49 protein-coding genes are annotated in these 46,658 nt (G+C 69.2%); 20 read left to right on the forward strand and 29 right to left on the reverse strand.

Going from position 1 to position 46,658, the window contains the following annotated elements; all coding sequences use genetic code 11:
• The 3 genes from NS4_RS07005 to NS4_RS07015 all read right to left on the reverse strand — a co-directional run.
• A partial coding sequence (locus NS4_RS07005) for a DNA glycosylase AlkZ-like family protein (RefSeq protein ID WP_174552072.1) occupies positions 1–274 on the reverse strand: 274 nt, incomplete at its 3' end.
• Between the two features lie 4 nt (positions 275–278).
• Complete coding sequence (locus NS4_RS07010) at positions 279–467, reverse strand: hypothetical protein (protein WP_063058688.1); 189 nt, start codon at positions 465–467, stop codon at positions 279–281.
• Positions 468–546: 79 nt separating this feature from the next.
• Entirely contained in the window at positions 547–1,323 is a 777-nt protein-coding gene (locus NS4_RS07015; RefSeq protein ID WP_063058689.1) for a hypothetical protein, read from the reverse strand.
• 216 nt (positions 1,324–1,539) lie between these two features.
• On the opposite strand from NS4_RS07015, the gene NS4_RS07020 reads away from it, so the two are divergent.
• From NS4_RS07020 to NS4_RS07030, 3 genes are all read left to right on the forward strand, one after another.
• Complete coding sequence (locus NS4_RS07020; protein WP_063058690.1) at positions 1,540–3,180, forward strand: ABC-F family ATP-binding cassette domain-containing protein; 1,641 nt, start codon at positions 1,540–1,542, stop codon at positions 3,178–3,180.
• Between the two features lie 140 nt (positions 3,181–3,320).
• The gene (gene hrpB, locus NS4_RS07025; protein WP_063058691.1) at positions 3,321–5,771 is read left to right on the forward strand and encodes an ATP-dependent helicase HrpB; all 2,451 of its coding nucleotides are present in this window, start codon (positions 3,321–3,323) and stop codon (positions 5,769–5,771) included.
• 164 nt (positions 5,772–5,935) lie between these two features.
• Positions 5,936–6,892, forward strand: a complete 957-nt coding sequence (locus NS4_RS07030; RefSeq protein ID WP_063058692.1) for a hypothetical protein — start codon at positions 5,936–5,938, stop codon at positions 6,890–6,892.
• A gap of 44 nt (positions 6,893–6,936) precedes the next feature.
• On the opposite strand, the gene NS4_RS07035 is transcribed toward NS4_RS07030, so the two are convergent.
• The 4 genes from NS4_RS07035 to NS4_RS07050 are packed head-to-tail and all read right to left on the reverse strand — an operon-like array spanning position 6,937 to position 10,873.
• Positions 6,937–7,899 (reverse strand): ABC transporter substrate-binding protein, encoded by a 963-nt coding sequence (locus NS4_RS07035; protein ID WP_063058693.1) that lies wholly within the window; start codon positions 7,897–7,899, stop codon positions 6,937–6,939.
• Between the two features lie 19 nt (positions 7,900–7,918).
• A complete protein-coding gene (locus NS4_RS07040) occupies positions 7,919–8,689 on the reverse strand; it encodes an ABC transporter ATP-binding protein (protein WP_063058694.1) in 771 nt (256 codons plus the stop codon).
• A gap of 1 nt (position 8,690) precedes the next feature.
• A complete protein-coding gene (locus tag NS4_RS07045; protein WP_084486977.1) occupies positions 8,691–9,545 on the reverse strand; it encodes an ABC transporter permease in 855 nt (284 codons plus the stop codon).
• Positions 9,542–10,873, reverse strand: a complete 1,332-nt coding sequence (locus NS4_RS07050) for an aryl-sulfate sulfotransferase (protein ID WP_063058695.1) — start codon at positions 10,871–10,873, stop codon at positions 9,542–9,544. Before NS4_RS07050 ends, NS4_RS07045 begins: the two co-directional genes overlap by 4 nt.
• A 159-nt stretch (positions 10,874–11,032) precedes the next feature.
• On the opposite strand from NS4_RS07050, the gene NS4_RS07055 reads away from it, so the two are divergent.
• Positions 11,033–12,085 carry a LacI family DNA-binding transcriptional regulator gene (locus NS4_RS07055; protein ID WP_245665146.1) on the forward strand — a complete coding sequence of 351 codons (1,053 nt, stop codon included), beginning with the start codon at positions 11,033–11,035 and terminating at the stop codon, positions 12,083–12,085.
• A gap of 173 nt (positions 12,086–12,258) precedes the next feature.
• Here NS4_RS07055 and NS4_RS07060 read toward each other — a convergent pair whose 3' ends face one another.
• The gene (locus NS4_RS07060) at positions 12,259–13,464 is read right to left on the reverse strand and encodes a glycoside hydrolase family 76 protein (RefSeq protein WP_084486962.1); all 1,206 of its coding nucleotides are present in this window, start codon (positions 13,462–13,464) and stop codon (positions 12,259–12,261) included.
• 61 nt (positions 13,465–13,525) lie between these two features.
• Complete coding sequence (locus NS4_RS07065; RefSeq protein WP_063058697.1) at positions 13,526–14,491, reverse strand: TetR/AcrR family transcriptional regulator C-terminal domain-containing protein; 966 nt, start codon at positions 14,489–14,491, stop codon at positions 13,526–13,528.
• A gap of 251 nt (positions 14,492–14,742) precedes the next feature.
• Here NS4_RS07065 and NS4_RS07070 point away from each other — a divergent pair, with 251 nt between their 5' ends.
• Together NS4_RS07070 and NS4_RS07075 are read left to right on the forward strand one after the other, a co-directional pair.
• A complete protein-coding gene (locus NS4_RS07070) occupies positions 14,743–15,975 on the forward strand; it encodes an FAD-dependent monooxygenase (protein WP_063058698.1) in 1,233 nt (410 codons plus the stop codon).
• A gap of 26 nt (positions 15,976–16,001) precedes the next feature.
• A complete protein-coding gene (locus NS4_RS07075) occupies positions 16,002–16,451 on the forward strand; it encodes a VOC family protein (RefSeq protein ID WP_063058699.1) in 450 nt (149 codons plus the stop codon).
• Between the two features lie 191 nt (positions 16,452–16,642).
• Here NS4_RS07075 and NS4_RS07080 read toward each other — a convergent pair whose 3' ends face one another.
• Positions 16,643–17,275: a TetR/AcrR family transcriptional regulator gene (locus NS4_RS07080; RefSeq protein WP_218020314.1), complete on the reverse strand. Its 633-nt coding sequence runs from the start codon at positions 17,273–17,275 to the stop codon at positions 16,643–16,645.
• 187 nt (positions 17,276–17,462) lie between these two features.
• Between NS4_RS07080 and NS4_RS07085 the strand changes: the two genes are divergently transcribed.
• On the forward strand, positions 17,463–19,718 hold the full coding sequence (locus NS4_RS07085; RefSeq protein ID WP_063058701.1) for an MMPL family transporter: 2,256 nt from the start codon (positions 17,463–17,465) through the stop codon (positions 19,716–19,718).
• Between the two features lie 205 nt (positions 19,719–19,923).
• Positions 19,924–20,772: an LLM class F420-dependent oxidoreductase gene (locus NS4_RS07090; RefSeq protein WP_063058726.1), complete on the forward strand. Its 849-nt coding sequence runs from the start codon at positions 19,924–19,926 to the stop codon at positions 20,770–20,772.
• A gap of 235 nt (positions 20,773–21,007) precedes the next feature.
• Here NS4_RS07090 and NS4_RS07095 read toward each other — a convergent pair whose 3' ends face one another.
• Positions 21,008–21,880 carry a TIGR03619 family F420-dependent LLM class oxidoreductase gene (locus tag NS4_RS07095; protein WP_063058702.1) on the reverse strand — a complete coding sequence of 291 codons (873 nt, stop codon included), beginning with the start codon at positions 21,878–21,880 and terminating at the stop codon, positions 21,008–21,010.
• A gap of 56 nt (positions 21,881–21,936) precedes the next feature.
• Between NS4_RS07095 and NS4_RS32030 the strand changes: the two genes are divergently transcribed.
• Complete coding sequence (locus NS4_RS32030) at positions 21,937–22,611, forward strand: hypothetical protein (protein ID WP_063058703.1); 675 nt, start codon at positions 21,937–21,939, stop codon at positions 22,609–22,611.
• Here NS4_RS32030 and NS4_RS32035 read toward each other — a convergent pair.
• The 3 genes from NS4_RS32035 to NS4_RS07110 form a co-directional block, all read right to left on the reverse strand.
• Positions 22,593–22,754 carry a hypothetical protein gene (locus tag NS4_RS32035; protein WP_157105927.1) on the reverse strand — a complete coding sequence of 54 codons (162 nt, stop codon included), beginning with the start codon at positions 22,752–22,754 and terminating at the stop codon, positions 22,593–22,595. The genes NS4_RS32030 and NS4_RS32035 overlap by 19 nt on opposite strands.
• Before the next feature lie 61 nt (positions 22,755–22,815).
• Entirely contained in the window at positions 22,816–23,526 is a 711-nt protein-coding gene (locus NS4_RS07105; protein WP_063058704.1) for a type 1 glutamine amidotransferase domain-containing protein, read from the reverse strand.
• Positions 23,527–23,668: 142 nt separating this feature from the next.
• On the reverse strand, positions 23,669–24,244 hold the full coding sequence (locus tag NS4_RS07110; protein WP_063058705.1) for a TetR/AcrR family transcriptional regulator: 576 nt from the start codon (positions 24,242–24,244) through the stop codon (positions 23,669–23,671).
• Between the two features lie 324 nt (positions 24,245–24,568).
• Here NS4_RS07110 and NS4_RS07115 point away from each other — a divergent pair, with 324 nt between their 5' ends.
• Together NS4_RS07115 and NS4_RS07120 are read left to right on the forward strand one after the other, a co-directional pair.
• A complete protein-coding gene (locus NS4_RS07115) occupies positions 24,569–25,489 on the forward strand; it encodes an NAD-dependent epimerase/dehydratase family protein (RefSeq protein WP_063058706.1) in 921 nt (306 codons plus the stop codon).
• Between the two features lie 236 nt (positions 25,490–25,725).
• The gene (locus tag NS4_RS07120) at positions 25,726–26,790 is read left to right on the forward strand and encodes an IS110 family RNA-guided transposase (protein ID WP_439955764.1); all 1,065 of its coding nucleotides are present in this window, start codon (positions 25,726–25,728) and stop codon (positions 26,788–26,790) included.
• A 27-nt stretch (positions 26,791–26,817) separates the two neighbouring features.
• On the opposite strand, the gene NS4_RS33830 is transcribed toward NS4_RS07120, so the two are convergent.
• From NS4_RS33830 to NS4_RS07130, 3 genes are all read right to left on the reverse strand, one after another.
• Positions 26,818–27,063, reverse strand: a complete 246-nt coding sequence (locus NS4_RS33830) for an AraC family transcriptional regulator (protein ID WP_369690201.1) — start codon at positions 27,061–27,063, stop codon at positions 26,818–26,820.
• Positions 27,064–27,225: 162 nt separating this feature from the next.
• Complete coding sequence (locus NS4_RS07125) at positions 27,226–28,251, reverse strand: NAD(P)H-dependent amine dehydrogenase family protein (protein ID WP_063058727.1); 1,026 nt, start codon at positions 28,249–28,251, stop codon at positions 27,226–27,228.
• Positions 28,252–28,322: 71 nt separating this feature from the next.
• Positions 28,323–29,150, reverse strand: a complete 828-nt coding sequence (locus tag NS4_RS07130; protein WP_218020315.1) for an SDR family oxidoreductase — start codon at positions 29,148–29,150, stop codon at positions 28,323–28,325.
• A 95-nt stretch (positions 29,151–29,245) separates the two neighbouring features.
• On the opposite strand from NS4_RS07130, the gene NS4_RS07135 reads away from it, so the two are divergent.
• From NS4_RS07135 to NS4_RS07150, 4 genes are all read left to right on the forward strand, one after another.
• On the forward strand, positions 29,246–29,863 hold the full coding sequence (locus NS4_RS07135; RefSeq protein WP_063058708.1) for a TetR/AcrR family transcriptional regulator: 618 nt from the start codon (positions 29,246–29,248) through the stop codon (positions 29,861–29,863).
• 141 nt (positions 29,864–30,004) lie between these two features.
• Positions 30,005–31,570, forward strand: coding sequence for an alpha/beta fold hydrolase (locus tag NS4_RS07140; protein WP_245665147.1), 1,566 nt, complete (start codon positions 30,005–30,007; stop codon positions 31,568–31,570).
• A gap of 115 nt (positions 31,571–31,685) precedes the next feature.
• On the forward strand, positions 31,686–33,062 hold the full coding sequence (locus NS4_RS07145) for an NAD-dependent succinate-semialdehyde dehydrogenase (protein WP_063058710.1): 1,377 nt from the start codon (positions 31,686–31,688) through the stop codon (positions 33,060–33,062).
• Between the two features lie 301 nt (positions 33,063–33,363).
• Entirely contained in the window at positions 33,364–33,648 is a 285-nt protein-coding gene (locus tag NS4_RS07150; protein WP_063058711.1) for a hypothetical protein, read from the forward strand.
• Between the two features lie 133 nt (positions 33,649–33,781).
• Here NS4_RS07150 and NS4_RS32045 read toward each other — a convergent pair whose 3' ends face one another.
• The 3 genes from NS4_RS32045 to NS4_RS07165 all read right to left on the reverse strand — a co-directional run bounded on the left by NS4_RS32045 (position 33,782) and on the right by NS4_RS07165 (position 35,048).
• Positions 33,782–34,042: a hypothetical protein gene (locus NS4_RS32045; RefSeq protein ID WP_063058712.1), complete on the reverse strand. Its 261-nt coding sequence runs from the start codon at positions 34,040–34,042 to the stop codon at positions 33,782–33,784.
• Between the two features lie 122 nt (positions 34,043–34,164).
• Entirely contained in the window at positions 34,165–34,632 is a 468-nt protein-coding gene (locus tag NS4_RS07160; protein ID WP_063058713.1) for an NUDIX hydrolase, read from the reverse strand.
• Entirely contained in the window at positions 34,629–35,048 is a 420-nt protein-coding gene (locus NS4_RS07165; protein WP_245665149.1) for an ArsR/SmtB family transcription factor, read from the reverse strand. The genes NS4_RS07160 and NS4_RS07165 overlap by 4 nt, the downstream gene beginning before the upstream one ends.
• 84 nt (positions 35,049–35,132) lie before the next feature.
• Here NS4_RS07165 and NS4_RS07170 point away from each other — a divergent pair, with 84 nt between their 5' ends.
• The 3 genes from NS4_RS07170 (at position 35,133) to NS4_RS07180 (ending at position 38,005) form a co-directional block, all read left to right on the forward strand.
• Positions 35,133–36,014 (forward strand): NAD(P)-dependent oxidoreductase, encoded by an 882-nt coding sequence (locus NS4_RS07170; protein WP_084486972.1) that lies wholly within the window; start codon positions 35,133–35,135, stop codon positions 36,012–36,014.
• A gap of 408 nt (positions 36,015–36,422) precedes the next feature.
• Positions 36,423–37,196, forward strand: coding sequence for a MerR family transcriptional regulator (locus NS4_RS07175; RefSeq protein WP_063058715.1), 774 nt, complete (start codon positions 36,423–36,425; stop codon positions 37,194–37,196).
• A complete protein-coding gene (locus NS4_RS07180) occupies positions 37,193–38,005 on the forward strand; it encodes an adenylate/guanylate cyclase domain-containing protein (protein ID WP_063058716.1) in 813 nt (270 codons plus the stop codon). The genes NS4_RS07175 and NS4_RS07180 overlap by 4 nt, the downstream gene beginning before the upstream one ends.
• Before the next feature lie 5 nt (positions 38,006–38,010).
• Here the strand turns inward: NS4_RS07180 and NS4_RS07185 are convergent, their stop codons facing one another.
• The 3 genes from NS4_RS07185 to NS4_RS07190 form a co-directional block, all read right to left on the reverse strand.
• Positions 38,011–38,463 (reverse strand): CBS domain-containing protein, encoded by a 453-nt coding sequence (locus NS4_RS07185; protein WP_063058717.1) that lies wholly within the window; start codon positions 38,461–38,463, stop codon positions 38,011–38,013.
• A 69-nt stretch (positions 38,464–38,532) separates the two neighbouring features.
• On the reverse strand, positions 38,533–38,676 hold the full coding sequence (locus NS4_RS32050; RefSeq protein ID WP_157105928.1) for a hypothetical protein: 144 nt from the start codon (positions 38,674–38,676) through the stop codon (positions 38,533–38,535).
• 155 nt (positions 38,677–38,831) lie between these two features.
• Entirely contained in the window at positions 38,832–39,035 is a 204-nt protein-coding gene (locus NS4_RS07190; RefSeq protein ID WP_157105929.1) for a hypothetical protein, read from the reverse strand.
• 350 nt (positions 39,036–39,385) lie between these two features.
• Between NS4_RS07190 and NS4_RS07195 the strand changes: the two genes are divergently transcribed.
• Positions 39,386–40,906, forward strand: a complete 1,521-nt coding sequence (locus NS4_RS07195; protein ID WP_063058719.1) for a phosphatase PAP2 family protein — start codon at positions 39,386–39,388, stop codon at positions 40,904–40,906.
• On the opposite strand, the gene NS4_RS07200 is transcribed toward NS4_RS07195, so the two are convergent.
• Positions 40,854–41,384, reverse strand: a complete 531-nt coding sequence (locus NS4_RS07200) for an NUDIX domain-containing protein (RefSeq protein WP_245665151.1) — start codon at positions 41,382–41,384, stop codon at positions 40,854–40,856. The genes NS4_RS07195 and NS4_RS07200 overlap by 53 nt on opposite strands.
• A gap of 66 nt (positions 41,385–41,450) precedes the next feature.
• Positions 41,451–41,705, reverse strand: coding sequence for a hypothetical protein (locus NS4_RS07205; RefSeq protein WP_063058720.1), 255 nt, complete (start codon positions 41,703–41,705; stop codon positions 41,451–41,453).
• Between the two features lie 185 nt (positions 41,706–41,890).
• Here NS4_RS07205 and NS4_RS07210 point away from each other — a divergent pair, with 185 nt between their 5' ends.
• Entirely contained in the window at positions 41,891–42,763 is an 873-nt protein-coding gene (locus NS4_RS07210) for an SAM-dependent methyltransferase (protein ID WP_063058730.1), read from the forward strand.
• 18 nt (positions 42,764–42,781) lie between these two features.
• On the opposite strand, the gene NS4_RS07215 is transcribed toward NS4_RS07210, so the two are convergent.
• The 4 genes from NS4_RS07215 to NS4_RS07230 all read right to left on the reverse strand — a co-directional run.
• Positions 42,782–43,678 carry a glycosyltransferase family 2 protein gene (locus NS4_RS07215; RefSeq protein ID WP_063058721.1) on the reverse strand — a complete coding sequence of 299 codons (897 nt, stop codon included), beginning with the start codon at positions 43,676–43,678 and terminating at the stop codon, positions 42,782–42,784.
• Between the two features lie 4 nt (positions 43,679–43,682).
• Positions 43,683–44,570 (reverse strand): glycosyltransferase family 2 protein, encoded by an 888-nt coding sequence (locus NS4_RS07220; protein WP_063058722.1) that lies wholly within the window; start codon positions 44,568–44,570, stop codon positions 43,683–43,685.
• Positions 44,567–45,526: a polysaccharide pyruvyl transferase family protein gene (locus NS4_RS07225; RefSeq protein WP_245665153.1), complete on the reverse strand. Its 960-nt coding sequence runs from the start codon at positions 45,524–45,526 to the stop codon at positions 44,567–44,569. Before NS4_RS07225 ends, NS4_RS07220 begins: the two co-directional genes overlap by 4 nt.
• Before the next feature lie 5 nt (positions 45,527–45,531).
• Positions 45,532–46,658, reverse strand: a 1,127-nt coding sequence (locus NS4_RS07230; RefSeq protein WP_063058723.1) for an aldehyde dehydrogenase family protein, incomplete at its 5' end; no start/stop codon positions are given.

The following is a 46,658-nucleotide window of genomic DNA, read 5'->3' on the forward strand; positions in this document are numbered from 1 at the left end:
GCCACGCCAGCGCGTCGGCGGCGGTGACCAGATGGACCGTGCGGCGCATGAGGTGGGTACGCACCACCCGCCGTGTCGTGAGCAGTGCGTCGAGTATCGCCGGGTCGAAGGCATGCAGCCGTGACCACAGCCCGACGAAAGGTTCCTGCGGTTCCTGAGCCTGCAATCCACACAGATGTGCGACAGCATCGGACACCGGCAGATCGGCACGGTCGAGCAGCAACTGCCGGGCGAGAGTGGCCCGGTTGAGCGCGCGGACGGACAGCACGGTCATAGGGTCAGGCCACCGCCCGCTCGGCTGCCGGACGCCTTTGCCACGCCGGGAGTTCGACGGCGGGCGGCGCGTACGGCACATCGAGCGGGCGGAGATCCGTACCGGTTCTCCTCATGGTGTTTTTCTGTCGGGTGCCGATTTCCGGCATGGCGGACAGCGGCGGGCCGCACAGATGGGTGGTGGCGAGGGACACGGGTGCTCCTGGTTCGGGTCGGTGGCTCCGACAGCAACTTTCGCAGGGTCAGCGGCCAGAATGTGTCCTTTGTTTCGGGTCAGAAATCGAAACCGCCACCGTCGAAGCCGCCGCCGTCGAAACCACCCCAATCGCCCCCGTCGCCGCCCCAGTCGTCACCGCCGGGCCCGCCGTAATCCTGTTCTCCGGCGCCGAGCCCGTCTGCGTAGCCCTCACCGTAGCCCTGTTCGAACCCCGCGGCGCCGTAACCCACACCGGCCATCCCGGAGAACAGTGAGGTGAACAACAGCGCCGAGCCCACTCCCCAGGCACCGGCGACCATGGCCGGTTTCCACCAGGGCTCGGAATACCAGCCGGCCGGGACGGGGCGACCCGCGACGCGCCCACCCGGAAAGTAGTTCGGCGTGCCGGCCGACGGACGCGGCGACGCGGCGATCCGGCGATTGTCGAAGTCGATCACCCGCTCTTCGCTGACCTCACCCGCGGTGGCCTGCCCCGCCAACTCGGGTACGGCGGGGCCGGGGTCCATCTCCATGGCGATCCGGGCAGCCCGGATGTAGTAGAGCCCCTCGACCGCGGTCTGTTGCGCCAGCCGGGCCTGAACCGGGGTTCTGGCCTGGTCGACCTGTGCGCCCGCCGCGGTGTGGCGCTCCGCCGCGTCGGCGAGCGCTTGCTGCGCGGCCGGGTTGCTGCCGGACAGATGGTAGACCTGGCCGCCGAGACGCTCGTTCATCCGGCGGGCTTCGGCGAGCGCGTCGGCCAATTCGGTCGCCGCGCGCATATTGTTCTGCCGGGACCGCCACACCAGGATCGACGCCACCAGCACCGCCGCCACCGCGATCAGTAGCCACTCCATGGTCACGCACTCCTTTTGTCAGCGGAGCACCGTGCCGACCAGCGTACTCGCCGGACAGAGGCCCACGGCCCGGCCGGAGGGCCCGGCGGGTACCGACCCGATCTCGGGTTGCCGCCCCCGGCGCCACCGACGGTGTCCACGTCGTCGTCGGTGCGTTCGCGGCCGGCCCGCTACCGCGACGGTGGGCGCCCGGAGAGGAAAGGCAGAATATGCCCGGTGAGCGCAACTCTGCAGGCGAGCGGCCTGTCGGCCGGACACGCCGAACGCACCCTGTTCGCCGACCTCGATTTCACTCTCGCACCCGGGGATGTGGTCGGCCTGGTCGGCGTCAACGGCGCGGGCAAATCGACGCTGTTGCGCATGCTCGCCCAAGGTGCTCCGGCCGAGGGCACGATCACCCTGAGCCCGCCGGATGCCACCGTCGGTTACCTGGCCCAGGAACCCGAGCGCCTCGACGGTGAGACCGTGCTCGGTTTCCTCGCTCGCCGCACCGGCGTCGCGCATGCCCAGCGGCTCATGGACGCAGCCGCCGAACGCCTCGGCGAGGGTGGTGCCGACGACTACTCTCCCGCCCTCGAGCGCTGGCTCGCGCTCGGCGGGGCCGACCTGGATCAGCGCGCCGCGGAGGTCGCCGCCGACCTCGGGCTCACCGGCAATCTCGCGGGCGGCCTGGCCACCCCGATGACCGGTCTGTCCGGCGGGCAGGCCGCCCGCGCCGGTCTCGCCTCGGTACTGCTGTCGCGCTTCGATATCCTGCTGCTCGACGAACCCACCAACGATCTCGATCTCGACGGTCTCGAACGCCTCGAACGCTTCGTCAACGGGGTGCGGACCCCACTCATGATCATCAGTCACGACCGGGAGTTCCTGACCCGTACCGTGAACAGCGTGCTCGAACTCGATCTCGCCCAGCAGCAGATCGGCTACTACGACGGTGGCTACGACGCCTACCTGGCCGAGCGCGAGATCGCGCGCCGGCACGCCCGCGAGGCCTATGACGAATACGCGGCCACCCGAGCCGGACTGGAGGCCCGGGCGCAGATGCAACGCAACTGGCTGGAACACGGTGTGCGCAACGCACGCCGCAAGAGCAAGAACGACTCCGACAAGGCCGGCCGCAAGACCCGCGCCGAATCCACCGAGAAACAAGCCGCCAAGGCTCGCCAGACGCAGCGGCGTATCGAACGTCTCGACGTGGTGGAGGAACCGCGCAAGGAGTGGGAGCTGCGGATGACGATCGCGGCCGCGCCGCGTAGCGGTACCGTCGTGGCGGCAGCCGGTGATGCCACCGTGACGCGCGGTGAGTTCACCCTCGGGCCGGTGACCACCCGGATCGACTGGGCCGACCGCATCGTCGTATCCGGCGCGAACGGTTCCGGTAAGTCCACCCTGCTCGCACTGTTGCTCGGCAAGCTCGCTCCCGACACGGGCACGGCGGCGTTGGGTTCCGGGGTGCTCGTCGGCGAGGTCGACCAGGCACGCGGTCTGTTCCGCGGGGGCGCCACTCTTGCCGCCACCTTCGGCGCGGCCATACCCGACCGGCCGGATGCCGAGGTACGCACCCTGCTCGCCAAGTTCGGTCTGCGCGGGCCACACGTCAACCGCGCCTGCGACACCCTGTCACCCGGCGAGCGCACCCGGGCCGCGCTGGCGCTGCTCCAGGCCCGCGGCGTGAACCTGCTCGTCCTGGACGAGCCGACCAACCATCTCGACCTGCCCGCCATCGAACAGCTCGAGCAGGCCGTCGACTCTTTCACCGGCACGCTCCTGCTGGTGACCCACGACCGGCGGATGCTGGATTCGGTGCGGGCGACCCGGCGCTGGCACCTGGCCGGCGGCCGGCTGCGCGAGGACTAGGTGAAGGCGGCGCCGAGGCCGTCGGCGAACGGGTCGCCGATCAGATGTTTGCCGGCGGCGCAACCCCGGGAACAGCGGTTTCCCATGCGATCCGGTGGTGGATATCGCGGACCCGAGCCGATGCCGCAGACTGACCGGTAATGGAACTGCCCGTGCTCCCCGACCTACCGATTCGGGACGTTCTCGATCATGTTGTCGAGACGTTGACCGGACGCGGGACCGCCGTGCTGGTCGCGCCGCCGGGAACCGGGAAGACGACACTGGTGCCCTTGGCGCTTGCACAGCGCGCTGCCGGACGGGTGGTCGTGGCCGAGCCGCGACGGTTGGCGGCTCGGGCCGCGGCCGGGCGGATGGCCGCGCTGCTGGGCGAGCAGGTGGGTGGCACCGTCGGCTACTCGGTCCGCGGGGATCGGCGAGTGGGGCGGCACACCCGGATCGAGGTCGTCACGTCCGGATTGCTGGTACGCCGGTTACAGGACGATCCCGAGTTGACGGGGGTCGAAGTCGTCGTGCTCGACGAATGCCATGAACGGCATCTCGACGCGGACCTGCTGCTGGCGTTGCTACTGGACGCCCGGGCCGGATTGAGACCGGATCTGCGGGTGCTCGCGACCTCGGCAACTGTTGCCGCCGAACGTCTTTCGACACTTTTGGACGGAGACCACCCGGCGCCGGTCGTACAGGTCCAGGCCCGAACTCATCCGGTGGACACGACATATCTTCCGTCGTCACCACGGGAACGGATCGAAGCACATGTCGCACGCGCCACCCGCGCCGCGCTCGCCGCGACCGCGGGCGACGTACTGGTCTTCCTGCCCGGCGCGGCCGAAATACGCCGGACAACAGCTCTTCTCGACGGACTGGACGACATCGACGTCGTTCCGTTGCACGGCAGACTCTCGGCGAGGGCGCAGGACACGGCGCTACAACTCGGGCCCCGGCGGCGGGTGGTGTTGTCCACCGCGGTGGCGGAGTCGAGTTTGACAGTGCCCGGAGTGCGGGCGGTGGTCGATTCGGGACTGGCCCGGGTACCACGCATCGACCGGGCCCGGGGCCTGTCCGGCCTGGCCACCGTGCGGGTCTCGGCGGCGGTGGCAGAGCAACGAGCCGGGCGGGCCGGGCGTGAGGCGCCCGGGCGCGTATGGCGCTGCTGGCCCGAATACGAGCACGGCACACTGCCGGCCTATCCGGAGCCGGAGATCCGGACAGCGGATCTGACGCGTTTGGCGCTGGAGCTGGCCTGCTGGGGCACGAGCGACGGCCGGGGTCTGAGCTGGTGGGATGCTCCGCCGCCCGGTGGATTGGCAGCCGGCCGGGAGGTATTGCGCGCTTTGGGGGCGGTCGGCCCAGACGGTGCGGTGACCGACCGCGGGCGGCGCATGGCCCGGATCGGACTGCATCCCCGGCTGGCGCGGGCATTGCTCGACGGCGCCGCCGTGGTCGGTCCGCGGGCGGCCGCGGAGGTCGTCACCGTCCTCGACGACGACACTCACCTGTCCGGTGTCGATCTCACGGCCGGTCTGCGGGTGCTACGTCGTGAGCGGCCGGAGCGCTGGCGGCGAGAGGTGGAGCGGCTGGCCCGATCGGTCGAGGGGCCGGAGGGGGACGACGATCCGGCTCTCATCGTCGCGCTGGCCCATCCGGAGCGGCTGGCCCGACGACGCGCAGCGGGTTCGAGCAGCTATCTCATGGCAGGCGGTACCGCGGTGACGCTGCCGCCCGGCGCCGGAACAGGCGATACGGAGTGGTTGGCGATCGGCGTCGCCACACGCGATCCCGGTCGCGCCGAGGGGGTCGTACGGCTGGCCGCGGCCGCCGATGAACAGCTGGCCCGCCGAGCCGCATCGAACCTGCTGACCACCGTCGAGGAAATCGATTGGATCGACGGCGAGGTGGTCGCGCGGCGCATCGAACGACTGGGCGCGGTCATCCTGTCGGCCACCACGGTTCCCGACCCGGATCACCGATTGCTCGGCGCGGCGATACGGCGCGGGCTGAACTCGTCCGGACTCGGTATCCTGTCCTGGAATTCCGAGGCCCTCGCCCTACGTCAGCGCCTCGACTTCCTGCACCGCACACTCGGTGCCCCCTGGCCGCCGGTCGACGACGAGTCCCTGCTCGCCGACACGGATACGTGGCTCGGCCCCGAACTCGCCGCCGCACGCCGCCGCGCCGACCTCGAACGTATCGACGCCGGCCAGGCACTACGTCGCCTGCTGCCCTGGCCGGAAGCCGCCCGTTTGGACGAATTGGCTCCCGAGCGGATTGAGGTCCCTTCCGGCAGCCACCCCCGTCTCGACTACTCGGCCGACCCACCGATTCTCGCGGTCAAGGTGCAGGAGGTCTTCGGCTGGACGGACACACCCCGCCTGGCCGACGGTCGGGTCCCCATCGTGCTGCATCTGCTCTCCCCCGCCCAACGCCCGGTCGCGGTGACCGCGGATCTCACCTCGTTCTGGCGGACCGGCTGGCGCGGGGTTCGCGCCGATCTGCGCGGCCGCTACCCCAAACATGCGTGGCCGGAAGACCCGGCCACCGTGCCGGCCCATCGGGGCACCGCCCGCAATGTCCGGCCGCGTCCACCGCGCTGACTCCACGCGCGGCTGCTGTCACGGCCCGCGGACCATGCTGGTCGGGCGCGCCGGTGCCGGCGACCGGCCGAAGGGATCGAGGTGATTGCGCGGTGATTGCCGGGTCGCGCAGACTTGGGCCCGGACAACGGTCCGGCTCAGCGCGCACAGGGAGGTCAGGGGTTTTGATCCATCGCACGCTCGCGCTCGTCGCAGCCGTATTGCTCACCGGGCTGGGCTGCGATGACGAGACCGGTCTACAAACCGGAGGCGCAGGAGCTCCGGCGCCTCCGACCCCACCGCCGCAGTTCTGGTCGCAATCCCCCGCCACCCCGCAGCAGTATGCGGCCGTCGCCGAGGCGACCCGGCAGATCGACGTCTGCGCGCTGATCCCCCGCGACACCCTCGATGACCTGGGCCTCGGCGATATCCAAAGCGTTACCGTCGGCCTGTACTCGTGCCGGGCCGCCCTCGGTGCCACGGGCAGGGCCGCCACTCTCACGTGGCATTCGACCCTGCTGCCCACACTCACCCCCCACCGCGGCCGCAGCGAACAACTGGGTGACGTGAGCACCCTGGTCGTCCCCGGCCGTGACGACGATCCCCGTGCCTGCGGCGCCACCGGACGCTTCCCGGCAGGCGCCGCGTTCTACCTCAGCGTCTCGGCGCCCGACCGTGATTCGTGCGTGGTCGCCGATAGTTTGCTGCCCGGTATGATCGACCGCTGGCGGCAGTCACCACCCCAGGGCACCTCACCCGATACCGCGCCCACGGTGCTGCTCGGCGCCGACCCGTGCGCGGTGCGCGCGAAACTGACCGGCACCGCCGATACCGACGAGCGCCGGTTGACCCAATGCCTGTTCCGGTACCGGGACGAAACCGTCACGGTGGTGTACGACTACCGCGTCCCCGATCAGGTACGAACCCGCAGCAGCGAGGAGAAGATCGACGACCGCGCCGTCTTCCGCTCCACCTCGCTCTACGACAGCAGCATCCCGATCTATGCGACGGTTGTCGGACCCGAATTACCCTCCGGCAGTACCGCTTACGTGTCGCGCGTGCCGGTGGTCGAGGTCACCTCGGCCACCGATGACGTCGCCCGCGAGGTGATGTCACGGGCGCTGACACTCTTTCCGCAGTGAGAGTTCCGCCGGCCCGCCCCTCGTCCGCGCGGGCCGCTCCGCGGCTACTGCGCCTGCGGCAGGAATTGATCGTCCAGGAGCCCCGCGTAATCGGGGAGCTGTGTTCCGGCGGCGATCGACCCCTGGGTCCCGGCCCAGGTACCGAGTTCGGTGAGCTTCCCGGCGAGATCTGGATCCAGTCGCAGCGTGAAGTCGAATTGCGACAGGACGTCCCCCAGCAGGGTGGGATCGAGCTGGGTCGCGGTGGCTACGGCGGCGACGGCGGTATCGGAGATCTGCTCGAGTTCGGCGCCCGCGTCGTCGAGTGCGGCGAAGAAGGAGGTGATGGCGGGGCTCTTCGCCGCGATCGCCGCCTGGGTGGCGAGGTAGAGACTGTGCTGGCTGTAGCCGCCGCCGGCGAGTTCGACGGCGTCGGCGCCCAGGGCCTCGACGACCTGCGCCTGATACGGCTGGAAGATCGATACGGCATCGACATTGCGCTGGGTGGCGGCGGTGACCGTCGCCGACGGGGAGACCTGCACCAGATTCGCCGCCACCGCGTGCTGTGCCAGCGTATCGGCCGCGAAGTAGGCGGCGCTCGTACCGAGCGGGGTACCGATCGACTTGCCCGCCAGGTCCTCGACGCGCTGGATACTCGCACTCCGGCGCGCGACTATCCGTGACCCCTCCCAGCGCGCGCCGTCGCCGACCACGCGCAACGACGGGGAGCGCGTCAGTACGGCCGAGGTCGGCACATCGGCGGCGGTGGCGATATCGACCTGGCCGGCGGAGACGGCCTGCAGCGCCTCGATACCGGACGGGAAATTCACGACCTGAACCTTCACGCCGTGCTTGTCGAAGTAGCCGCCGTCCACGGCGACGGGGATCTGCGCCCAGGACGGATCGACGACGAAACCGACGGTGAGGGTATCGGCATCGCCACCGGAGTCGCCGCAGGCGACGACGGACAGCGACAGTGCGACAGCCGTGAGGGTGGCGGCCAGCAGGCGCCCGAGACGGATCTTCACGATGATGCGGCTTTCTCTTTCAGTGACGGACCGACCGGGCATCGTGGTCGATGCCCAGTTCGTGGTGGAGTGCTCTGCGGATTTCGCTGTATCCGCGTTGTTCGGCGAGCGTGTCGGCGGGACGCGGCCGGGTGAGCGGATTGGTGAGCTGTTCGACGATGCGGCCGTCGCGCAGCACGCTGACCGTGTCGGCCAGCCGGATCGCCTCATCGATGTCGTGGGTGACGAAGACGACGGTGCGGTGCAGGCGGGTCCACAGATCGATGACGAGATCCTGCATTTTCAGCCGGGTGAGTGCGTCCAGCGCGGCGAACGGCTCGTCCATCAGCATCACGGCCGGCTCGCCCGCGAGCATCCGGGCGATACTGACCCGCTGCCGCATTCCGCCGGAGAGTTCATTGGGCCGGCGCCGGCCCACCTCGGGCGCGAGTTCGACGAGATCGAGAAGTTCGGGAATGCGGGCGCGGCGGCGGCGGACATCCACCGCGCCGGCCCGCAGCGCGAATTCGATATTGTCGGCCACGCTCATCCACGGGAAGAGGACATCGCGCTGAAAAGCCATGCCCCGGCGCGGCCCCGGCGCGGCAACGATTTCGCCGTTGTCGGTGACCGTGCCCGCCGTGGGGGCGATCAGCCCGGCCAGACAGTGCAGCAGAGTGGATTTCCCGCTGCCCGAGGCGCCGACGAGGACGGAGAAGGAGCCGTCCGGGATCGTCAAAGCCACCCGGTCCAGCGTGGGCGCCGGTTGACCGGGAAAGTGCACGACCAGGTCGTGGGTCTCGATCGTCATATCAGTGCTCCTCGGCGGCCCAGCGCGTCACCGGCGCGGTGACCGCGGCGATCGCGAGATCACATACGGCTCCGATGATTCCCAGGATGATCAGGCAGGCGATGAGCCGGTCCGCTTGGGAGAACAGCTGCGCCTGATAGATGCGGTAACCGATACCCGCGGTGGTACCGGTCATCTCGGCCACGACGATGAGAACGAACGCCATGGCCGCACCCACCCGTAGCCCGGAGGCGATATCGGGTGCCGCTTCGGGAAGTACGATCCTGGTCAGGATCTGTCCCCGGCCGGCTCCCAGGCAGCGTGCGGCCCGCAGATAGTCCACGGGTGTACTCGCCAGTCCCGCATGGCTGTTGATCCAAACCGGTACGAAGACGCCGAGCGCGATGACCAGCGTCTTACTGCTCTCTCCCAGACCGAACCAGAGAATCGCCAACGGAACCAGACCGATGGTCGGAATCGGCGACAGCAACCGCAGCACCGGTTGCAGCAGGTTACGGCCCACCGCCGTGGTCGCGGTGAGCACCGCGGCCACGATCCCGGCCGCCGCGCCGAGGAAGAATCCGGCGAACGCCCGCCGCAGACTGGCGGCGATATCCGCGGCCAGCAACCCGTCGGTCCACAGTGTCCGGGCGGCGGCCAGGATCTCGGGGACGCCGGGAAAGAGTTCGCGCGGAAACTCGCCGCTGGCCACGACCAGACTCCACACGATCGCGGCCACCCCGAGCCCGACGACCGCCCAGCCCAGCGCTCCGAACCGGTTGAGCCACAGGGGAACTCTTGACACGCCCCCGGCACGGCCCGCCGGGGCGGCCGGCGCCGCGTTGCCGGCGGCCGCCGGGATCGACCGGGTGGTCATATCTGCGCGCTTCCCCGGCCGGGCGCGCCGACGGCGCGGGCCGATATGTGCGGTGTACCGGCCGGAACCCATTCGACGGGCACCCACTGCGCCCGGTAGACCAGCGGGGTGCGGGTGAGCCGGTCGACGCCGGGGACCCGTGGCGTTTTCACCTCGGGTTCGCCCGCGACACCGTAACCCTCGTACGGGCTGTGGTACTCCCACACCACCTCACCGTCCGGGGTCACCTGGAACAGCCGCCCCTGCATACCCTCGGTGACGAGCGTATTTCCGCCCGGCAACCGCTGTGCGTTGCTGACGAACGAGCTGAAGAACGTCCACGACGGCAGGCCGGAATCCTCGGCCGTGTACTGCCAGACGATCTGCTCGGTCCGCGGATCGACCTCGAGGACCCGAGAACCCGCGTAGATGCCGATCGCGGCCGGTGGGTACCCCGCACCGCCCTGGTTGTCGAAGATCAGGATATTGCCGGCACCGGGTAGACCCGCGGCGATCATGTGTGGATTGTGCTGGCCCGAGATCTGATCCAGCGGCCGCGGCACCTTGTGGGCGTTGATCCGCTGGTGCTGGGCACCGGGGGTTTCGCCGAAATAGGGGCCGAGCTTCCAGACCACGGCGCCGGAGGCCTTGTCGATCAGCGCGACGATATTGGCCTTGCGGAAGCTGACCAGGACGTTGTCCGGATGGAAGACCGTGCCCGGGTCGGCGTCGTGCCACCGATTGGGACCCAGCGATTTCGCGCTGTTCATCTCGAGGTAGCCCCATGGGTCCTCGGGGTCCCGGGCCGCCGTCTCGCGCAGAGCTTTCCAACCGCGCTCGGAGAACCCGAACTCGTGCAGGTGATCACCGGCCAGCCACTGCCAGACGATTTCGCCGCGTTCGTCCACCTCGAACAGACCCTGGTCGCCGACGGTCGAGTCACCGAGATCGGGCACCACCCGCGGCACGGTGACCAGCAGCAGCCGGTTTCCGTTCGGCAGCAACTCCCAGTCGTGGTTCTGCCGAGCCGCACCCCCGGGGGCCTGGGTTCCCCATTCCCAGAGGCGGTCTCCGGACCAGTCGAGCTGGCCGACGGTGCCGTTGGCGTAGATCCCGCCGCGGGCGTCACCGCTGTCGGAGAGCTGGACTCCCACATCGCCGAGCCGGCCGCCGGTGAGTGCGGGGTCGAGCAGGCGCGGCGGCACACCGGCGAAGGGCCAGTCGTGCACGACGGTGCCGTTGAGGTCGATGAGCCGGGTGACCGAATCGGCGCCGGTGAAGAGAACATAACCGTCACGGACGTTCTCGGGGTCGCAGTAGGTCACGCCCGCCGGTCGTGTGTATGCCATGTCGTCCAGTTCACCTATCGCTCATTACGCCCGAGGGTCGTGCTGGTAACCGTTCTAATCGTTTAGCGTAGGAGGGCGGCGCAGGCGGGCACAGTGTAAGAATCCGAGTGAACGAAACCCTCCGGCACGACCGTGCGCGACAATGAGACTGGACCGATCGTGAGCCCAAAACGCCCTACTCTCACCGATGTCGCCAAGCGCGCCGGTACCTCCACCGCGGTGGTCAGCTATGTCATGAACGACGGACCCCGCCCGGTCTCCGACCGGCTCCGGGCCCGAGTCCTCGCCGCCGCGGACGAACTCGACTACCGGCCCGATCGCTTTGCCCGGGCACTGCGCCGGCCGCGGCGATGGCGGCAGATCGGACTACTGGTCCCGGATATGACGATGCCGCTGTACGGCGCGTTCGCCGGGCGGATCGAGATCGAGGCGCGGGCGCGCGACCATCTCACGATGATGGGCAATACCGGTTTCGACCCGGAACGCGAACTCGAATTCGCCGCGGCCTTCACAGATGTCGGGATCGACGGCCTCGTCGTCGTCGGCGCGGTCGACGCCCCCGGAACCGGCGAGATCTGCGGGCGAGCGCGGGTTCCCGTGGTCTGGGTGCACAACAGCCGCGGCGATACCGAGGTACCGGTTGTCGGCGGCGACCACGTCGGCGCAGGCCGGCTCGCCGCCGGCCATCTCGTCGACGTACACCGATGCGAGAAGCTCGTGTTCGTGGGCGGTTTCACCGCCGGGGAGGTGCGCCACGGTGACCGCGAAACCGTCGCGCAGCGATTCCAGGGCTTCGCCGCCGCTTCCGGCGGTCGCGGCGATGTCGTCCGCACCGACCTGACGGCCGGCAGCGCGTACACCGCGGTCGGCACCTACCTGCGCGGATGCCCGGAGCCCCCGCAGGGCATGGTGGTCGGAACCAGCGCCCAATCCGCCGCCGCGATGCGCGCGGTCACCGACGCCGGACTGCGCATACCGGAGGATGTACGGGTCGTCGGATTCGACGGCGCGACCGCCGACCACTTCGGGCAGATCACGCTCACCTCGGTGCGCCAGCCGGTCGACCTCATCACCCGTCGTGCGCTCGCCCGCCTGCTCGACCCACCGAACGGTGATCGTGACATCGAGGGATCCGACCCGATGGAGGTCTCCCTCGATGTCGGCGAATCCTGTGGCTGCGAGCTCTCGCCGGGAGGCCTCGGCGCCCCCTGAGGGCTGTACACCCGGAGCGGCACCGATCCGGCGGGACGACCCACGCCACCCCCGGCACCTACTCGGCGACCGTTTCCGGAGCCGCTGGTCTCCGGGGCCGGACCGGATCTCAGTGGTAGGACCGGGTGCGGGTGGGCATGACGCGCGGCGCGACAGCCGGCCGCACCGGCAGGTCAATATCCCGCGGCGGTGAGCCGGTAATCGGCTTCGAACAGCATCCACCCGCTCAGCTGTACCGAGAGATCGCGGCTCAGATTCGCCGCCGAAGCAGGGGGGAAGTCCGTGAGCCGGCGAAACGCCCCCGGCGGCTCGGGCACCGTCACCGCGCGGGTCCAGTCCGCGCCGAACAGTGGCAACCCGTCCGCCTCCGCCCGATGACCCCAGGCCGCCCGTGCGGACGCGTGCACGATGGCCGCGGCGGTGGTGTCGCCCAGGGACAGTGCGGCCATCGCGAGATATCGGGCGAGAATCCCCATGAACAGGCCGGTATCGGCCTCGGCGGCCGCGACGATCACCCCGGCGTCCGTGAGCCCGGCCTCGGCCGCGGCGACCAGCGCCGCCACCCGGCGGCGATGCCGGGCCTCGCCGGTGCGGACGGCCAGCTCGGTCTCCAGGCCGATGGCCACGCCCTGGCAGTAGGTGTGCACGGTCCGGTCCACAGGTCCACCGGGGTCGTGGACACCGTCGAAGATCAGGCCGCTGCGGGTGTCGCGCAACCGGGTGTGCAGGAAGTCGGCGAGTCGGCCGGCGTGGGCCGGCGAGCCCAGACGCACCAGCGCGATACCGGCCGGACCGTTCGTGGGGGCGTTGTAGTAGTCGGCACCGAAGCGCCACGGCAACGCACCGACGACCGGATTCCAGCCCTCGATCAGGGCAGCCCGCAGTTCCCCGACCGCGTCGCCGAACCGGATACCGAGCAGCCGGTCGGCCCGTTCCAGCGCCAGCGCCAGCCACGCCATATCGTCGTAGTATCCGTTGGTCCAGCCGGTGATATTGCGGGCGCGGATACCGCGCGCGAGGGAAGCGACCCGGTCGACGCGTTCGGGGGTGCGGGCACGATACGCGGCATCCACTGCACAGTCGAGCAGGTGAGCTTGCCACCAGTAGTGCCACCGGACGAGCGAGCGTTCCGGTAACGAAGCCGGCCAGGTGAGCGCGCCCAGCCGCGTACGCGGCAGTCCCCACAGGGTGCGCACGTGCCGCGCCACGATCGCCCGCTCGGCCAGATCCGCCCGTTGCCCGGCCGTTCGGGGGCCGGCGGACACGGTTCGGGTGATCGGCCCCGCCTGTATCGGCTGGGCGAATACGGTGAGTGCGATCCCGGCGCCGGCCGCACACAATACGCTGCGCCGGCTGATCCCGGTGTTCCGGCGATCCATCCGCCCGGACTCCCCTTGCTGACCAACGACCCTCGGAGCTGGAAAACCGTGCAGTGGAAGTCTAACCCGCCACGACCCCGCCGGCCGGGTTGGCGAGCAGTACGGCCAATCCGTCCAGGTGCCGCGCGAGGCCGTACTCGAAAAGTCCGTCCAGATCAGCGGTCGTCTCCTCCGGAGCCGCCGCGAGCAGGGGAAACCGGCCGGTGCCCAGCAGCTCGTGGGCGCGGGTACGCGCTGCCGCCCGCCAGCCGTCGAGCGTGACACCCGTGTTCTGCTCGGCCTCGGCCTCCTCCGCCATCGACAGCGCCGCGGTGAGGACGAGCGAATGCAGCGTGAGGGCTTCGCGCATCCGGACCTGCGCGGACAGCCCTGACCCATCGAGGGCACGGAGGATCCATTCGGTCTGCGCCATCGTGTTGAGTGCGAGCAGGGGGCGGGTGAACGAGACCACCCGGGGCAGCCAGAGATGCCGTCTGCACAACTGCCATTGCAGGCGGGCGATCTGTTCGAGGTCGGCGCGCCAGCCGAGCGCACCGGGCTCCGGAAGGTCGAGTTCCCCGAATGCCGCGTCGGCCATCTGGGTCAGTAATTCGTCTTTGTTCGCAACACAGCGGTACAGCGACATCGGGCCGACGCCGAGCTCGGCCGCCAGCCGTCGCATCGAGACCGCCTCGAGCCCCTCGGCATCGGCGATCGCGATGGCCGTGCGCAGTAGACGCTCACGATGCGGCTCCCCCCGGGCGGGCACCGGCCGCCGCGGCGCCCGGGTGATCACCGGACCGGCCACGGACGCCCCGGATGCGCTGACCACGGTGCCCGAACCGACTCTCGCCTCGACCAGGCCCTCCGCGCGCAGCAACGCTGTCACCTTGGTCGCGGTCGCGACCGCGACCCCCCACCGCCGGGCGATCTGCCTTACGGAGGGCACTCGGTCTCCGGGCCGGAGTTCACCACTTTCGATCCGGGTCCGAAGCTGCGCGGCGATCGCCCGATACGGCGGCCCCGGATGCTGCGCCTGTGCCGACATGATCCTCCCTTTTTCATGTGCCCTATCCGGGCCTCCCGCCAAGTGTACTAGTCCACCTGCCGACCGCACTAGTCCACTATTTCCCACCAAAACTGGTGCCAATCAATGCGTTACACCTATTCTTGCGCTATACAGATACGCCGTATTTGTACGCCGTAGCAGCAGTCATTCGCACGGTCGCCGTCCCCTCCCCTGCTTCCGGAGCCACCCGGCCGGGGCGCAACGGTGACCTCCACGGGAGAGGAGAAGAAGTGAGGGAGAACCGGAGCATTCTCATATCCGGGGCAGGGATCGCCGGGCCGGCCCTGGCGTTCTGGCTACACAGATACGGTTTCCACCCGACGGTGGTCGAACGCGCGCCCGCGCCCCGCAGCGGCGGCCACCCGGTGGATATCCGCGGTACCGCCCGGGAGGTGGCCGAGCGGATGGGCATCGTCGACCGGGTCCGGGCGGCGAACACCGGAGCGCGGGGCATGGCCTTCGTCGACGCGACGGGCAAGCGGGTGGCGACAATGGACACCGAGGTTTTCGGCGATTCGGGCGGTCCCGTGGCCGAGCTGTCGATCCTGCGGACCGATCTCGCCCGTATTCTCTACGACATCACCCGCGCCGACGTCGAATACATCTTCGGCGAGACGATCGGCGCCGTCGCACAGGACCGTACGGGTGTCCACACCGACTTCGAGAACGGCGCGTCCCGGCGCTTCGATCTGCTGGTCGGCGCGGACGGAGTGCACTCGAATATTCGGCAGCTGGCGTTCGGCCCGACCGAACGCTACCTGCGCGACCTCGGGTCCTATATATCGCTGTGCAACGCCACCACCGAGCGCGACCACGACGGCTGGCGGCTGATGTACACGGTGCCCGCGGGCAACGGCCGGCCCGGCCGGACCGCCGCCCTCTACCCGAAGCCCGAGCCCGGCACCGCCCTGGCCGGGTTCTTCCTCCGTTCGGCGCCACTGCGCTACCACCGCGACGATATCGACGAGCAGAAGCGGATCGTGGCCCGGGCCTTCGCGGGGGACGCGTGGGAGGTCCCCCGCATGCTCGCCGCCCTCCGGGATGCCACCGACTTCTACTTCGACAGAGTGGTCCAGATCGAGGTGGACACCTGGTCCCGGCAGCGGACGGTACTGCTCGGGGACGCCGCCTACTGCGCGTCGCCGATGTCCGGGATCGGCACCAGCCTCGCCCTCGTCGGCGCCTACATCCTGGCGGGCGAGCTCGCCGCGGCCGACGGCAACCACACGATCGCCTACCCCACCTACGAGGCGAAGATGCGCCGGTTCGTGGACCGCGCCCAGGAATTCGCACGCAACGCCGGCGACGGCGGCCTCATGCCGGACTCGCGGCTTCAGCTCTGGCTGCGCAATCAGGCGATCCGCACCCTCCGGTATCTGCCGAGACGCTTCGTCGGCCGCGGCATGGAGAAGGTGGCCCACACGGTCGAACTCGACGACTACCGCACCCCCGCCCATCACTGAGACACCCGGTACGAAGGAGAGAGAACATGCAAGCGAGCACATTCCTGTGGTTCGACGGACACGCGGAGGAGGCCGCCGAGCTCTACACCCACGTGGTCGCCGATTCAGCGATCCTGGACCGGCGACGGGACGCGGACGGCCGCGTCGTCACCGTCACCTTCGAGCTCGGCGGACAACGCTGTATAGCCCACAACGGCGGACCACAGTTCACCTTCGGCGGTGGGCTCTCGCTGTACCTCGAATGCGGCAGCCAGGAGGAAGTCGATACCGCGTGGGCGGCGCTCACCGCGGGCGGTGAGGAGGGTCCGGGTGGTTCGCTGACCGATCGCTTCGGGGTCGCCTGGCAGGTCGTCCCGACCGCACTCGCGGAACTGCTGGCGGACGCCGAGCCGGCCGCGGCCGACCGTATCCTCACCGCGGTACACGCCATGACCCGGATCGATATCCAGGGTCTGATCGAGGCACGCGACCGATGAGTGCCCGGCCCGAGTCCTCGGATGCCCGCGTCACCGGTCGCCGTGATCACCGGCGCGGTAACCCCTGGCGCCGAAGGTGATCCAGCTCGGCATACCGGCACGACGACTGCCGAGCCGGTGAGCGTCGCGGCGCGCGCAGGCGTGACAGCGACCCAGCCCGTAACACCGACCGCGGTGGCCGAGCCGCGGGTTCACGGCTCGGGTTCGCCCGGGAGGAACTCGGCCGAAGGGGCCTCGGCGCGCAGGGCGGCCAGTGCGAGCCGAGCATAACGACGCCAGATATCGGGATCCCGGATATCGAGATCGATCAGGGCGCGCGCCGCACCGGAGACGAGGACCTGGATATCCATTCCGGTGGCGTCCGCGCGCAGGCTGCCCTGCGCGCGCCCGAGCGCCAGCATCTCCTCCAGATGCTGTTCCAATCGGTCGTCGCCGAACCCTTCGACCCCGCTGAGCACCTCGATCATCAGCCGGTCCTCGGCCAGCCGGGTGGTGACCTGTTCCAGCAGCGCCTCGAGCGCGCGGTAGGCGTCGGTGCGCGCCGCCTCGGCGGCGTCGGTGGCGAGCTGGTGGAACCAGTCGAGGTGCATCCGCGCCAGCGCGCGCACCAGGTCGGACTTGGTCGGGTAACTGCGGTAGACGGTGGCCTTGCCCACGCCGGCGCGCGCGGCCACCTGCGGGATGGTGGCCCCGATGCCGTATTCGGTGAACACTTCGATCGCCGCCGCCAGCACGCGCTCGTGATTTTGCCGGGCGTCGGCCCGGCGCCCGGCCCAGCTCTCGGCGTCGTCGGTGTGCGTCGCGTCCCGCTCGGAAGTCGGCATGGTTGTCATCGTGCCGCCTGCGCGGCCGCCGGATGCAACGGGTCGTACTGAGACCCACGTCTCATCACGGGGGCCGAGGTGAGTTGCTCCACATCTGCCTCCCTGAAGTGGACCCTCGGGTCCGGTTGCTCCTACCCTGGAGCATAACCGGACCACATGGTCCACATAATCATATGGAGGAGCACGCATGGCGTGGCAGTTGTTCCGGCTCGGCCGGTGGTCGTTCGTCCACCGCAGGGTGGTGGCGGCCGTCTGGGTGGCGCTGCTGGCCGTCCTGGCGGTCGGGGCGGCGACATTGTCGGGGAAGACGAGCGAGAAGTTCGAGCTGCCCGGTATCGAATCCACGCAGGCATTCGAACTGATCGAGGAACGCAGTCCGCAGGCGAAGCCCGACGGCGCGACCGCGCGCGTGGTGTTCGAAGCGCCCCCGGGCCGTACGCTGACCGAACCCGGTTACAGCTCGGCGATCACCACGGCGCTGCGTGGGCTGACCACCGAGAATGTGCAATCGGTGACCGATCCGGTCACCGGGGGCACCATCTCCGAGGACGGCCGGGTCGGCTACGCCGCGGTCGGCTACAGCAAGACATCCAACGAACTCCTCGATTCCGACCGGACCGCACTGGAGAACGCCGCGCACGCCGCGCAGGACGCGGGGCTGCGCGTCGCCGTCGGTGGTGACGCGCTCACCGAATTCGAAATGCCTCTGGCCGAGGTGATCGGCGTCGCGGTCGCGCTGGTGGTGCTGGCGATCACCTTCGGATCGCTGGTGGCCGCGGGCATGCCGCTGCTGACCGCGCTGGTCGGGGTGGGGATCGGGATGCTCGCCATCACCACGCTCACCGGATTCGTCGAGCTCAGCTCGGTGACCCCGGCCCTGGGCACCATGCTGGGACTGGCGGTCGGCATCGACTACGCGCTGTTCATCATGTCCCGGTACCAGAGCGAGGTCCGCGCGGGCCGCTCACCGGAGGAGGCCGCCGGTCGGGCGGTCGGTACCGCGGGCTCCGCGGTGGTCTTCGCCGGGCTGACCGTCGTCATCGCCCTGGCCGGCCTGGCCGTGTGCAATATCGGGTTCCTCACCCAGATGGGCCTGGGCGGCGCGTTCACCGTCGCGATCGCCGTGCTCATCTCGCTCACTCTGCTCCCGGCCATCCTGGGCTTCGCCGGTGACAAGGTCATGCGCGGACGCCCGCGCTACCTGGCGAAGGAAGCCGGCGGTGCGGAGTTCCGCACCCACGGCCGCCGCTGGGTGGAGGGGATCTCCCGGCGTAAATGGCCCGCGCTGGCCGGCGGTATCGCCCTCGCCGCCGTGGCCGCCCTCCCGATGGCGTCCATGCAGCTGGCGCTGCCCGACGACTCCAGCAAACCCGCCGGCAGCGACGCCCGGGTGGCCTACGACTTGATCGCCGATAACTTCGGCGCCGGCGCCAACGGCCCGCTCGTCGTGGTCGTCGACACCGCGAACGCCCCCGACCCGGTCGCGGCCGTGCAGACGGCCACCGACCACCTGCAGGCACTGGCCGCGCGGGCCGGCTCGGATATCGCCACCGTCGTCCCGGCGGTCACCAGCGCCGCCCCGCAGGCCCAGCAGGCCTTCACTCAGCAACTCGCGACGGTCCGGTTCGCCACCCTCACCGTGATTCCCGGCTCCGGTCCCTCGGATCAGGCCACCAAGGATCTCGTCGCCGAGATCCGGGCCGCCGTCGCCGATCTGCCCGCCGAGACCGGCGCCCGCGCACTGGTCACCGGCCAGACCGCGGTCGGGGTCGATATCGCCAACAAACTGACCCAGGTGTTTCCGATCTACCTCGCCGTGGTGGCGGGGCTGGCGATCTTCCTGCTGATCGCGGTGTTCCGCTCGATCTGGGTGCCGATCAAGGCGGCGCTGGGCTTCCTGCTCTCGGTCGGCGTCTCGCTCGGCGCCACTGTCGCGGTCTTCCAATGGGGCTGGCTGAACCAGCTGATCGGCCTCGACAGCACCGGCCCGGTGCTGTTCATCCTGCCGATCCTGCTGACCGGCATCCTGTTCGGTCTCGCCATGGACTACGAGGTCTTCCTGGTCAGCCGGATGCGCGAGGCCTACGTCCACGGAGCCCCGGCCCGCCGCGCCGTGCTCGAGGGGTTCACCCACAGCGCCCGCGTGGTGGTCGCCGCCGCGATCATCATGGTCGGCGTATTCGCCGGGTTCGCGCTCACCGACGATGTCATCCTCAAGACCATCGGTTTCGCGCTCGCGGTCGGCGTGCTCGCCGATGCCTTCCTGGTCCGCATGCTCATCGTCCCCGCGTTCATGTCGATCGTGGGCGAGCGGATCTGGTGGATGCCGAAGTGGCTGGCGCCGCTCGTGCCCGCCTTCGATATCGAGGGCGAGAAGCTCACCGAACGGCTCGACGGCGCCTCCGGTGAGCCCACCGACGAACGGGTCCTGACCGCGCACTGATCCGGCATCCATTGCCGCATCGGCCTGCTCACCACGGTGTTCCGGTGCTGCCGCGGTCGCCTTCGACGAGGCGACCGCGGTCCGGGCACCTGTCGAACCCAGTGGGCGGCGGCGCCCGCAGCCCCGCCCCCTGTCCCCGATTCACCGGGTGGAGCACCGCGATTCGGCTTGACCTGGAGTCCACTCCAACTTCTAGCCTGTGGTCATGCGATTCGCGTTCAAGACCTCACCGCAGGACACCACCTGGGCCGATATGCTGGCCGTTTGGCGGGCCGCCGACGATATCGAGATCTACGAATCCGGATGGACCTTCGACCACTTCTATCCGATCTTCTCCGATTCCACCGGGCCGTGCCTGGAGGGCTGGACCACGCTGACCGCACTGGCTCAGGCCACCGAACGCCTGCGGCTCGGCACCATGGTGACCGGTGTGCACTACCGGCATCCCGCGGTGCTGGCCAATATGGCCGCCTCGCTCGACATCATCTCCGGCGGTCGTCTCGAACTCGGGATCGGCGCCGGCTGGAACGAGGAGGAGTCCGGCGCCTACGGCATCCCGCTGGGCACCATCACCCAGCGCATGGACCGGTTCGAGGAGGCCTGCCAGGTACTGATCGGACTGCTGAGCCGGGAGACGACCGATTTCGATGGCAGGTTCTATCGGCTGACCGGCGCCCGCAACGAGCCCAAAGGCCCGCAGCGCCCGCATCCACCGATCTGTATCGGCGGCAATGGCGAGAAGCGCACGCTCCGGATCACCGCCCGCTACGCCCAGCACTGGAACTTCGTCAACGGCACCACCGAGGAATTCGCGCGCAAACGCGATGTCCTGGCGGCGCACTGCGCCGATATCGGCCGCGATCCGAAGGAGATCCTGCTCTCGGCGCAGCGACGGCTCGATCCCGGCCTCGGTTACGGAGAGCTGATCGAGTGGGCGGCCGCGCTGGGTGCCGAGGGCCTCGATCTCGCGATCGTCTACCTGCCGCCACCGCACGATCCGGCGGTGCTGGAGCCGCTGGCCGAGGCCATCCGGGATTCCGGGCTCGCGTCGTGAACCGGGCACGGACGGCTCGCCCCCGCATCTGCTGAACAGCTGTGCGCCGTGGGGCGAGTCCGCGGAGGGATCGAAGGGTGCGCCGGCCGAGGGCGCGAGCGGGTGTCCGGCGACAGCCGACGCCGCCGAACGGTCAAGCGGCGGAACGGCGGAGCGACGGCCCGCCGACGGCACGGCACCGGCCGGGTCGCAGTCGGCGATCGAATCGCCCGGCGCGACCCGGGCGCGTACGCGCTCAGGTGGTGCGGACGATGACCTGCTCGGCGAACCGGGACAGGTTGGCGATCTTGGTGTCCAGGCTCTCCGCGTCCTGCTCGCGGGTGTAGGGATTACGGAATCCGACGATCACATCGGTGACCCCCTTGTCCTCCAGACGTTTCACGCCGTCCACGGTGAAACCGTCCAGCGAGATGACGTGCACCTCGAAATCGTCGCGCGTGCCGTATTCCGCGCGCAACGCGTCGAGTTCGGTGAGCAGCCGGTCCAGTTCCGCCGGATCGCCGCCGGCGTGCATCCAGCCGTCACCGTGCCGGGCGGCCCGGCGCAGCGCGGGACGGCTGTGCCCGCCGATGAGCAGCGGAATCGGTTCGGTGGGTACCGGCGCGATCTTGATCGGCGGCAGATCGTAGAACTCGCCGTGGAATTCGAAATACCCGCCGGCGGTGAGACCGCGGACGATCTCGAGACATTCGTCCATCCGCTTGCCCCGCTTGTCGAACGGCACGTCGAAGATCTCGAAATCGTCGGGCCACGGGCTGATCCCGACACCCAGTCCGAGCCGGTTGCCGCTCAGCGCCGCCACCGACGCCGCCTGCTTGGCCACCAGCACCGGGGGGCGGATCGGCAGCTTGAGGACGAACGGTGTGAACCGCAGGGTGGTGGTGGCCGCGGCCAGCGCGGCGGCGAGTACGAAGGTCTCGACGAAGGGCTTGTCCTCCAGGAACTCCCGGCTGCCGTCCGGGGTGTAGGGATAGGTGGCATCGGAGTCGCGTGGATAGGCAATGCTGTCGGCCAGCACCATCGAGGTGTACCCGGCCGCCTCGGCGGCCTGCGCCAAGGGGATGTAGTAGGACGGGTCGGTCATCGTCTCGGCGTAGGTGAACCGCATAATCGGCCTTTCTGCTGATCGGTCGGGTGAAGTAGAACACGTGCTAGTTTTTCGCGATGGCAAAACTGATCATCGCGCTGCACGGCACCGCCCTCGATGCCCGGCTCGCCGCGCCGGAACTTCGGAACGCCCTGGCCACCGCGGGGGCGACCGCCGTCGCGCTGAACCTCGACGACGCCGACGTGGCACCCGCGATGATGCGCTTCGGCCCCGCCGCGCCGATCACCGCGCTGGTCTCGGTGTGGACCGACGGCGACCCCGCCGCCGCCATCGACGCGGTGGCCGAGGCGGCGGAGGAACCCGCACCGCACGCCTACCGGGTGCGCGAGCACATACGCCTGGACCCGCTGCCGGTACCCGACGGCACGCGCAGCGACGCACTCGCCAACATCGCACTGCTCCGTCGGCCCGAGTCGATGCCCCGGGCGGAATACCTGCGGTACTGGCTGGTCCACCACACCCCGATCGCAATCCGCACCCAGAACACCGTGGCCTACATCCAGAACGTCGTCGAGGAATCGTTCACCCCGTCGGCACCGGAGATCGCGGCCGTCGTCGAGGAACATTTCCCTATGGCGGCGATGACCGACCCGCACGCGTTCTACGGCAGTGGTGGTGACAGGACCGAACTCGACCGCCGGATCACCGAACTGATGGACAGCGTCGCCCGCTTCGGCGCGGACACCGGGCTGGATCTGGTGCCCACCAGCCGTTACCACTGGAACCTCTGAGAACACGGCTCCGCGGCGGCCGCAGCCACTCCGGCCTGCTGGGCCAGGTCGTTGGCGCTCAGCGTGCGGACGCCACCGAGGAGCACCGCTTCCACAGCCTCGGCGAAGGCCTGGGCGCCGGCCGGTGCGCGACCGTCGGCCATATGTCCCCCTCGATGACGAGTTGCCCGTCTTGACGGCAGTGCGCCAGGGAACGAACGCGTCTCAGGGGCGAGCCTGCGACGTGTTGCCCGCGAGGGCCTCGACGACCTTTCGCGCCGTGGCCTTGGCCGAGCCCGGGTTCTGGCCGGTGACGAGGTTGCCGTCGACGACGGCGTAGGAGACGAACGGCAGCTTCGCCTTCTCGTAGAGCGCGCCGCGCTCCTTCGCGCGCTCCTCGGCGTTGTAGGGCACCAGCTTGTCGACGCGGGCGAGCACCTCCTCCTGCCAGGCGAAGCCGGTCATGTGCTTGCCCGCGATGAGGTAGGAGCCGTCGGAGAGCCGGGTGTTGAGCAGCCCGCAGTAGCCGTGGCAGACCGAGGACACGACGCCACCGCGCTCGTAGAGCTCGCGGGTGATGCGCTGCAGGCCTTCGGAGTCGGGGAAGTCGTACATCACGGCGTGGCCGCCGGTGAAGTAGATGGCGTCGAAGTCGGCGGAGTCGATCTCCTCGGGGCTCTTCGTGGTCGCGAGGAGCTCCATCTTCGCGGGGTCGGCGCGCCAGGCCTTGGCGGTCTTGTCGTTGTTCGGGAACTTCAGCGCCCGCGGCTCGAGCGGCGAGGGGCCGCCTGCCGGGCTGACCAGGGTCTGCTCGAAGCCCGCCTCGTCGAACACGTGCCAGGCGTGCGTGAGCTCGGAGAGCCACAGCCCAGTTGCGTGGGACGGGTCGTCGTAGTGGCCGACGTTGGTGACTACGTGGAGGACACGCTTGGTCATGGCTGATCTTCCTTCATGCTGGGGCGATATGGGCATCCTCAGCTCCGGTCCCGGACGGAGGTCGGCACTGGCATATGCAGTGCCAGCTGGCCTTCGGTGGTGACGTCGAGCTGGATCGTCCGGATCGGTTTCACGACACGCGTCAGGAGCCGGCCGACGCCATCGCGAGGAAAGCACTGCGCACCCGCTCGGCGACTTCCTCGCCCGACGCCGCCTGCAGCTTGCCGTCGAGGTACAGGCAGGCCAGCCCATGAGCGAGCCCCCAGCCGGCCGACGCCAGGGCGGAGGCGTCCACCTCAGGCAAGACCTGGTCGAGCGCGTCGGCCAGCAGCTCGTGCAGGACGTCAGCGGCCTCGACCCGCTCGTCATCCGCATCGTCGCACGGCTTGCCGAACATCAGGCGGAAGAGAGCCGGGCGCCGCAGCGCGAAGGCGACGTAGGCGACCGCGAACTCGGCCAGGTCCGGGAGCGAGGCGGGGGGGTTGCGCCCCTCGCCCAGATCCGCCAGCAGGTCCCGGAAGCCCTCGACGGCCAGTGCCGACTCCAGTGCGTCGCGGTCCTTGAAGTGGCGGTACGGCGCCGTCGGCGACACGCCGGCCCTGCGCGCAATGGCGCGGAGCGAGAAGGGCTCGCCGGCCTCGAGCATCTCCATCGCGGTCGACAGCAGTGCCGCCCGCAGGTCGCCGTGATGGTAGCCACCCTTCTCCGATGTTGACATTGCTCACTTCGCCCTTCTACGCTTTGTTAGCACCGTAAACATAGCGCACGTCCGGAGGAACCCGAGACCCGATGTCCCCACGCACGAACCCGCGCCCCTTCGACGTCGTGCTCGAGAACCTGCTGCCCTGAAAGGGCGACGCCGGAATCTTCGGTGACACGCTGGCACTACACCAGCAACCAAGTACCCCCAGGTTCGACCAACGACCACATCGACTGGGTCCGCACCCCGGCCACGGTGGTCGACCGCATCGTCATTCGGTGGCACGATGCTGCTCGCAACCGAGCTGACGTCGACACCGCCCCATCACCTCGAGGAGACCGAATGCAGACCGTCCTCGGCGCCGGCGGACCGATCGCCGATGAGCTCGTGAACGAGCTCCACCGCAACCACACCGCCGACATTCGCCTCGTCAGCCGCAAGCCGTCGCAGGTCGACGACACCGATGAGCTCGTGGCCGCAGACCTCACCAATGCCGAGGCCACCAGCCGTGCTGTCGCGGGCAGCCAGATCGCCTACCTCACCGTCGGCCTGCCCCTGGACTCTGAGCTGTGGGAGCGTCAGTTCCCCGTCATCATGCGCAACGTCATCGACGCCTGCGCCCAACACGGGACGAAGCTTGTCTTCTTCGACAACACCTACATGTATCCCGGCACGTCGGCGCCCCAGACCGAGTTGACAGCATTCGCACCGGCCGGTCGCAAGGGACGTGTCCGTGGCGAGCTCGCCACCATGCTGCTCGAGGCCATGCGGGCCGGCCGGGTACAGGGCCTCATCGGCCGCGCCCCCGAGTTCTACGGGCCCGGCTCGACCAAGAGCTACACGAATTCATTGGTGTTCGAACGGATCAGGGCGGGCAAGCGGCCGTTCGTCCCGGTCAACGCCCAGGCCGAGCGCTCCCTGATCTGGACCCCCGACGCGAGCCGGGCGCTGGCCCTGCTCGGCAACACCGCGGATGCCTACGGCCAGACGTGGCACCTACCGGTCGACCCGAATCGGCAGTCCTACGCCCAGCTCATCGAGATCGCCGGCGAGGTCACCGGCCGCAAGATCGGCTATACGGTGCTGCCGATGCTCGCTTTCCGCCTCGGGCGCCGCTTCGTCGAGCCGCTCGACGAGATGTACGAGCTGCTCGACCGCTACCGCGACGACAACATCTTCGAGAGCTCGAAGTTCGCGGCCCGCTTTCCCGACTTCCAGGTCACCACCTATCGGGAGGGAGTGGAGCGGATCCTCGCGGACTGACAGAGAGGATGTAGGTGAGCGCCTCCGGCCCGGGTTTGACCCACCGACTGACTGACTCAGGGTCCTCAACCGGATTTGTCGGCCCGGGCAGGAGGCGCTCACGTGCACTCCACCAGGTGCGGCGTTGTGACTTCATAGGAGCCTGGCCAGAGGCCCCATCTCTGTCTTGTCCGCGTGCCCGGCTGGTGCGTGCCGCCCTGCCCACGGTCACGAGCAACAGGACGACGATGCCCTCCATTACACACGAACATGCCATGTCCAGCGAGGTCGCCGGCGGCGTCGATACCCACCGGGACACCCACACCGCGGCGGTGCTCGACACCGTCGGCCGGGTATTGGGGACAGCCGTCTTCACCGCCGACGCTGCGGGCTACGGCGCGCTGCTGGATTGGATGCGCGGATTCGGCCACCTGATCCGGGTCGGAGTGGAAGGTACCGGCGCCTACGGTGCGGGATTGACCCGCGTGCTACACGAGCACAACATTCCGGTGGTCGAAGTCGATCGCCCCGACCGCAAGATCCGCCGCTTCCAAGGCAAGTCCGATCCGATCGACGCCATCCAGGCCGCACGCACAGCCCTGTCCGAAAACCGCACCGGCACACCGAAACAACGTGACGGCCGCATCGAAGCACTGCGCAACCTGCGCATCGCTCGCCGGTCGGCGGTCGACCAACGCGCCGATGCCCAACGCCGTATCAAGACCCTGATCGTCACCGCATCCGAGGAGTTGCGCCGGCAGCTGCGTGGGCTGCCGGTGAGCAAGCTGATCGCCACCTGCGCGGGATTCGACCCCGACCATACCGACGCCGCCTCCCCGCTCACCGCCACCATGATCGCGTTGCGCTGCCTGGCGCGACGTCATCAGCAGCTGTCGGCCGAGATCACCGAACTCGACGAACTGCTTGCTCCGCTGGTGGCAGCCATCAGCCCTGACCTGGTCGCGGCCAACGGCGTCGGCACCGACACCGCCGGTCAGTTGCTGGTCACCGCCGGAGAGAATCACCACCGAATCCGCTCGGAGGCCGCGTTCGCGATGCTCTGCGGGGTCGCCCCGATCCCCGCGTCCTCCGGCAAGACCAACCGGCACCGACTCAACCGCGGCGGTGACCGCCACGCAAACGCTGCGCTCTACCGCGTCGTGCTCTGCCGCCTGCGCTGGGACCCCCGCACCCGCGCCTACGTCGAGCGGCGCACCAAGGAGAGCATGTCCAAAAAAGAAATCATCCGCTGCCTCAAACGCTACGCCGCCCGCGAGCTCTACCAGCTCATCACTACCGACAACCCCAAACCTGCTCCTTGACATCCATAGGAGCATCCGCCCGACTGGTCATCCTGCTGACTGCTGACTGCTGACGCGTGCCGCGATGCCGAACCGGTTCCGGTACTCCGACGGCGTGGCTCCCGTCGCGCGCTGAAAAAGCCGCCGAAAGTTCGACACGTCGAGGTAGCCGACGCTACGCGAGATCCGAGCGACCGCTCGTTGGTGAGCGCCAGGGACGCGCGGGCCTTCGCGATGCACGCCGCCTGGATGTACTCCGTCGCCGTCAGGCCCGTGGCCTACTGGCAGGTGCACGATCTCCGACCGGCCACGATGCAATGCGTGAGGCCCCGGAGGCCGTCGCCGGACTACTCACCTGAGTAGTCCGGAGGGAGGCGATGATCTCGTACAGCCGCTGTGCGGACCGCGCGGCGGACGGCCGCGTGTGTCCGGGGCCGGTCGGCGAACCCGTCCGGCTCAGCGAATCGTGCCCACCCCCGCGATCAGCGGCAGATCGAGAGGCGTGACCCAGCCGGGCGGCAGTTCGTTGACGGCCGGGACGGCGTTGAGGGCGCGCATACCGGTGGCCAGGCAGCCCGCGATCGCCGGGGTGCGGCCCGAACCGTCGGTGAAACGGAACGAGGTCTCCTGCGAAATCGACGGGCTGCCGACGATATCCACGCGGTAGACGTCGTCGCGGGTGCCCGACGGCCAGTCCGGCGCGGCATCGTGACCGATCCGGTTGACGTGTTCGAGGATGATCACCTCGCGGCCGCGGTGGATACCGTTGACGGTGAACCGGATGGCCGCGACCGTGCCCGCCCGGACGGTGCCCTTCGCCGACGGGCGGTCCACGGGGGTGACCCACTTGTCCCACGTCGTGGTGATGTTGTCCAACTGTATCCCCGCGGCGTCGGCGATCATCGGCACGGTCGGGCCCCACGCCATGATCAGCAGATCGGGATGTTCCAGCAAGGCGGTGAATTCCGGTGGTCTGCCGATGCCCATCTCGAATTCATAGTCGCCCTCGTAATCGGTGTAGTCCAGCAACTCCGAGGCCCGCACCGACCGCACCTCACCGCACAGGCCCATCAGGGTCATCGGGAACAGGTCGTTGGCGAACCCCGGATCGATACCCGTGGTGAAACAGGAGGCCCCGCCGGCCAGGCAGGCTTCGATGATCGGATCCCGCCAGGCGCGGGGGGTCTTGTCCATCGCCGGCCACACCCAGGGCGTCATGGCGGTGGAGCACACATCGATGCCGGCGCGCAGGAATGCTTCGATCACCCGGATATTCTCGTCGGCGAACTGGGCGGTGGGGCCGTAGTGCACCACCGCGTCGGGTCGCAGGGAGATCAATTCGTCGATCGAATCCGTCGCCACCGTCCCGGTTTCCGGGGCGCCGCACAGGTCGCCGGCGTCGAGTCCGACCTTCGCCGGGTTGCTCACGCCGACCCCGGCCAGCTCGAATCGCGGGTGGCGCAGGATCTCGGCCAGCACCATCGATCCGACGGTGCCGGTCCCCCACAGCACGATCCGCTTCTTGTCCTCGGTCACGGTTGCTCCTCACCCGGTCAACGATGGAATTCGCCGCAGTCCACGGTCAGCATCTGCCCGGTGACCGCGCTGGCCAGATCGCTGGCCAGGAACAGCGCCGCCCGGGCGACTTCTTCCGGCCCGGCGAGGCGCAACAGGTCCGTGGGCGCGGCCTTCTCGCGGTAGATATCGTCGTGGGTCACTCCGGCCTGAGTGGCCAGCCAGTCGAAGTACGCCTTGTTGATGTCCTCGTACACGTACGAGGGTGCGACGCTGTTGACCCTGATACCGCGCGGACCCAGTTCCGTCGCGAGCGAGGAGGCGAGATGTGCCAGTGCGCCTTTCGACAGTTTGTACCCGGAGTACTCGGGTTGCGAACTGTAGGACACGCACGAGTTGAGCATGATGATCGAGCCCCGGGTGGCCTCCAGTGCGTCCGCGAACAGCGCCGACAGACGCAGCGGCGCGAAGACGTTCGTCTCGTTGGCGGCGCGCAGCGCGGCGAGATCGATCCCGGTGATCGGGTCCATGGGTGGTATGGCGAAGGCATTGTTGATCAGGCAGTCGACCCGGCCGAATTCTGCCTGTACCCGTTCGGCCAGGCCGGCCCGCTGTTCCTCGTCGGTGATATCGGCGGGGACTGTCAGCACCGTCGTGCCGTCCGTCCGGATCTTCCCGGCCAGCCGCTCGAGCTTGCGTTCGGTTCGGCTCACCAGGACGAGGTGGGCGCCCATGGCGGCGGCCTCGACGGCGAGCGCGGTGCCGAGGCCCGGACCGACGCCGGAGATCACCACGACTCTGTCCTGTAGCAGGGGTACCGGCCGATAGGCCCGATCGGCAGTGGCGGTGGCGGGGTCGGCGGACACGCCTGCTCCTCCCAGTACACAGCGGTTACACCGTGTAACGACTTTGTTGTGACAGACTGTAACGACTCCCGCTCCCGTGAACAAGGACCGATTCTGTGACCGCACGCCATCGTCTGGGCCCGCACCGCGACCCCGCCGTGGACCGGGCGGTACTCGAAGCCGCCCGCGATCTGTTGATCGAGCGGGGTTACACCGCGACCTCCATCGACGCGATCGCCACCCGGGCGGGCGTCAGCCGGCCGGCGATCTACCGGCGCTGGCCGTCCAAGGCGCACCTGATCGCCAAGGCCGTCTTCCCGGATGTCGGCACGGCGGAGGTCGCCCCCGATCTGGTCACCGAGGTGCGCAAGGTCATCCGGGGGACGATCCAGTTGTTCGGCTCGGCCGAAGCCCGCGCGGCCATGCCCGGACTCATGTCCGATATGCGCGCGGATCCGAACCTGTACGAAAAACTCTCGGCTCGGCTGGATACGCCCACCCGGCAGGAACTATCGGACTATCTGGCAGCGGGCCGCACCGCCGCCGGACCCATGGCGGATGCGAACACCCTGCTGGACACCATCGCGGGCGCGGCCCTGTTCGCCATGTGTATCCGCGATATCGACGATCTGGACGGTTTCGCCGCGTCGCTGGAAGATCTGCTGCTCCACGGGGTCGCCGGACGGCGCGACGACGCCGCCCGGTCCGGCGATCACGGTGACGCGGCGGGCTAGAGGGCCCGCGACGTCCTGTCGGTCCGCGGCTCGCGAACCGACACACCCGGCCGCCACAGGACACCGCCCGGCGCGGAATTCGCCGGTGTGACAGGATCGTTCGGTTCGTGACGCCGTACCGAGAAGGGCCCTGGATTGGATTTGCGTTTCGGAGCCGACACAGTGCACCGGGTCCGGCGCGCCGTGCTGGCGCTAGCGGTCGGTGCCGGAGTCCTCGGTGCGCCGGCACCGGCCGTGGCCGACGACGGTATCGACCCCTATCTCGACCGCCCCGCCGAATCGGCGGACACCCCCTCGCTGCACTGGTCGGACTGCCAGGACGGGTTCCAGTGCGCGACAGCCCAGGTACCGCTCGACTACAACCGGCCGCGGGACGACCGGATCGATTTGGCGGTCGTCAAACTGCCCGCCACCGATCCGGACCACCGCATCGGCACCCTGTTCGTGCACTTCGGCGGTCCCGGGGCGTCCGGGGTCGACCGGCTGCGTGAACGAGGCCGGTGGCCGTGGCTGTTCTCCGAGGAATTGCGGGCCCGATTCGACGTGGTCTCCTGGGACAGCCGCGCGGTGTCGCGGAGCGCCCCGGTGCACTGCTTTCCGACGGAGGACGAACAGAGGGCCTTCCTCGCCGCCATGCCGACGATGCCGGCCACCCCGGCCGAGGAGCCGCCGTTCTACGACTGGTCCGCCCGGTTCGCCGAACGCTGCGCGCAGCAGGCCGGTCCGATCCTGGACCACGCGTCGACCGCCGACACCGCACGCGATCTCGAACTGTTGCGCCGCGCGGTCGGCGACCCTCTGCTCACCTATCACGGCATCTCCTACGGCACCCAGGTCGGCGCCGTGTACGCGAATATGTTCCCCGGCCGGGTGCGGGCCATGGTGTTCGACGGATCGCTGGACTTCGAGGGCAACGTCAACGGTCACGACGGGCAGGGCGCCCAGGTGCCGCTGGACACCCGGCAGAACGTGGCCGATGCCATCTCCGCCACCTTCGACGCTTTCCTGCGCCAGTGCACGGAGGCCGGTCCGCGGTGCGCGTTCTCCGCCGGCGACCCGAAACTGAAATGGATCGCACTCATCGAACGGGCCCGGCTGGCCCCCATCGAGTCGGACGGCCGCGCGTGGACGTATTCGACGATCGTCAATGCGGCCGCCGGCCTGTCGCAGCCGTCCACCTTCCCCGACCTGGCCGCACTGCTGCAGCGGTTGTTCGACGCGGGCACCGCCCTTCCGGGCCTGCTGCCGGCCAGTGCGTCGTCCATGGGCAATCGCACCGAGGCCTATCACGCGATCCAGTGCACCGACAGCACCGTGCCGACCGATCCCGGCGTCTACAGTCGCGCCGCGGTATCGGAGGACCAGCGGGTGCCGTACTTCGGACGAGTCGCCGTATTCAGCAGTATCACCTGCGCGTTCTGGCACGGTCGCGCCGCCGACCGGTACACCGGACCGTGGAACCGCCACACCGCCGCGCCGATCCTGGTGCTCAACAACAGGTTCGACCCGGCCACACCGCTGGCCGGCGCCTACGACGGCGCCGCGGAGCTGGCCCGGGCCCGGGTCGTGGTCACCGAGGGAGTGGGCCACAGCAGCATGTACGTGCCCAGCACCTGCACCGAACTGGTCAAAAGGGAGTATCTGTTCACCGGCGTCCTCCCACCCGAGGACACCCATTGCGCGGCCGACGGGTCGCCGTTCGATTAGCCTCTACCGGCTCGGATCGAACGCCGGCGGCCCTACGATGCCCAGCGCCGAATCCGATCGATATAACGAATTCGACCTGCCTGTCGCTCGGGCCGTGGATCCGTAGCATCGTGACATGAGTACTTATGTGACGACGAATCCGACCACAGGTACTACCGAACAAGAATTCCCCGGGCTGCCCGACGACCGGATTCCCGTCGTCGCCGAACGTGCGGCCGAGGGATTCGAGGAATGGCGCCGCACCCCGGTGGCCGACCGTGCCCGGGCGCTGGCGCGCACCGCGGATCTGTACGAGCAACGCGCGACCGAGCTGGCCGCGGCCATTACCAAGGAAATGGGTAAACCGGCGCACGAGGCGGCCGAGGAAGTACAACTCGCCGCCGATATCTACCGCTGGTATGCCGAGCACGGCCCCGATCTGCTGACCACCGAGCGGCTCGACCCCCAGGGGTCCGAGGAATCGGTGGTCCAGACGCTGCCGATCGGGCCGCTCGTCGGCGTGATGCCGTGGAACTACCCCTACTACCAGGTGGCTCGGTTCGCCGCGCCGAACCTGTTGCTGGGCAATTCGATCATTCTGAAGCACGCCTCGATCTGCGCGGCCTCGTCGAAACTCATGGCCGATGTGTTGCACGAGGCGTCGGTTCCCGAGAACGCGTATATCAACGTGTACGCGAGTTCCGGTCAGATCGCCGAACTGCTGGCGCACCCGGCGATCCGTGGGGTGTCGCTGACCGGTAGCGAACGGGCGGGCGCCGCGGTCGCGACCGAGGCGGCGAAGAATCTGAAGAAGTCGGTTCTCGAACTAGGCGGTTCCGATCCGTTCATTCTGCTCGATACCGAGGATATGGCGGAGACGGTCCGCATCGCCGCCCGGGCGCGCCTGTCCAATGCCGGTCAGGCGTGCAATTCGCCGAAACGCTTCATCGTCCTGGACGACCTCTACGACGATTTCGTCCAGGGGCTGGTGGCCGAGTTCGAGCGCGCGGTCGTCGGCGATCCGTCGGACCCGGAGACCGAGGTGGGGCCGTTGTCCTCGGTCACCGCGCGCGATACCGTCGCCGACCAGATCAGTACCGCCGTGCGGCAGGGGGCGACCCTGCACACCGGCGGCACGCCGTTGGACGGCGACGGGGCTTTTCTCGCACCCGCCGTGCTCACCGGTATCACCCCGGAGATGGACGCGTACTCGGAGGAGATCTTCGGCCCGGCCGCGATGGTTTACCGGGTGTCCTCGGCCGACGAAGCGGTACGTCTGGCCAACGATGTCGAATTCGGCCTGAGCGGGTCGGTGTGGAGCACAGATACCGCGCGGGCCGCCGAGGTCGCCGATCGGCTCGATGTCGGGATGGCCTATATCAACGAACACGGGACGACCCTGCCCGGTCTGCCGTTCGGCGGGGTGAACCGCTCCGGTTACGGTCGTGAGCTGGGACGCTGGGGAATGGGCGAGTTCGTCAATGCCAAGCTCCGGCGGACCGCCGCCCATTAGACATGCCGGGCCGGCCGCCGGAGGGCACTCCGATGTGGCACCGACGGCCGGTACGCGGCGTCACCGCGTCGCGCCGGACCCGGGTTCTGTGCCGCCGCTATCCGACCGCCCAGGACGCTCGGACGGCTTTCGTGCATCCCTTCGGCACAGCGGGGCAGTGGACGAGGAACGCCGCCGGGTGGGCTCACAGTTTCTGCGATGATCACCCAGCGCACGACGCGCACCTGTGGACAGAACCCGCACGGCCGGATCGTTCTCGGGAAACACCGCACTCCCCGGCCGCGCATTAGGGTCTGACCTCATGGCAGTACTCTCCCGCCCCATCGGCAGCCTGGCGATCGTACTCGGTGTGGCGGTGGTGCTCCCGATGCTCGCGACCCTGGCTTTCGCGGCCATCGGCCACCCCGAATGCGCGACCATTCCGCAAGATGTGGGCCCCTGCGGCTACTGGGCCCGCGTAGCGGAGTACGGGCCGTTCATCATGCTGTGGGGAACGGTCGTCACCACAGGCTTTGGAGCAACGGTGTGGCTGGTGGTCGTCGCCGTACTCGGTGTCTTGGCAGCGCTGCGTCCTCGCAGCGAGTAGTACATCCGGGTTCCGGCTCAGTGGATTTCGACTATTTCTGCGCTGTTACCCCTCACGGCAGCAGAGGTGCCGGCGCGTACCGCTGTTTTGCATACCGCCTTCGTGCCCGGTGCCGGTGAGATACCCCGGCACTTCACGGATTGCACGCGGCGAGCCTTCGCGTCAGCTGGTTCACTCTGTTGCCGGTCGCGGGAAACCGCGCTTCGCTACGATCCGGAATGACCATCCGGAGCCGATTCGATGAAGGAACCCGCCGATGATCACCGACCCGACGCTCATCCGGATCGACGAGGCGGTGACGCTGCATCATCACCAGGGCCGGCGTGCGGCCGCGCACGAGATGTTCACGCAGATCTGGGACGATATCGGCGGTAAGCACGGCGACCCCCTGCATGTCTGCGTCCTGGCCCACGCGATGGCCGATGCGCAGGATGATGTGTGCCAGGAACTGGCCTGGGACCGAGGCCCTGGCCGACCTCGTCGTCCCCCGATCTCCGTAGGCCGAGCCGACGATTGTCAGCGAAGTCGGTCCGCGAGTCGGGTCAGCAGTGGCCGCTGTCCGGTACTCAGCTTGTCGTGCGCGGTGGTCGGATCGAACCATTCGACGCGATCGACCTCGGGGAAAGTGCGGTACTCGCCCGACCGCGGCGGCCACTCCATCTCGAATGTCCCGGGCACCACCCGAACCGGATCGAGCTCGCCCTCCACCGCCCACACAGTGAGCTGCTTCTTGCCCCGCCCGCTGCCGTACCGCACCTCGCCCAGCGCGATCCAATCCCCGTCAGGCACCGGAACTCCCAACTCCTCGTAGAATTCGCGACCGGCGGCGGCGCGGGCATCCTCGGTCTCCGGCTCGTACTCCCCCTTGGGGATCGACCACGCTCCCGCATCCTTGCGCGCCCACAGCGGCCCGCCCATATGCCCGAGCAGCACTCGTACCTCCGGCTCACGACAGAACAACAGAACTCCGGCGCTGTACTTCATGGCCTGCAGTCTGCCGGATTCCGCCCCTGGGGCCGTTTCAGCGCCGCGAGCAGTTTCGCACGGTCCTCGGGTGAACCGGTCCACTTCTCGTCGTCCTCGACGATATCGACCAGGGCGCGGAACACCGCGTCGAGCAGTCCCGGGAACCGGGCCTGTAGATCCGCGTAGCGCAGGCGCATCACCCGGGTGCGTCCGGCGACCGTCGTCCGGGTGATGCCCGCCTCGCGGAGCACCCGGTAGTGATGCGAAAGCGTGGACTTGTGCAATTCGATGTGCCGGCCGAGTTCGCCGCAGTTCTCGCCCTCGTCGGCGGCCAGGCAGGCCACCAGTTGTAGCCGTATCGGGTCGGACAGCGCGTGCATGACGGCCGCCAGCTCGAGGTCGGCGGTATCCGGGTGTGACAGCTCGGCGGGCACGAACGCGTCTCCCTCCAACTCTTGACAGTTTGAAGATCATACAACAATTATTGTTGGCCAACCATCAAACAATTAGGAGGCGGCATGCCCCCCGAAGCACGCACACCCGTCGCGGTTCTGGGTCTGGGACCGATGGGTTCAGCGATCGCACAGACCTTCCTTGCAGCGGGACACCCGACGGTTGTGTGGAACCGCACCGGGGCGAAGGGCGATGCCCTGGTCGAACTCGGCGCCACGCGGGCGCCGTCGGCGGCCGCGGCGATCGCGGCCGCTCCCCTGGTCGTCGTCTCGCTGGCCGACGACGACGCGGTGGGCGCGGCATTGCGCGACGCTGGTCCGCGGCTACGCGGACGGGTGTTGGTGAACCTCACCTCCTCCACTCCCGAGCAGTCGAGGAGGCGCGCCGAGTGGGCAGGCCACCACGATGCCGAGTATGTGGACGGCGCAGTCATGGCGGTGCCGCAGGGCATCGGCACACCGGACGCGCTGCTGCTCTACTCGGGTTCCGAAGGCGGTTACCGCACAGCGGAACCGGCATTGAGGACGCTCGCCGAGCAAGGCACCTACCTGGGCGCCGACCACGGGCGCGCCGCCGCGTTCGATGCTTCGCTGGTGTCGGTGTTCTGGCTCTCCTTCTTCGGTGTGTCCCTGGGCATCTCACTCGCCGAGGCCGAAGGGATCAAAGGCAGCGAACTCGTCCCGTTCGCACCGGCCGTGGTCTCCCTGCTGCCCGAGATGATGGCGCGGACCGCCGCACAGGTCGAAGCCGGACACTATCCCGCCGAAGACACCTCCATTTCCTCGGCCTACACCGCGTTCACCACCCTCCGCGAGGTGATCGCGCGCCATGGAATCGATACCGGCGCGCTCGACGCGACGGGCGAAGTCTTCCGGCGCGCGCTGGCGGCGGGCCATGGGGCCGACGGTCTCGCCCGCCTGGTGCCGGTACTCGCCGGGGACCACTGAGAGTTCGCGCCGGCCGCGATGCCCAGCGATGCCGGATGCAGGCCGTCGCCAGACGATTGCGCGCGGGTTCGGGCCGGGTGACCTGGTATTCCACGACCGGATCGGCCAACCGGTACGAGCGGGCGGGCCGGCGCTGCGCGTGCGCCGGACCGGGGCCGTCGTCGCCGATCTCATTCGCCGGGCCCGTGACCTTTTTGCCGACGCGTACCCGGAGCCGACAGCGGCATCCGAGCCTCATCCATGTCAGTAAAAACTGTAATCTGTGGTGAGCCGCACCACGACGCAGCAGTGTTACCCCCGGTGGACAGCGACAGTTCCGGACGAACTATCGATTCGAGTCAGCATCTACTGAGACGGTGTGGTTGAGTTAACCGTGATTCGGTCGGCGGACCGGTGCGCAGGAGGACGATGACGACTCAGCCCACACAGGAATACCGGGTCGCGGAACTGGGCGAAGCGGCCGGTGTCGGGGTGCGGACGATCCGCTACTACCAGGAGCGGGGCCTGCTCGACGCGCCGCGGCGGCAGGGCCGCCACGCCTACTACAACCACGCCCATCTCGAGCGGTTACGGCTCATCGCCGATCTGCTCGCGCGCGGCCACAGCCTCGAGGGCATCGCCGACCTGCTCAGCAGCGCCGAGCGCGGCGGCGGCGTCTCCGAACTCCTTGGATTCGAATCGGCGGCCGCGCAGGCGTGGGGCGATGGGGAGGTCACCATCGACCTCGAGCAGATGCTGATCCGCTTCGGCGACCAGGCCACGCCGGAGGCCATTTCCGAAGCCATCGCGCTCGGCTACCTGCGGGTGGAGGAGGACCGCTTCGTCTACTCCAGCGGACGATTGCTCGAGGCCGCCACCGCGTTCGTCGCCACCGGCATCCCGCTCCGCTCGATACTGGCGTTGAGCTGGGAACTGGAGGCGGCCTTCGACCGGATGGCCTTCGCATTCGTCCGGGAGTTCCGGACCCACCTGCTCGGCCGGGTGCTGCAGGATCCCTCCCCCGAGCGGGTCGACCAACTCGCCGCCGCCCTCGCCCAGCTCCGCCCGCCGGTGCGCCTGGTCGCCGACGAACTGCTGGCACGCGCCATGGACCGCCGTATCCACGCGGATCTGCCCGAGGTCTCCCAGCAGCTGAGCGAGGCCGCCGGCGCGGACTTCTCGTCCGACGGACCCCGCCCGTGATCGAATACGTACTCGCCGCGGCCGTCGTCGCCGAGGCCGCCGGCCTGATCGTGCTGTGGCGGCTGCTGGTACGCAGCCGCCACAAAGTGGCGGCCATGCAGCGCAAGCCGGACACTCGACAGCTGCTGATGAACGGTGGGCGGGAAGCGGTGAAGACCGTATGGCAAACCGCGAGCCTCGTCCGCGCGAAAGGCTTTCGCGCGGCAGTACTCAGCTCGATCGAGGACCTCGCCGGCTGGGCACAGGTCGAACGACCCGATCTGGCGCGGCTGACCGCCGAGGGCGATGTCGTGATCGCCTTCTCCGATATCGAGGGGTCGACCGCGCTCAACGAGCGGCTGGGTGACCGGGCCTGGGTGGCGCTGCTCGGCCGTCACGATCGGCTCATCCGCAGATCGGTCGCCGCGCGTGGCGGCCATATCGTAAAGAGCCAGGGAGACGGTTTCATGATCGTCTTCGGCGACGCCGGGCAGGCGGTGCGGTGCGGCCTCGAAGTCCAGGCGGCGATCGGCGCCATCGCCGGGCGCGTGGGCGGGGTGCGCGTACGTATCGGTATCCACCTGGGCAGATCGGTGCGCCGGGGCGACGACCTCTTCGGACGGAACGTGGCCATGGCCGCCCGGGTGGCCGGCCAGGCACACGGCGGCGAGGTCCTGGTCAGCGAGGAAGTACGCGACGCCGTGGCCGCTGCCGGGGATATCACTGTCGCCGCCGAGCGCGAAGCCGAACTCAAAGGGTTTCGCGGCACGTACCGCCTGTATGCCGTCGCCCCGGCGGAGCGAAATCCGTCCGGGCCGGCGCGCCGGTGAGCCGATCAGCTCGCCGGCGGCTGCGCCGGTATCGGCAATTGCTGCTCGCAGACCTGTTCGACGAATTCACCTGTCGTCGCCGCGGGTAGGTGCCGCGCGATATCGGCCTCGGTGACGATTCCGATCAGACGGCCGTTCTCGGTCACCGGGAGCCGCCGCAACTGATACCGCTGCATCATCGACAGCGCGTCGGCCACATCGATATCGGCGGCCGCCGTATGCAATTGGTCGGCCTGGGCGAACTCCCCGGCGGTGGATGTCGCCGGGTTGTGGCCGAGAGCCACACAGTTCACCACGATGTCCCGGTCGGTAACGATACCGACCGGCCGCCCTTCGCCGTCGCAGATCGGCAGAGCGCCCACATCGCGCTGCCGCATCTGCTGGGCAGCGGTGGCCATGGTGTCCCGCACGCCGATGCTCACCACTGCCGGATGCATGATGTCACGCACTGTGGTCATACTTCCTCCTGGTTTCGAGGTCGTCGCCTGTCGTTCGATCAGCACACCCGGGCAGCGGGCGGCGCGGCGCTACCCGATCGACTCCCGGAAGGTCGCTCCCTCCTGGAACGCCTGCGCGACATCGGCGAGTTCGGCGACCGGGTATATCTGGTATCCGGCGATCATCCCGATGCCCGTTCTTGATAGCAGAAAAGCGTAATTCGCGTCCGTCACCGTGTCATCACGGCGCCTGTCACCGCGCATACCGATTCGACACCATCCGCGTACTTTCCCGGCCGCACCGGCCCCCGCGGGTCGCTGCATACGACCGCGCGGCTCCCGACCACGTCGTCGTCTACGCCGCTGTCGGCATCGCCCGAGCGGGCGCATCATGCGGCAGACAGCGAAGCCAGGTAGCAGGGCAGCGTCGGCGGATACTGCATGGTGCACACGAGGCCGGTCTCCGCGGCCGTGTGCTCCTGCTGTGTCACCTCCGGACGCTCGAGCGGTAAGGCCGGAGACCCGGTAGCGGTGGCGACGGGAGCCGCCAGGAGAAAAGCGGCGAGAATTCCGCCGCGAACAGCATTGCGCACGATGCTTCCTTTCCGAGTAGCGTCCCGGCCCACACCGGATCCAGTGTGCCGGAAGCAGAGCACCGGCGTGCCCATCCGATCGACTCGTGGCCGCCGGTCGATGACGAGGAACCCACCGCATCATCGGCTCGGGGGAGTGACACTGTCTTTCCCGACAGGACGGGGATGTGCGGCCGGAGTCGCATACACCTGCCGCCCCGCGGCGGACGAGTGCGGCGATGAACCGATTGCGGTACCGATTTCGGGGAATTCGTGGACGACCGATCACATCCGAACCGAACCGATCCCGGTGGTCCGCCGCACGATTGCGCCGCGCGACCGGGGCGCACCCGAGAGCAGGAGGTGTTGCGTTGTCTGTCGACCGGCGCGACGAAGATGCCGCGACGGGCGTCGAGCGGCACGGCGGCCCGGCGCGAACCCGCACGGCCACAGAACGATTCGCCGTCCGCAGCGCCGCGGCGTTACTCGCCACGGTGGGCGCCGGTCTCGGGTTCGGAGTGCTCACCGCGCTGATCCGGGTGCGGTGGCAACCGTTGCAGGCCGCGGATCAAGCGGTCGCCGACCGGGTGACCGCCGTGGTCGCCGAACACCCGATCGCGCGCGATGTGCTCACCGCAGTCACCGATTTCGGTGCGACGCTCACGATGACCGGGGTGCTCGCCGTGGCCGTACTCTGGCTGCTCCTGCGCCGCCTCCCACGACTGGCCGTACTCGTGGTGCTCACCGGCGCGGGCGGGCTGATCCTCAACCCCGTCGTCAAAGAGCTCGTCGCGCGGTTACGGCCGGTGGTGGAAACTCCGGTCTATCGCACGGACGGATGGAGCTTCCCCAGTGGGCACGCGATGGGTTCCCTGGTGTGTTACGGCATTCTCCTGCTGGTGTTCACACCCGTTCTACACACGAGAGCCCGGCGCGTGGTCACCGGGTGCGCGGTTCTACTCGTGGTGGCTGTCGGGCTCAGCCGGGTGGCGCTGGGTGTGCACTACCTCACCGATGTCGTGGCAGGCTGGCTGCTCGGGTCGCTGTGGCTCGCCGCGATCACCGTCGCGTTCCACCGCTGGCGTGGTGAGGCCGGTCTCGGCGACACCGGGCCGCTACCCGGCGATGTAGAGCCGGACGATCGAGACGACCTGCGGCCTGTCCCGCGACAGCACCTCCCCACGATGCCTCACCCCTGGCGCGGGCTGGGCGAACTCACGGTCGCGTGGGTCCTGCTCGTCGGGCTGCTCATCGGGCTGGGCAAGCTGGTGAGCATCGCCGGAACCGGCAACCCGGTCGCCCGATGGGATCACCGTGTCCTGGCCGCACTGGCCGCGCACCGCGGTCCCGTTCTCACCACTGCGCTCGACGTGTTCGGCGAGCTCGGCAACACCACCGCGGTCATCACCGCCGCCCTGATCATCGCCGTACTCGCGGTGGCCGTTCTGCGCAGCCGGCGACCGGTACTGTTTCTCGGCGTGGCGCTGCTGGGCGAGATCACGTTGTTCCTCACCGCCTCCGCGATCGTCGACCGCCCACGCCCCGAAATCACCCCGCTCGACCCCCCACTGCCGCCGACCGCGAGCTTTCCCTCCGGACATCTCGCCGCTTCCCTCACTCTTTACGCAGGCAGCGCCGCACTGCTGTGGTATTCCACGCGCCGGCGGCCGTATCGGCTTCTCGCCGCCGCGATGATCCTGATCCCCGCCCTCGTCGCGGCGCAGCGCGTGTATTCCGGGGCGCACCACCCCACCGACCTTCTCGGCTCGGTTCTGCTGGCATCGATATGGACTACGGTCGCCTGGTGGGTCGTCCGGCCGGTGCCGATCCGGCAGGCGTCTACACGCGGAGTTTCAGCAGCAGGTAGGCAGCCATGGACGGGCCGTCGGTGAGCATCCCGGCGCGCAGCATCGCCTCCACCTCCGACTCGGGGAACCAGCTCTGGCGCATATCCTGTTCGGTGGGCTCGCGGTTGGGTTCGCCGGGTGTCAGCTCGGTGGCGAGGAACACGTGACAGCTCTCCCCGGTCATCCCGTTCGCGCAGTGCAATCGGCCGAGTTGTTCCAGCCGGCCCGCCGTGAATCCGGTTTCCTCGGCGAGTTCGGCCGCGGCCAGTTCCGCCGGACTGCCGGTCACGCCCTCCGGGAAGGCTCCGGACGGGAACTCCCACGACCGGGCCCGTACGGGGTAGCGGTACTGCTCCACGAGGTGGAACCCGCCGTTCTCCCAGGGGATGACGAGTGCGAAGTCGGGTTTGTCGACCACCGAGTAGAGCCCGGGCGAGCCGTCCGCGTGCTCGATTCGATCCTCGCGCAGCGACAGCCACGGATTCCGGTAGACGACTCTGGACGACAGCGTTTTGATGGACACCTCTCCAGTGTCACGCTTTCCGGCACCACCGAGCCACGACTACGCGTTCGGCCCGGCGAGCGGGCGTCACACCGCCGGTACGTCGCCCCAGCAGGTCGGCTTCGAACCGGTCAGCGCGCCGAGAGCGTCGAGTGCGGCTTCCAGGAGATAGCCCGAACCGGACGACGATCCCGAATCGATCAGGGGCACAACAGCTGCGGCCGGGGCGGTCTGCACGGGAACCGCGGAGGCGGCCGGAGCGCCGGTCACGGCCAGTGCCGTCCCGACGAGGACGGTCGCCGGCGCGCCGCGGAACCAGGGCGGGATTGTTTTCGTTGGCATGGTGTCCGACTATGCGCGGCCGAGTTCGCGGGCTACAAGACCCTCGATATGGGGCCGCGCGTAGACGTCGGCGCCGTTGTAATCATCGGCCGCCGTTGGCAACACAACCATAAATAGTGTTGCCGTGTTACATTCGAATGAGCCCCTCAGAGGGCGACCGTTCGGTACGTAATGGAGGCGCGATGATGACCGAGACCGCCCTCTCGCTCGGTGCCGGGCCGGTCGGCGCGGACACCGACCGGCCCAGCATCCCCCGCGTCTACGACTACAGCCTGGGCGGCAAGGACAATTACGAGGTGGACCGCTCGGCCTTCGAGCGGATCCGGCGAATAGCGCCCCGGCAAGGCGAGGTCCATATCATGAACCGGCGCTGGCTGACCCGCGCCGTACGATCGCTGGCCGAGGGTGCCGGGGTGCGGCAATTCCTGGATCTCGGCGCCGGACTGCCCACCCGCGATCCCCTCCATATCGTGGCGCAGGAATGCGGGCGCGGCGACGCGGAGTTCGTGTATGTCGACAACGACCCGCTCTGCGTCGCCCACGGCCGGGTGATGCTGGAACGCAACGCCAATACCCATTACCTTCCCGGCGATCTCACCGATCCCGCAGCGACAATGGACAAGGTCGGCCGTTACCTGAACCTGCGGCAGCCGGTCGCGGTCCTGCTGGGCGCGGTTCTGCACCACCTCGGCGACGACCACGATCCGGCGGGCATCGTGGCCCGCTACATCGATCTGCTCCCCGCCGGTTCGTACGTGGCGATCACTCACTACTGCGATCCCGGCCCCGGCCACCCGGAACTCCACGAACTCGCCCGCGCACTCGAACGGGCCCAGATGGAAGAGGAATTCGGATCCGGACGGTACCGCAGCCCGGAGCACATCCGCGCGCTCTTCGGCTCGCTGGATCTGGTGGAGCCCGGATTGACGCCCTTGGACGAATGGTGGCCGCAAGGGCCGCCGGTCCGTGCCGCGGCACCCGAGGAGCAGCTGATCCTGGGCGGTCTCGGGCACAAACCTGGACACCACCTCGCACCCCTTCGGCTCCTCTGCCGCTGAGTCCCCGGCGCCCGGCCGTCAGCCCACGTAGCGACGTGCCGGAGAGCGGCGTTGCGACTCCTCCAGCCGGACGAGGCCCTCTTCCACACGCGGCGGTACGACCTTGCGCTCCCGCAGTACCCAGGGCAGGCCGCGCAAGGTCTCCAGGACAGCCGCAGCGGTCGCCCGGTCGGCCGGAGCGGAACCCAGCACCACCGCGGTCCGGCGGGCCGCGCTGCGTACCGGGCGGCGCAACCACAGCGTCCACAGAGTGTTCCGGATCCCGAGGCCCCGACGACGCGTCGAATCCCTTATCCCGGAAGGAGCGTGGTGGATCACCATGTCCGGGATCCAGCACATCCACCAGCCGTGTGCCGCGAGATCCAATGCCAGCAGTTCCTCCTCGCCACCGAACCACAACCGCGGCGAGAAACCACCGACCTCGGTGAACGCGCTGACCCGGAAAGCGGACAGTCCGGCCATGATCCCGAGCAGCGCCGGCCCCGGTAACCACTGTGGGCCGGAGACCGGGGAATCCCGTAGTTCAGGAGTGATCGGGTCCTCGCGCAGGTCGGGTGCGACGAGGCAGCGACCGGTCACCGAGCCCAGACCCGGGAATTCGTCGAGCAGGTCCGCGGCGCGGGTCAATGCGCCCGGCTGCCATTGCGTATCGTCGTCACAGAACGCCACATAGGGTGTACGCGCCCGCTGGACCGCGATATTGCGGGCCACCGCGCCGAGATTCTCCGAGGCGCGGATCAGTTCGACCGAGGGGAAGCGGGCGGCCACCGCGTCGGCGGTGCCGTCGGAGGACGCGTTGTCGACCAGGACGATCGGCGCCGCGTCGGGCAGTGCGGTCATATGCGCCAGCGTTTCCAGCAACTGGGCACACCGGTCGCGGGTGATGATGACGACCGTCATCCGATCGGTGGCCATCGGCTCACTTCCTTCCGTCGGCGAGTTCGAGGATCCTGGCCCGGCTCTCGATGTCCGGCGGTAGCCGGCGCCGCTGCGCCAGCGCCCACGGCAGACGACGGACCACGCCCGCCACCGCCAGCAGCGCTCCGGGTTCACGGACGGCCCGGCCCAGCAGCCGGGCGGTTTCGGCGACGCACTGCCGGATCGGACGCCGCATCCAGGTGATCAGCGCGTTGTTGCGCTGTTCGGCCCGGCGCCGCCACCCCGGCGGGGGACGGTGTGTAGAGGGATGATGGTGGGCACGCACCGTGGGCACATAGCAGAGATGCCAGCCGCGGGCCGCCAGGTCCATTGCCAGCAAGCGCTCTTCGGCGCCGAAATGCAGCAGCGTACTGAACCCGGCGGCCTCCCGGTACGCTTCCCGGCGCACGATGGCGGCGCAGGCCAGGAAGCCGAGCACCGAGGGACCGGGCAGTTCGGCGGTATGTCCCAGCGGGCTGGCCGCCATCTGCTCGTTGACCGGGTCGTCGCGGTGGTCGCCGCCCACCAGCGTGCGCCCCGCGACGAGACCGAGTCGCGGGCAGCTGTCGAGCACCCGTTCGGCCTCGGTGAGCGCGTCACCGGCCCACCACGAATCGTCGTCGCTGAACGCGACGTACGGGGTGCGGGCGACGGCGACGCCGAGGTTGCGCGCCGCCGCTCCGAGATTGCGGTGCAACCGGATGACCTTCACCCCCGGAAAGCTCCGGGCTCGTCCGGTGGTGTCGTCGTCGGAGGCATTGTCCAGCACCACGATCGGCGGTCGCGGCCGCAGCGCGCACAATTCGGTCAGGGTACGTGCCAGCTCCCCGGCACGATTGCGAGTCGCGATCACGACCGTGGTCTTCGGGCCGCCGCCCGGCGCGTTCATGCCTGTGCTTCCCTGCGCAGCTCGCCGAGCAGCTCGCCGGTCAGCGCGTCGGCCGCGGGCAGATTCTGCCGTCGCGCCCGTTCCCGCCCGGACGGCGACAGACACCACGTCCACCAGCGGTCCAGCGTGTCCGGATCCGCGACCCGCTCCGCGGCCACGACCGCGGGCCAGCCCAGCGCCGTCGCCTGGGCGGTGACCTTCCCGCCACCGGCGACGGGATCCACCGCCAGCACCGGTGTCCCGGCGCGCAGCCCGAACACCAGGCCGTGCAGCCGGGTCGTGACAACGGCATCGAGGCGGGAGAAGACCGAGGCGAGCTGGTCCGGGGTGGCGCAGTGGTGCCAGTCGTCGGTGGCGAGCCTGGTATCCAGTGGCACCCGGGCACAATCGAGGCCCGCCAGCCAGCGCCCGAGGGCCTCGTGCACCGGGCGATGTCGGCGCGCGGCACCGTATTCGGTCTGTCCGGGCGCCAGCACCACACCCGCCACCGCGACACAGGCGGTGGTCGCCGCTACGGAGAGATCGGGCCGGCTGGTGGTGCGATCGTCGCGGGCCAGCACCCGGTGGAAACCGGTGACCGCCGCGTCGGCCGGGTCCACCACGGTGACCCCGACCGCGATACGCCGGCAGGTCGCGTACCGTTCGTGTAACGCGCGGACCTGTTCGCCGTGGATGGGCCCGCAGACGAAGACCAGATGCGAGTAGCGGCCGGCGTCGGCATCCTCGAGATGCAACGCCTCGGCCCGGAACCGCGGGCTCCACGCCGTATCGTGCGGTATCCCGGCGGCGGTGAGGCTTTCGCTCACATGGCGCATACTCAGCACATCCCCGGCCGTCGCCTCCCCGTGCACGAAGCTGGACCAACCGGTCACCAGTACCCGCGTGGCCGACGCGCGCTCCGTTCGGCCGGGCCGGGCGGGGGGCGCGGCGGGTACGTCCGGCGCGGCGGCGGACACCGGGTTCACCGGGGCGCGCAGTTCACGTGGACGACCTTGGTCTGCGCCATCTCGTCCAGCAGTTCGGGTCCGTACCCGTAGCCGGTTCCGCTGGCGCGGCGGGGGTGTGCCGCGCCGCCCGGCGCCCCACCGAATACCGCGTTGATCTTCACCGTGCCCACCGGCAGTTCCCGCCAGGCACGCTGGGCATGCGACAGCGACGGCGTCAGCACGGTCGCGGCCAGCCCGTACTCGTCCCCGGCCGCTTCCGCGAGTCCTCGGTCGAAGGATTCGACCTGCCGCACCGGCGCGACCGGGCCGAAGGTCTCCTCACGCATGATGCGCATATCCGGAGTGCAACCGGCCAGCACCGTGGCCGGATAATGCGCCCCGGCGCCGTCGGGCACGGCCCCGCCGGTCAGGCATTCGGCTCCGGCGGCCACCGCCGCGTCCACCTGCGCGTGCACCAGATCGCGATGGCGGCGGTCGACCAGCGGCGCCAGAGTCCGGGCCTCGGCCGCCGCGACCAGCGCCGTCAGGAACGGCTGCGCGATCGCCTCGTGGACGAAGATCCGCTCGACCGACACACAGATCTGGCCGGAGTTCGCGAACGCGCCGAGCGCGGCCTGCTCGGCGGCCCATCCAGGGTCCACACCGGCATCGATCACCAGTGCGTCGTTACCGCCGTTCTCCAGCAGAGCCTTCGCGCCGGTCGCCGCCGTACTCCGCGCGATCGACCGTCCGGTCGCGGTGGCGCCGACATGCGCGACGACATCGATATCGGTGCGGGCGGCCAGCGCGGCACCGACGGCGCCGTCGCCCTGCACTGTCTGCAGCACGCCCTCGGGCAGCGCGCGGGCGAGTAGTTCACCCAGCAGCGCACCGGTGTGCGGCGCCCGCTCGCTCGGCTTGTACACCACCGTGTTGCCGGTGACCAGGGCGGCACCGATCAGTCCGCACGACACCGCGACCGGATCGTTCCACGGGGTCAGCGCGAGGACGACGCCGCGCGGCTCCCACACCATGAAATCGGTCGCACCGATATCGCCTTGCAGGCTCTTGCCCCGGTGCACCGGGCCCAATTCGGCATACTGCTCCAGTGTCGCGGCGCCGGCCGCGATGCCCTCGGCGCCCTCGGCGCGCGGGCGCCCGG

This window comes from Nocardia sienata NBRC 100364 (assembly GCF_001613205.1).
GTDB lineage: Bacteria > Actinomycetota > Actinomycetes > Mycobacteriales > Mycobacteriaceae > Nocardia > Nocardia sienata.

Bases quoted from the DNA above. Each gene is read 5' to 3' on its own strand.
- NS4_RS07015 (WP_063058689.1), bottom strand. From the start codon at position 1,323: ATGGAGTGGCTACTGATCGCGGTGGCGGCGGTGCTGGTGGCGTCGATC.
- hrpB (WP_063058691.1), top strand. From the start codon at position 3,321: ATGGAACTGCCCGTGCTCCCCGACCTACCGATTCGGGACGTTCTCGAT.
- NS4_RS07040 (WP_063058694.1), bottom strand. From the start codon at position 8,689: ATGACGATCGAGACCCACGACCTGGTCGTGCACTTTCCCGGTCAACCG.
- NS4_RS07045 (WP_084486977.1), bottom strand. From the start codon at position 9,545: ATGACCACCCGGTCGATCCCGGCGGCCGCCGGCAACGCGGCGCCGGCC.
- NS4_RS07050 (WP_063058695.1), bottom strand. From the start codon at position 10,873: ATGGCATACACACGACCGGCGGGCGTGACCTACTGCGACCCCGAGAAC.
- NS4_RS07060 (WP_084486962.1), bottom strand. From the start codon at position 13,464: ATGGATCGCCGGAACACCGGGATCAGCCGGCGCAGCGTATTGTGTGCG.
- NS4_RS07065 (WP_063058697.1), bottom strand. From the start codon at position 14,491: ATGTCGGCACAGGCGCAGCATCCGGGGCCGCCGTATCGGGCGATCGCC.
- NS4_RS07075 (WP_063058699.1), top strand. From the start codon at position 16,002: ATGCAAGCGAGCACATTCCTGTGGTTCGACGGACACGCGGAGGAGGCC.
- NS4_RS07080 (WP_218020314.1), bottom strand. From the start codon at position 17,275: ATGCCGACTTCCGAGCGGGACGCGACGCACACCGACGACGCCGAGAGC.
- NS4_RS07085 (WP_063058701.1), top strand. From the start codon at position 17,463: ATGGCGTGGCAGTTGTTCCGGCTCGGCCGGTGGTCGTTCGTCCACCGC.
- NS4_RS07090 (WP_063058726.1), top strand. From the start codon at position 19,924: ATGCGATTCGCGTTCAAGACCTCACCGCAGGACACCACCTGGGCCGAT.
- NS4_RS07095 (WP_063058702.1), bottom strand. From the start codon at position 21,880: ATGCGGTTCACCTACGCCGAGACGATGACCGACCCGTCCTACTACATC.
- NS4_RS32030 (WP_063058703.1), top strand. From the start codon at position 21,937: ATGGCAAAACTGATCATCGCGCTGCACGGCACCGCCCTCGATGCCCGG.
- NS4_RS32035 (WP_157105927.1), bottom strand. From the start codon at position 22,754: ATGGCCGACGGTCGCGCACCGGCCGGCGCCCAGGCCTTCGCCGAGGCT.
- NS4_RS07105 (WP_063058704.1), bottom strand. From the start codon at position 23,526: ATGACCAAGCGTGTCCTCCACGTAGTCACCAACGTCGGCCACTACGAC.
- NS4_RS07110 (WP_063058705.1), bottom strand. From the start codon at position 24,244: ATGTCAACATCGGAGAAGGGTGGCTACCATCACGGCGACCTGCGGGCG.
- NS4_RS07115 (WP_063058706.1), top strand. From the start codon at position 24,569: ATGCAGACCGTCCTCGGCGCCGGCGGACCGATCGCCGATGAGCTCGTG.
- NS4_RS07125 (WP_063058727.1), bottom strand. From the start codon at position 28,251: ATGGTGCTGGCCGAGATCCTGCGCCACCCGCGATTCGAGCTGGCCGGG.
- NS4_RS07145 (WP_063058710.1), top strand. From the start codon at position 31,686: ATGAGTACTTATGTGACGACGAATCCGACCACAGGTACTACCGAACAA.
- NS4_RS07150 (WP_063058711.1), top strand. From the start codon at position 33,364: ATGGCAGTACTCTCCCGCCCCATCGGCAGCCTGGCGATCGTACTCGGT.
- NS4_RS32045 (WP_063058712.1), bottom strand. From the start codon at position 34,042: ATGCAGGGGGTCGCCGTGCTTACCGCCGATATCGTCCCAGATCTGCGT.
- NS4_RS07160 (WP_063058713.1), bottom strand. From the start codon at position 34,632: ATGAAGTACAGCGCCGGAGTTCTGTTGTTCTGTCGTGAGCCGGAGGTA.
- NS4_RS07170 (WP_084486972.1), top strand. From the start codon at position 35,133: ATGCCCCCCGAAGCACGCACACCCGTCGCGGTTCTGGGTCTGGGACCG.
- NS4_RS07175 (WP_063058715.1), top strand. From the start codon at position 36,423: ATGACGACTCAGCCCACACAGGAATACCGGGTCGCGGAACTGGGCGAA.
- NS4_RS07185 (WP_063058717.1), bottom strand. From the start codon at position 38,463: ATGACCACAGTGCGTGACATCATGCATCCGGCAGTGGTGAGCATCGGC.
- NS4_RS07205 (WP_063058720.1), bottom strand. From the start codon at position 41,705: ATGCCAACGAAAACAATCCCGCCCTGGTTCCGCGGCGCGCCGGCGACC.
- NS4_RS07210 (WP_063058730.1), top strand. From the start codon at position 41,891: ATGACCGAGACCGCCCTCTCGCTCGGTGCCGGGCCGGTCGGCGCGGAC.
- NS4_RS07215 (WP_063058721.1), bottom strand. From the start codon at position 43,678: ATGGCCACCGATCGGATGACGGTCGTCATCATCACCCGCGACCGGTGT.
- NS4_RS07220 (WP_063058722.1), bottom strand. From the start codon at position 44,570: ATGAACGCGCCGGGCGGCGGCCCGAAGACCACGGTCGTGATCGCGACT.